Origin of the sequence: Clostridium sp. 1001271st1 H5 (assembly GCF_005845215.1) — a bacterium.
Lineage (GTDB): Bacteria > Bacillota > Clostridia > Lachnospirales > Lachnospiraceae > Enterocloster.
Map to the genome: position 1 here is coordinate 1 of NZ_SPHO01000005.1, position 57,671 is coordinate 57,671.

Consider the following 57,671-nt stretch of genomic DNA (forward strand, 5'->3'; position numbering starts at 1 on the left):
GTTTTTTGCATTTTTTCAAGTGTGCCATAAAACTCATCAGAAAGAAAGGCGGATGGTTTGACGTTTACGAAACATATGAGGTAAGCGCCAAGTGTTAGGGTATCCCAACACGACCACCCTGACATCACGTAATGATGCCAGGGTAGCGAGCGTTTTACTCTGATTTTTTGTTACATTCTATCCTCGTCTTCTCACTCCACGGCGCAAGATCTCTGAGTTCTGCATCGGTGGTGTCCGTTCCAGGGCGGCTGTCGAACAGGTATTTTAGGTAGTTGTATGGGTGAAGCCCGTGGGCTTTTGCCATCTCTACCATGGTATAAACTACCATACTCGCGTTTGCACCATCCTGGCTGTCACTAAACAGCCAGTTCTTTCGGCCCAATGTCACCGGGCGGAGGGAATTCTCACTTAGTTATCCGCATATGAGAATAACTAAGTTTATACGCAGGATATTTTTATCCTCATCTTTTGCCAAAGATAGCATAAATCAAAGTATTTTTCAATAAAAGATATGGATAATAATCAGCCTTATCCTTGATAATGGAATCATCAAATTTATGGAGGTGATTCCACATGGAACAATACGACAAAAATGTAACTGTCATCCTTGAATTTCTTGTTGCAAAGAACTTCAGTGCATCTGTGATAAGTCTGCATCGGCTCTGCTATAAGGCATTGCGAAAACATCTGACTGAAGAAAAAATATTTTATTCTTCGGACGCCGCATACCGATGGATCGATGACAACAAAGCTTGCTGGAACTATCGGCAGCATACCGGCTGGAAGCATTGCGTTGACCAGCTTGAAGATGTATATACCAAAGGGCATATATCACCAGATCACTTGGGAGTAAGGCAATCCGCCTACTGCCTGCTGTCAGAAACATTGAAAGCTGAACTGGATGATTTTCTGGACAATGGGTTAGTCAATCCTGATGATGGACGTTACCGCATCTCCTGTGCAAGGTTTTTATTATACCTGCAAAATAAGGGACTCCAAAGCATTAGCCAGCTTGATTATTCTGGATTGCTGAGTTTTCACATGGATGATTACCACGAATCTTCCATCTCCAAAGATGTATATGAAGATTTGATACGGGGGTTTTTAAGGTACAGTTCCGACCACGGGAAATGCTCGCTGGGTTTTTCGCTTGCCCTTAACTAGCTGCTAATCCATCAGATAGTGGAGATTCCTGATACCGAATTGCCGGGGTCAAACCAAACTGAATTGCCGTTTATTTCCTGGTCGATTATAGAGACATTTCTTAAGGAAATGGCTAATGCCCGGTATAAGAAAACCGTCCTCAAAAGTACAAGACATATCCTGACGCTTTGCTATATTTTTCTGGATATGCATTCTTTCAGCCGCACCGAAGAAAACCTGTGGTTATGGTTCAATCATGTGAAACCTTTTCTGGGTACCGGTTGGAAACAGCACAGGCGCAGCTTGTGCCAGTTCCTGCACTATCTGAAAACCTGCCTTATTACTACCACCTATACAGGTGACCCGTCTTATGTTCCTCCGGTTAACAGACTTCCTGTCTGGGCATGTGACAGCATCCGTTCCTATCTTACCCTGCTTGAGCGTGAGGGATGGAAAAAATCAACCATAACCATGCACCGTTCCTGCTGCATCCGGTTCTGTCAGTATCTGCAAGAAGAAGGGATAAATGATTTTTGCGAAATCACTACGGACACTTTACAAGATTTTAACCGTAAAGATATGCATACGACACCTGAGGGCAAAGCAGCCTATAACTGCAGGATAAGGTGTTTCCTTATATATCTTTATGAGCAGGGCATGGTCTGCAATCCCTATCTGTATAAAGCCCTTCCGACTATATCGGCTCCACGGACAGTAATTGTGCAGACACTGTCTCCGGAAGAGATGGCCTATATATGGTCTGTCAATAGTGATACACTTTCACCTGTAGAACTGCGGGATTATGCCATTGTCTGTGTCGGATTGACTATGGGCTTCAGAGCCAGCGACATAGTGTTACTTCGTTTTGACAACATCGATTGGACAAGGCGGAGCATATGTCTGACGCAGGAGAAAACCGGCAAAAACATCGCACTGCCTATGCCCGTGAGAACTGGCAACATTCTGTTCAGATATCTTCGTGACGGCAGACCAGAAAGTGCCGACATACATGTATTTATCAGGCACAAAGCGCCTTTCAAAGGGCTTCACCGCTGCGTATGTGCAAAAGCCTTAAAACGGTTCCTGCCTCAGGCGAATGCTTACAGTAATAGATACCATGTGCTGCGGAGAACGTTTGCAACAAATCTGTTAAGAGGAAACACGAAAGCAGAGCTAATCGCTGACTTGCTCGGACACAGTACGGACAGCACCGTGCATAAATATCTTTCGCTGGACGAGGAACGGATGCGGCAGTGCCCTATATCGCTGGGTACCGTAGGCATCTCTTTAAAAGGAGGTGTCTTCCATGCATAAGGATTTCAATTATTCCAGTATATTTGCCGATTTAATCAGTGATTATATACAGTCCCGTAGAGAAGCCGGCTTTATGTTTGACAATCCTGCGTACTGGTTATTCCGCTTTGACCAGTTTTGCGAAGCCAGACAGGCAGATAAAACCGAAATCACAAAGGAACTCTATGATTCATGGTCTGCAAAACAACTAAGTGAATCAAAAACCACGCAGTCAAACCGGCTGCAGGCACTTAGATGTTTCTGCATTCATCTGAATACCATAGGCATACCGAGCTACATACCGGCACAGCTGCCAAGACCTGAGAAAACAGTTCCATACCTAATGTCTGACGAGGATATCAGGGAATTTTTCAAACAGGTTGATCTATACAAATCAGATGCGCGGGTAAAGGCTTTTGAGCGTCTCGCAGCCGAATACAAGGTGTTGTTCCGGCTAATATACTGCTGCGGTCTCCGGAACAATGAGGCCTGTACCTTAAGGCTGGCAGATGTGGATACTGACAGCAGGACACTGACCATTATTCACTCAAAGGGAAATAAGGACCGTATCGTTTATCTCGCTGATGATGTCTGCGAGTTATGCATCGAATACAAACAATGGCTGGGAAAAGAACGGTCAGACACATACGGATGGTTTTTTCCCGGCAAATATCCGGATAAATGTATCCCGAAAACATCGGTTGACCGGAAGTTTAACGAGTTTTGGAGATTCACACAAGCTTCCCAGACGTGCGATAAAAAACCAACTGTACATTGCCTGCGCCATGCTTTTGTAATTAAAAGGATAAATCTCTGGATGGAGTCGGATGCCAGCCTCCGGGTAATGATGCCTTATCTCAGCAGCTATCTGGGGCATAAAGGACCGCTGGAATCGTATTATTATTACCATCTGGTTCAGGATGCGTTTGATACAATCCGGCGTAAAGATACCATCACATCCCGCGTGATTCCGGAGGTGCAGCATGAAGAATAAAGACTTTGAAAAGCTGTTTTTCTCCAAAACAAGGGATTTCCTTGATGAGTACCTCACAAAGCAGTGCAGTCGCAGCCCCCACACAGTAAAAGCGTACCGGGATGCACTGACTGTATTTCGTAAATACATTTCGATGCTGGGGTTGTCCCTTAGGACATTTGGTTTCCAGGACTGCTCGCGGGACTTCCTTCTTGGATTTATGGAGTATCTGCAGAAAGAGGGTTATGAAAAATCTTCCTGTAATCAGCGTTTGGCAGCCATAAAGTCGTATATGTGGTATGTTGCTGATGGTGACATTACCCAACAGCAGACAGCACTAATGGTATCCCGTGTTCCTTTTCTGAAAAATCCAGAAAAGGAAAAAGCCCTGTTATCAGAAGAATGCTTAAAAGCTCTCCTTTCAGCCCCCGGCAACCGCAAGATTGAGATACGCGATACTACCATTCTTGTATTACTGTACGATTCAGCAATAAGGCTGGGTGAACTGCTGGTCCTAAAGCTAACCGATGTAAATCTTAAAAACACTACACCATATCTCAGGATTCATGGCAAAGGGGATAAAGAGCGTATTGTATCCATCTCTGAAGGTACGGTAAAACACTTGGAGCATTACATAAAGCTTTTTCATAATCAGGATGCACCGGCTACGGATTATCTGTTTTATACATGTATTCACAATCAGGCTAATCCGATGTCATCAGGCAATGTTGAGCGGATCATTAACAAATATGCTGAAAAGATACGCCCCGAGCATCCTAATCTGCCAGCTAAAGTTCATCCCCATATGTTCCGCAGGACAAGAGCCACAAATCTTTATCAAAGTGATGTGGAGCTTGAATTGGTGTCAAGAATCCTCGGACACGCATCCACTCAGACTACAAGGATTTATGCCAAGCCATCCTTAGAGATGATTAAATCTGCCATGGACCGCAGCAATCCAGAATTAAACGCTGAACAACCACTTTGGCCAGATGATGAAGCTGAACTGGCAAGGATTTTCGGACTCAGATAAAATATGTTATCCTCATCTTTGATGACAAAGCCACTGTATTTAAGTGTATTTTCTAAAAAGATGAGGATAAAAATATCCTGCGTATAAACTTAGTTATCCGCATATGAGAATAACTAAGTGAGAATGCAATGCGCCCATTTGTCGTAGAACGTAAGAACTGGATGTTTCACGATTCCATTCAGGGAGCGCAGGCAAGCGCTGTCATCTACAGTATTTCGGAAACCGCAAAGCTCAATAACCTGAGACCTTATTATTATTTTAAGCATTTACTCACAGAGCTTCCCAAACTCTGTGACGAAAAAGGAAATATAGATACTGCGAAGCTAAACCACTTATTGCCATGGGCAAAAGAGTTACCAGCTGAATGCAGAAAACCACGCCGCTGATATCTGTTAGCGGCGTTAATTTATAGGTAAGCGCAGGATTTGACGCTTACAGAACTACCGTCCGAAATTTAGGCGCTTACTTACGAACCATGCACCCGCACCATGCAATCATGCGCCTGCCCACCCCTCACCCGCCCTCCAAGCATCCCCCTTCTTCCGATTATGATATTCTGCACTAAAACCATCCGTTTTTATTCCGTAATATATCAAAAAAACCAACAAAAACTCTTGACAATGCCGAGAATATGTAGTAAATATAAATATAAGGACATGTTATGGACATGACCGAAACTAGAAAATCCAAAAGACTGCAGCTTTTGGAAAGGGGAATAACCAAGGAGGTCAGAATGAACGAAAGTGTTAATTATTTGGATTATGCCAACAGCCCTCTGATGTGGGCGGCAGCGGCTTTGGCAGTAGCAGTGGTAGTGTTTCAGTCAATTCTGTTTATGAAGAGGTCCATGAAGGCAGCCAGTGAGTCAGCCCTTACCACGGACCAGGTACATAAGGCAATTAAGAGCAGCGTGATATCATCCATTGGCCCGTCCGTAGTCATATTGGTCACCATGATATCCCTGCTGGTTACCATGGGTGCGCCGGTGGCGTGGATGCGTCTGTCATTTATCGGCTCTGTAAACTATGAGGCCATGGCGGCTGGATTTGGAGCACAGGCCATGGGCAAGACACTTCAGACCATGGATACCATGGCATTTGCCTGCGGCGTCTGGACCATGGTGTGCGGTTCCCTGGGCTGGCTGATTTTCACCTTCCTGTTCTGTGATAAGATGGACAAGGTTAACCACCTGATGTCAAAGGGCAATGCCAAGATGGTCCCCATCATTTCCGCAGGCGCCATGCTGGGAGCATTTGCAAATCTGGCCTCCGGCAATTTCTTTACGGCCGAGGGTTCCCTGACCTTTACAAATGCACCGGCAATCGCTACCATATCAGGCTGTGTCATCATGATGGTGCTGGTGAAGCTGTCCAGGGCAAAGGATATCGGATGGCTTAAGGAATGGGCGTTCGCAATTGCAATGTTCAGCGGCATGTTCATCGGATATGCTGTCAGCGTAATCTAAGGAGGGTTAAAAGATGAAAAACGATTATTATTCTGGTACATACATCCCCGGAATCGTAAAATGGGGAAAGATTACCCTGCTGCTGGGCATTTTTGCAGGATTTCTTCCTGCGCTGGTAATGGCCTTCAGGGGCTACATGCCTCCGGTGTCCGCCATTATCGCAGGCACCCTGATGCAGATTAGCGTAAGCGGGGCATTTTACATTGTTGAGCCCATTTCCTATTTCCCGATACTGGGTATTCCGGGTACCTACCTGACCTTCCTTTCCGGCAATACATCCAACATGCGTGTGCCATGTTCTTCCGTGGCGCAGGAGGCAGCCGGAGTGGAGATGGGGACAGAGGAAGGCTCCATTATTTCCACCATCGGTATTGCCACATCCATTCTTGTCAATATCGTGATTCTTACCGTGGGAGCTGTTGCCGGAAGCGTTATCCTGAACATCCTCCCGGCACCGGTGAAGGAAGCGCTTAATTTCCTGCTTCCGGCACTTTTTGGCGCTGTGTTCGGACAGTTTGCCGCAACACGTCCAAAACTGGGCGTGGTAGCTGCCATCATCGCCATTGGAATGAACTGGCTCATGAAACTGGGCTTATTAAGCTTCATACCAGGCAATCCATCCTATGTGGTAATTCTGGTGGCTGTATTTGGCTCCATTTATGCAGGCAAGCTTCTCTATAAAAAAGAGCTGCAGGCTGACTGACAGGCGGAAACGGATAAGGAAACAGGGATAGAATATTTTTGCACAAGCGCCCAAAGCATGGGCGCTAAGTGCACATAAAGGCTTATATAATGAGGAGGATGATTATGCTGTCACGTGAACGGATGCAGGAACGTTTTTTGGAATTGGTTCAGATTTACAGTCCTTCCGGCAATGAGAAGGAACAGTGCCGGTGGCTGATGGACTATTTTAAGGAAAGGGGAATTGAGGCTTCCATAGATGAAGCGGGAAAGGCGTATGGAGGCAATGGAGGAAATATTATTGCCCATGTCAAGGGGGAGCCGTGCAATCCTCCCTTCTGTTTTGTGGCCCATCTGGACCAGATTGAACCGTGTAAGGATGTAAGACCGGTGGTGGACGGACATATCATCCGCACAGACGGCACCACTACCCTGGGGGGCGATGATAAAGGGGCAGTGGCCGCCATACTGGAAATCGTGGAGGACATTGTAGAGTCCGGCAGACCTCACAAGGAGTTCTATATCATGTTCACTGTCTCCGAGGAGACAAGCATGCTGGGAACCAAGCATATGGACCCGTCCCGTCTGCCATGCAAAGATATGGTCATAGCAGATGCAACCGGACCCGCGGGCATCATTGCCTACAAGGCCCCGGCCATGGAGGCCATAAAGTGTACGGTGAGAGGCCGTAAGGCCCATGCGGGCATTGAACCTGAAAAGGGAATCAACGCCGTTGTGGCAGCGTCCAGGGCAATCAGCCGGATGCATATCGGACGCATTGACCAGGAAACCACATCCAATATCGGACGGATTGAGGGAGGGTCGGCCACCAATATTGTAACCGATGAAGTGACTTTTACCGCTGAAATCCGCTCCCACAGTATGGATAAGCTTAAAAGCGAAGTGTCCCACATGGAAGAATGCCTGAAGGCAGCCTGCCTGGAGATGGGAGCTTCCTGTGAAATGGAACATGAACTGGCCTATCCCTCCCTGGAGGTAAGCCTTGACAGTGATTTGTACCGCATGACAGCCCGGGCCATGGAGAAGGAAGGAATCGAACCTGTGCCCATGGTGATTGGAGGAGGCAGCGACGGCAATATATTGGCCGGATACGGCTGCAGCAGCCTTATATTAAGTGTCGGCATGATGGATGTACATACCGTACAGGAAGCGCTGGACATGGACGAATTGTGGAAGGCTGCCAGGATTATGAGCCGTATGACGGAACTGTAAGTATAGACGACAAGGAATGATAATATGGACAAAGAAGAACTGAAACAAAAATGTCTCAAAGCAATTGAGGAACACCAGGAGGAAATTATTGCCCTGGGAATGGAAGCCTATAAGACGCCGGAGCTGGGATATAAGGAGTTCAGAACAGGAAAACTCATGGAGGATGCCTTCAGGAAGCTTGGCCTGGAGCCGGAAACCGGCATATCCTACACGGGCTGCCGCGTGTCCTCAGGTCCCAAGGGAAATGGTCCCAGAGTGGCTGTGATGGGTGAGCTGGACTGTATTATGTGCGATTCCCATCCGGATGCAGCGGAGGGAGGCCTGATTCATGCCTGCGGGCATAATGTGCAGCTGGCAAATCTGTACGGTGCAGCCATTGGAATCCTTACATCAGGCGTAATGGAGCATCTGGACGGCGCAGCTGACTTTATAGCCATCCCGGCGGAGGAATGCGTGGATTATGAGTATAGAAACCGTCTCATAAGCCAGGGAACCATCCGCTATCTGGGAGGAAAACAGGAGCTTATGTACCGCGGCGGCCTGGATGACACGGATATGGTGCTCCAGTGCCATATGATGGAGATGGAGCCGGGAAAGTGCTGTATCCTGGACACAAAGGGAAATGGATTTATCAGCAAGACCGTTCATTTCCTTGGAAAGGCGGCACATGCCGGATTTGCTCCGGAACAGGGAGTCAACGCCCTGAACATGGCAGAGCTGGCCATGAACAATATACACGCGCTGCGGGAAACCTTCAGGGATGAGGATAAGGTGCGGGTAAGCATTGTAATCAAGGAGGGCGGCGGCCTGGTAAATGTGGTGCCGGAACGGGTCACCATGGAAATCATGGTCCGGGCCTTTACCATTGACGCCATGGGGGACGCTTCCCATAAGGTGAACAGGAGCATGAAGGCAGCTGCCATGGCGCTGGGAGGCAGGGTGGAGATTCACGATTGTATCGGATACCTTCCCCTGAACACGGACCGGCAGATAGCCCGGCTGTACCGGGATAACATGATGGCTTACGAACATGTGGGAAAGGACGCGTTTGTGGAGGACTGGGAGACAGCCGGCTCCACGGACCTGGGAGACATATCCCAGCTCATGCCCTGTATGCATATATGGGCCGGCGGCATAAAAGGCGGCCTTCACACGGAGGCTTACAGGATGGATGACCCCTACACCGCCTATATTGTGCCTGCCAGGATGATGGCCCTTACCATGATTGACCTGCTGTGGGACGGGGGCGCAAGGGGAAAGGAAATCATGAAGGAGTTCCGCCCTGCCCTGACAAAGGAAGAATACCTAAATCTTTTAAAAGACCATCAGGTGGTTGATTTATACGACGCTTCTGATTTATAATCGGTATAAGGCGCATTGTGCGCGGAAAATCGGGAGGTTGACAGTATAAATGATAGTGGGAGTAGTGGGGCCAAGGGAATCCTGCGGTATTATCAGGAAAGCGATTCATCAGATTGACCGGAGTCATGAGGTACGTTTATATACAAGAGAGCTGGTAAGGGAAGCTGTGGATGTCATTGACACCTGTGAGCAGGAGTGCGACGGTGTAATATTTACCGGAAGCGGCATCTGCGACTATGTGCTGGGTCATCACCAGATGCAGAAACCTTACACATACATCAAGCGGTCTGCCAGCAGTATAGCAGAAGTATTTCTGAAAATGGTCAGGGAAGGGCGGGAGATTGACACCTTCAGCATTGACGTGGTGGAGAAGCAGATTATCGAGGATATCCTGGACGCCTTTCACATACAGCCCAGGAATATATATACCTGTCCGCTGCTTGCAGGCGTGGCGGAGGAAGAGTATGTTGCATGGCATATGGGGCTGCTGGAGGAGAAGATGACCGATGTGGCGGTCACGGCTTATGTGGCGGTTTACCATATGATAGAGGAAAAGGGCGGCAGGGTCTTTTACCTGGAGCCCAAGCGCTCCCAGGTCAGGGATGCCCTGGCCGACCTGGAAAAGGGCTGGGCCCTTGCCCAGGCAGAATACTCCCAGATTGCGGTGGAATTGATTCAGATGTCCAACTTCCCTGAGAAGGAGGACCAGTATTACAATGCCATGGCAAGCAAGGCGGAATTTGAAGTGGAACTGATACGTTACGTAAGGGGAATCCAGGGCTCTGTATTCCCCTTTGGGCGTGATGAATATGTAATTTATGCCAACTCAGGCGTGGTGAAGGGCAAGAAAAACCATAAGGACCTGAGAACCCTTCAGGAGGAGGGAAAGAATCTGGGCCTGGTGGTGAACGCGGGTCTGGGCATGGGGGTGACGGCTTATCAGGCGGAGATGCATGCCAGGAAGGCACTGGAGTATTCCCTTGGAAAGGGAGAGGGAGGAATTTTCCAGATTGATGAGGATGAGAAGATTCAGGGTCCCCTGGGACTGGAGCAGCAGCTTCAGTACAGCATGATATCCTTTGACCCGAAAATCCAGACGATTTCCGAAAAAACAGGACTGAGCATGGAATCTATTTTAAAGATTCAGGCCATTGCGGATGTGAGGAAGAGCTACGTGTTTGACGCCTCGGAGCTGGCCGAATGCCTGGGTATCACAGTCAGGAGCGCCAGACGGATTCTCAGCAAGATTCAGGCAGCAGGCCTGGGAACAGTCTGCGCCAGGGAGAGCGCTGCCAAGGGCGGACGCCCCAGAGCTCTGGTGGAGCTGAAATTCGGACTCAGGGAAATGGAATAACACCTGTTCCGGTTGTCACTGCGCTGTATTTCTGATAAAATGGTTCCATGGAATTGAAAATAGAACGAACTACAGAATCGTATACAGGAGAGAGAAACCAATGGACTACAAGATAATCGTACTGGACCTGGACGGAACGCTGACCAACCGTGATAAAATCATCACACCCAGAACAAAAGAGGCCCTGATGAAGGCCCAGGAAGCAGGAAACATTGTGGTGCTGGCATCAGGCCGTCCCACAGCAGGAGTGGAGCCTCTGGCAGGGGAGCTGGAGCTGTCCCGGTTCGGCAGTTATATCCTGTCTTACAACGGCGGGATGATAACCAACTGCAAGACAGGCGAAACCGTGTTTTCTTCCTTGCTGCCCGGGGAGTCCAACCGGAAAATCATCGGGCTGGCAGAGGAGCACAGGGTAGACATCCTTACATATGACGGAGGGGAAATCATCACCAACAATGCGGAATGCCCCTACGCCATTGCGGAGTCCAACATCAACCATCTTCCCCTGCGTCAGGTGGAGGACATGAAATCCTATGTGGATTTCCAGGTGCCCAAGTTTCTGATGCTGGATGACGGTGATTACCTGGTGACCGTGGAGCCTAAGGTAAAGGCCGCCATGGGGCGTGATTTCAGCGTGTACCGTTCCGAGCCTTATTTCCTGGAAATCATGCCAAAGGGAATTGATAAGGCACAGTCGCTGGCCCGTCTGCTGGAGGTAGTGGGGCTTGACCGTGAACAGATGATAGCCTGCGGCGACGGCTACAATGACCTGACCATGATTAAATACGCGGGCCTGGGTGTTGCTATGGAAAATGCAGTCCTTCCGGTGAGGCAGGCCGCTGATTATATTACTGCATCCAATAACCACGACGGTGTCGGACTGGTGGTTGAGAAATTTATGCTGTCCTGAAATGGGAGGGGAAAACAGAAGAAAAAATCCCCTTACAAAATCTCCGGCCATGTATGGACTTTCGGACTTTAATATGCTAAAATGAACAAGTATGGGGCTTATATGACCTGTAATCATTTTACAATACACATACGGTGGGGGAAGGCCGTATGAATTATAAGGAGAGAGAACCAGGACATGAACAAGAAAATCAAAACAGAAGCAGTGGACCATCTATTTGATGCCATACTGACCTTAAAGACTCCGGATGAATGTTATAAGTTTTTTGAGGATGTATGCACCATCAATGAACTGCTGTCGCTGTCCCAGCGCTATGAAGTGGCCAAAATGCTGCGGGAAGGCAAGACCTACCTGGAGATTGCGGAGAAGACAGGCGCATCCACAGCTACCATCAGCCGGGTAAACCGTTCGCTGAATTATGGCAGCGACGGATACGACATGGTATTCGCCAGGCTTACAGGGGGAACGCAGGCAGACAAAGGGGATAATGAAAGCTGAGTATGATAAAGGCTGTATTTAAAAAACGGATATTGCGGCAGGGATTTGCCGCGATATCCGTTTTTGGGTTTATGGAGTCATGAAACCTATTTTTTACGGGGAGCAGGAGCATCCTCCCGGAGCTGGTCCGCAATCATCTCAATCATCTGCGTCTTCAGATACACGTCAAAGGACAGCTCGCAGATAAAGGCAAAGAGCTTCAGGTATTCCCTGTCCTCATCGTCCACAGGCGCGTCCGAAAATGTATCCTGGGCCCGTTCAAACTTGGCTGCCACATCCGACTTCAGATTGTTCATCTCACCCTTTTCCAGAGTGAAGACCTCGTTATAGATGTCTTCCAGGGACAGCTGTGAGGTCTGTCCTGTGAAATGCTTGGACGTAATGGGGCGGAACAGTTCCTCGATATCGCTGAAGGACAGAAGGTTTTTAAAATAATATATGAACACAAGCATCAGCATGTGGTCCTTGGAGTACTTCTTCTTCACCGGAGGGGGAAGGAGGTTGTTCTTGGCGTAGTTGTTAATCATGGTTTTGGTCAGAACCTTATCACCCGGATGCCGCCTCATGTCTTTTAAATGGCTGTCCATGAAGGTGGTTACCTGGTCCATGTACAAATCAATATCAGGAATCTCGTCCGCCTTGACATGGGACAGGTTCCCCAGATAGGAAAACAGGTCCTGCAGACGTTCTTCATTTGTCTTCATCTATGTGTCACCTCTGTCATTCTTATCACATTACTATATCTATTATATAGTATTCAATACTAGATGACAAGGGGGAAATGAAATTCTGTATTGGACTCAGAAATAAAAGCCGGTATCAGCTGTAGGATGGTTAGGAACAGGGAGAGAGAAAAGAAAACGGAGAATAAAAGCGAAAAACAGGGAAGCCGTTGAGCTGGCGCCCATAATGCGCAGAAAGATACCCGGACATCCAAAAGGCAGGTCTTGCAGGATAGGATTCAGAATGGTATACTTAATAAACATAATTGGAGTTAAGAAGGCGGTACATAGTTTATGAGTATTTACGATTCATTGAATCCCATGCAGAAGGAGGCGGTCCTTCATACAGAAGGGCCTCTCCTTATTTTAGCTGGTGCAGGCTCCGGAAAGACCCGGGTGCTGACCCACAGGGTGGCGTACCTGATTGAGGAAAAGCAAGTGAACCCATGGAACATCCTGGCCATCACATTTACCAACAAGGCAGCCGGTGAGATGAGGGAAAGGGTGGACCAGCTGGTAGGCTTTGGGGCTGAGAGCATCTGGGTCAGCACCTTCCATTCCACCTGCGTGCGCATTCTGCGCAGACATATAGAGTATCTGGGATATACCACGAATTTTTCCATCTATGACAGCGATGACCAGAAGACGCTGATGAAGCAGGTGTTCAAGGCCATGGATGTGGATACCAAGCAGTTTAAGGAGCGCTCCGTACTGGGCACCATATCCTCGGCAAAGGACAAGCTCATCGGCCCGGAGGAATTTCTGCTGAATGCAGGTCAGGACTTCAGGCAGCGCAGGATTGGAGAGATATATAAGGAATACCAGAAGCGCCTGAAGAAGAACAATGCCCTGGACTTTGACGACCTCATTGTAAAGACCGTGGAGCTGTTCCAGAATAACAGCCAGGTCCTGAATTATTATCAGGAGAGGTTCAGGTATATTATGGTGGACGAGTATCAGGATACCAACCTGGCCCAGTTTAAGCTAATCAGCCTGCTGGCCTCCAGGTACAGGAACCTGTGCGTGGTGGGTGATGACGACCAGTCCATATACCGGTTCAGAGGGGCGGATATAGGGAATATACTGAGCTTTGAAGAGACATTTCCAGGGGCAAAGGTCATTAAGCTGGAGCAGAATTACCGTTCTACCCAGAACATACTGAATGCAGCCAACGGTGTCATACGCCACAACCGGGGACGTAAGGATAAGACCCTGTGGACTGCCAATGGCGAGGGGGATTTAATCCGCTTTAAACAGTTTGACACGGCCAGGGAGGAAGCTGACTTTGTGGCCAGGGAGATAAGGGACAGCAGCTATGCCTATCAGGACCAGGCCGTGCTCTACCGCACCAATGCCCAGTCGCGTCTTCTGGAGGAACGGTGTATATTTTACAATGTGCCTTACCGCCTGGTGGGAGGCGTGAATTTCTATCAGAGGAAGGAAATAAAGGATATCCTGGCCTATTTAAAGACCATAGCTAATGGCGTGGATGATTTGTCCGTGCTGCGCATTATCAATGTACCCAAGCGGGGAATCGGCGCAACCACCATGGGGAAGGTAACCATCTTTGCCTCTGAACATGGCATGAGCCTGTATGACGCTCTCAGGGAGGCACGGCAGATTCCGGGCATTGGAAAGGCTGCTGAGAAAATTACGAATTTCATAGGGCAGATGGAGAGCTTCCGGGCCAGGGCACAGTCAGAGGATTACACCATCCAGGATTTGATAGAGGGCATCATGGACGAGACAGGCTACCAGCAGGAGCTGGAGGCAGAGGGAGAGGTGGAGTCACAGACCAGGCTGGAGAACATAGAGGAACTGGTGAACAAGGCAGTGAGCTACGAGGAGGACAGCGAGCATCCTACCCTGGATGAATTCCTGGAGCAGGTGGCTCTGGTGGCTGATATAGACAACATGGATGAATCCGAGAACCGCGTAACCCTTATGACCCTGCACAGTGCCAAAGGTCTGGAGTTTCCCAAGGTGTATCTGGTGGGGCTGGAGGACGGATTGTTTCCCAGCATGATGTCCATTAACTCTGATGACAAGACAGACATGGAGGAAGAGCGCCGTCTCTGCTATGTGGGTATCACAAGGGCCAAGAATGAGCTGGTGATTACCAGCGCCAGGCAGAGGATGGTCAACGGCGAGACCAGATACTGCAAACCCAGCCGCTTCATGGAGGAAGTGCCTGGTGAACTGCTGGATGAGGAGCGTCTGGAGCCGGTGCTGGGAAGCTTTGGCAGCCGCAACAATGCAGACAGTGCAGGCGGATTCGGCAAGTCCGGTATCTCCGGCGAGGCAGGTCTGCCGTGGAACCAGCCGGCCGGTGGAAGTGCCCGCACAAGCACCTTTGGAAAGGGTTACAATGCCTATGCATCCGGCACATCCCAGCCTTCATCCGGCCCCGGCGCCGGCAGGACAGGGGGAAATCCGGGATTTGGAAAGGCATTTACGGTGCAGAAGGCAGCCTCTCTGGATTACAGCGAGGGAGACCGGGTTAGACATATTAAATTCGGCGAGGGAACGGTGAAATCTATAAAGGACGGCGGCAAGGACTATGAAGTCACGGTGGTGTTTGACACCGCGGGACAGAAGAAGATGTTTGCATCCTTTGCAAAGCTGACAAAAGCCTGATGCAGGCCTGGCAGAAGGCACCGGTGCAGGTGATATCCGGTTGAAATGTTGCTCCGGCATATCGGATTTGTGTCTGGTTTGCATGTCCATTTAACTTCATTAAAACAATTGGAATTAAGACAATTGGATAAAATTTGAATAAATTGGGATAGTAAATCAAGAGCTTCCATGATATAATAATTAAAAAGTAAGCAAGAGGGCAGAGGTGCTTATATATAAGAAAGGACGTGGATAGAATGAACAGATTCGACAGAGACAGGTTTGACCAGATGGGAAAAGAGGCGTTAAGCCGTGTAGAAGAACTGATGAATTCCAGCAGAATCAATGAACTGCTTCACAAGAGAGAAGAGGACGAAAAGAAAAAGAACTGCATACTCTGGGTGCTGGCCATTATCGGTGCCGTGGCAGCTGTGGCCGGCATTGCATATGCTGTTTATCGTTTCTTTACTCCGGATTACCTGGAAGATTTTGAGGATGATTTCGACGATGACTTTGACGACGACTTCTTTGAGGATGAGGAGCCGGAGGAGAAGAAGACAGATAAGGCTGAATAGCAGTGGATGCAGGCCGGGTTATGTTGAATCCGGATTCAGCATCAGTTACGTTGATGGATAATATAACAGGATAGTTGTTGGGACCGCCGCGGATGTGGCGGTCCTTTTTGGGTCCGGCTTGATGTGAGCCCTATTGCATGATATAATGATACGGCAAAAGAGAACCATAAGAAAATGCCAATGCGGCAGACAGAACGGAGATATTTTATGAAAAAGGGCGATATTTACGAAGGAATAGTGGAGAAAATCGAATTCCCGAATAAGGGTATCCTGCATATAGACGGCGAGAGGGTGGTGGTGAAAAATGCCATACCTGGCCAGAAGATTCAGTGTGTTATCACCAAGCGCAGAAAGGGAAAGTCCGAAGCCCGGACATTGGAGATACTGGAGCCTTCGCCGGCAGAACAGCCGGAGAAGGCCTGTCCTCATTTTGGGATATGCGGCGGCTGTATTTACCAGAGCCTGCCCTATGAAGAGCAATTGAATATTAAAAAGGAGCAGGTAAAATCCCTGTTGGACAGCGTGGTGGAGGACGGCACCTACGAATTTCAGGGAATCAAGGCCAGCCCAGCCCATCTGGGCTACCGCAATAAGATGGAATTTTCTTTTGGCGACGAGGTAAAGGATGGTCCATTGGCGTTGGGGATGCATAAGAGAGGAAGCTTTTACGATATTGTGACCACCCCGGAGTGCCGGATTGTGCACCCGGATTTTTGCAGAATACTGGTGGCAACCAAGGAGTATTTTGAGGAAATAGGAACCGCATTTTACAAGAAATTGCAGCACCAGGGGTATCTTCGCCATCTGCTGGTCCGCAGGGCGGTTAAGACAGGGGAGATTCTGGTAGACCTGGTGACCAGCACCCAGAGGGAGTATCTGGGCGGAAAGCCCGAGGAGGAGGTACTGTCAGCATGGAAGGAAAGGCTTTTAGGCCTTCCTCTGAAAGGCAGGCTGGCGGGAATCCTGCACACGGAGAATGATTCCCTGGCAGATGTGGTGCAGAGCGATGAGACCCATATCCTTTACGGACAGGACTACTTTTATGAGGAGCTGCTGGGACTGCGTTTCCGCATCTCGCCCTTTTCCTTTTTCCAGACCAATTCCCTGGGGGCAGAGGTTTTGTACGACACGGCCAGAGAATTTGTGGGGGACACAAAGGATAAGGTGGTATTCGACCTTTACAGCGGAACAGGAACCATTGCTCAGATACTGGCGCCTGTGGCCAGAAAGGTTGTGGGGGTGGAAATTGTAGAAGAAGCCGTCAGGGCGGCCCAGGTAAATGCTGAGCTCAATGGACTGGAGAACTGCCAGTTCCTGGCCGGGGATGTGCTGAAGGCGATTGATGATGTGGAAGATAAGCCGGATTTGATTGTGGTAGACCCGCCCAGGGATGGGATACATCCCAAGGCACTGGGAAAAATCATTGATTTTGGAGTGGACCGGATGGTGTATATATCCTGTAAGCCAACCAGTCTGGTGAGGGATTTGGTGGTGCTGCAGGAGAGAGGGTACCGGGTGGAGAAGGCTTGTGCGGTGGATATGTTTCCGGGGACTGGGAATGTCGAAGTGGTAATAATGATGCGGAATTGTGGTTCGGAAGGGAAATAGAGGGATTTAACCACAAGATATAGTGGCTTTTGGCGAAAAATCGGGGAAAAAATTGGGCAAAAAATGGCCGATTTTGACCCCGATTTTTTGGCCTTTTCATAGATGTGAGGTAAGCGCCTAAATTTCGGACGGTAGTTCGGCGCCTAAATTTTTCCTAGTTAAGTTTCACAGGACCTATGTATACCAAAATTTTATATATAATCTTGTAACATTACCTTTATCCTACTCCTGTCTATTTCCATTCACTTTTTTGGCAAACTCTTTGATATAGGGCTTAAAGTTCTTATGCTCTGCAGGCTGCGTTGCAAGAGGGATGGCGAAATCAGTTACCGTCATTACAAAAAACTGGCTGCTGTCTTTAAAGTAAAAAGCAACTTTGCCCATCGCTCCAAGTTTTACTTCTTTCAACATGCTGGCCGTGATATGTAAGATAAAATCCGGATCTACTTCCATCTTTGTCATGGACGGGCAGGGAACAGCCATGATATACATCTCATCCTCCCGGTATCGGACGATCAGATTGGGCATATGGGAATATCCGGACTGTATCCGGTCATAACCTTTCACCGTAGAGACCGCGTCTTTCGCCCCCTGTGCCATAACAATCTCAAAGCCCGCTGTTTCCGGAACCGCGCTCTCGGAACCTTCAATGATTGACTGAATTAGCATCGCATGTTTCCGCTGTGTTTTCTTGTCCGTGAGCTTAATGAGTACAAGCGCTAATATGAGTGGAACACATAAAAATAAAATCAGATACATCGTTTTTCTCTCCTTTTCCTTATCACTTCTTTGAAATGAATTCGTCAATTTTTTTTGCAATATCGTTCACCTGTAAACAGATCATATCTTCCACATGGTGGCTGACATCCTTGTAACCGGCTGGATTTCCTGCATAGCCGAGGGGGACGGTATTTTTTATTTCCTCGCCTCCCTGAAGCCATTTTTGCAGTTTTGCCTGATCCAGAGATGTGGACTTTAACGTTTCGGCGGTCTCTAAATCCACCAGCTGGGGATAAAAATAATTCAAAACCGCTGTTTCAAACGCTCCGGCATGAATATCTAACAGACCAGACTCCGTCGGCTCCGTTTCTGTAAACCATTCCATTGGATAGTCAGGATTTACTACCAGCAGAAAATCTTCATGCCCCTGCCAACCATACAGTTCTAAATCCATGGAATTTAAAACGAGTTTGCAGGACAGCCCCAGCTCGGAATTAGCCCTTTTTATCGCATCAATAAGTGCCTGTACGTGGGCGGCATCTCCATGATAGTTAAAACAAAAAATATCGCGGAATGTAAAACGGCTCATATTTTCAAAAATTTCAAACAGGACCTGTGAAAATGTTTCCGGCCGAAGGGAAAAGGTACCCGGAAAACTGCCAGTACAGTGATTGATTCCCCAATAGTAAGGCGGCGCAATCACGCTCTCCCTATTCATTTCAGCCAGTTTTTTCCGAACCAGCCTGCACATGGCATAGCTCCAGTAGATGTCGGAGCCAAGAGGGAGATGTGGGCCATGTTCCTCGATAACGCCGAGTGGAAACAGAAGCGCTGTGGTTTTCAGCGCTGTATTTTGAAATTTTGTCCAGTTTTCCTCTGCCATCGTTTCCTGAAAAATAGATGTAAACATATCTTTTTTCCTCTCATTTAATTGATCTACCCGGGTGGGGGCATTTGTTAGATTGACCTTTTCGCAGCACACGCCGCCGAAATGCAATGACGCTAATTTTTTTATTGATATTTGCCCGCAAAACGGCTTGAAATCGCTCATTTCTCTTTAAGGGATAGGGACGGAACCCCTGATAGAATGGGACTTGGAGGGCTGTCGTTCCATTCTGTGTTAAAACTTCTCGCAAGGTTTTTTCTAAGGTAGGGCGGGATTTTGCCCACCGAAAAACAGGGAGGATATCATGCAACAAGCCTTACGCTGATTGAGGAGCGCCGTTTTATCCGACGTTGAGCCAGACCATGTACAGCCCCCGGTGGTATGGGAGAAACGGAAAAAGGCCGCCGAGCAGAAGCGCCAACAGAGGAAACGCGTCACATTTTAGGCTCGAAAAAAGCCTTGTAAAGATGGGGCTTTACGGACGCTGAACCAAAAATGGGAGGGTTATACGATTTCACCTGAATCCCCGTAAGCAGGCCCTATCGTTCCGCCCAACCGCCTCAGCGTGAGAGTTTGTCCTCTCCCATGTCGGGGCGGTTTTCTTGCGCGGCAGGAATTCGGATTTGTCAAAACAGTAGTGGCAAGCATTTTGCAGGAGTATATCCACTCTTGTAAAATGCTTGTTGGAGTCCGTAGTTTACCCCCCGGAAAAGGACCACTGCTGGCGGTTCTTTCATCGCTTCTTACGGGGCGGTTGCGTGTCCTGCGGACACTTCTAACCCAGGAGGACAACCTTTCCCAGCCGGTAAAGCTCCCTTTATTTAGCGCACGTAAGGGCGCGTGGCCGCTCCACCTGTGGAACGTTCGCAATGCAAGCGGCCCTTGCCGGGGGATTGGGGGAGCCCCCAACAAGCGGTTTGAACCGTTTTCGCAAAGCGGAAAATGGGCAAACGCACAACGGTGTGTACCGTTGTGCCCTGCTTGCCAGTATTGAAAACAGCAAAATAAGAAATGTGCCTTTTATCAAGAGGGCATAGGTAAATCAGTCCTACAAAATGGAATTTTACTTTAATCTGAAAGGATAAACATGAATAGTATGTCTGCTTAGTTCAATAGTTTCGATATCAAACAGATTCAGTTCACCAAATTCATAGTATATATCTCCCTTCTTATCTGTTTTCGCATTTCCCTTATACCATGCGCCAGTACGAAAAGTTTGAATTAAAATTTTTTCGTCATTAACGAAGCTATAATCAACTTCCTCTCCATAGAAGTATCCAGAATCATATAGAAGATTTATCTGTTCATTCTCAATTTTAAGCAAGGCAAATGCTTCTTCACTTTCACCTGAGAAATAAGAAAAAATCAGGTATTTCTTAGATGGGGAAAGTTGCAGTGAACCTCCACCATAACCCCCAGAAGCATAAGAAATCTCGAATCTGTTCTCTACTGTATCGTTGGAAATTAAAGATAGAATAATTTCATCATCATCCTCTAAAATAACTTTTTTCCCGTCTGATAAGAATACAACTTTTGTTTCTTCCATAAAAATCCCTTTCTACAACTCCAAATTTGTCGAATACGCCTTCTCCGCCAAAGGAAACACTCTTCTTCCTTTTACTCGTTGGATCTGTCAAGTTATTCTGCGTATCATTATATCGTGTTTCAAGTCTTTATAAAATCCGGGCGGGATTCTGGGTAGTTTATACTTTGAAAACACATCAAAAATACAAGCTGGATAAACTTTAAAATCCCTATTCACCGGTGTTCCCGGCATTGCCGCACCTTTAATAAAGTCGAAAAACAATTTGAACCCAATACTATTTTTTATTATGAAGCATGATGTAAGCTTCCGGTCAAATCACAGCTTAATGTTTTGTATGAGTGTGTTCCGTCAGGTCAGGCCGGACATAATAAATATATCACAGTTATTGGTAGGTCTTGCTTCTATTTCATTACATTACCATAGGCGTTTCATGACATTCTCTTTGAATTGGTTTAGAATTATGGTAAAATTATACCCATTCGGGCCCCGCATAACTGAATGCTACGCATGGGCGCGCTCTGCGCGATAAGGTATAACAATTTAACAAACGGATTAGGAGAACGATGATGTTGCGGATTGGTATTTGTGACGATGATCCTCATATGCTTAACTATCTCTCGGCTTTGTGTACGAAAATTCTGCCTGAAGCAGTCGTTACAGAGTATCGAGGCGGTATGGAGTTTTTAAGCAGCACCGGAAGTTTTGAAATTATTTTAATGGATGTGCGTATGGAGGGGCTGGACGGCTTAAACGTAATCAAACAGCTCCAAAACAGAATTTCAAAAAAAACGCCGAACTCGCCGGCCGTGATTTTTATTACGGCTTATGATGAATATGTATTTGAAGCGCTGGATTTATTTCCGTTCCATTATTTATTAAAGCCTCTCGATGAAGAAAAATTTGAGATGATACTGAAACGTGCGGCAGAAAGGTATGAAAAAAAGGAAAAAGAAGAGGCTGTTTTTTTTCACACAAAAACCCGCCATTTACATATTTATCCCAGGGATATTTACTTTGTGGAGAGTAACCTGCGAAAGGCCGTTATTAATCTACAGCACGAGCAATTTGAAGTGTATTCTACGATGGCGGAGTTGGAAAACTTGTTTGGGGACTCTTTCTTTCGCTGTCACAGGGGGTACCTGGTGAATCTTGGAAAGGTCCAAAGCTATGACAGGGCTACGATCACACTGATTAATGGGAAGCGTGTAATTTTATCCAAGACGAAATATGCGGAATTCGTAGATGCGTATATGCGTTATTTAAAAATCAATGAGGGGTAGAATGGGCTGCTGTTACAATTCGGCAGCCCTGTGTTTTTTGTGAGCGCTCTTTTGGTTACATAATCAATATAGTTTCATGGCAGTTCTGATAAACATCTCTATGTATGTGATAAAATAAGATAAGACTGCATGGAAAAAAATTGTAACGTATGCCGGGGGCCAGGATAAGAATTTTACTATTATGAGATAAGGGGAAAATGCTTTTTGTAGAAAATTTCGAGGATAATACGATATAGAGCTATAGATAGTCAGGAGAAAATATGGAATGGTATGGGAAACTGAGAAAAAGTTTTTTTGTCTATAATTTCAGCCAGTACCTGCTGAAGTTTCTGGAGGACAAGGCAGGCCTTGCCGGACGAAGTAATTCCGATAAGTGGAGTCTGTTTTTTGAAAAAGTGGAGTGTTGGAAAAATCGATACTGTATTTCTTCAGAACTGGTGACACTCTATGGAGTAAATGGCTGGTATGTGGATTTTAGGTTCAGCCGCTTTAAGCTGCCTGACAGCAGGGAATATCAAATAGAGGAATATGCAGCGATTCTGTTGTTCATCGATTTAGTAAACTCCTGTGATGGCGATGCAATGGAATTTGAATGTTTGAAGAATACAGAATTTGAAGAATATTTTCAATATTATGATTATCCTGTGGAGGAGAATGCTGTGTTATCCAAAACGCAGTTTTGTGATGAATTACAGCACTTGTACAACAGCTCTTTTGAACGGTTTCAGTATTATGTGAATCAGCCGGCAAAACAGAATCCGAACGTGATTGAAAAATTAGAGTTACAGTATCCAATCTATATAAACTATATGGATTTTTTTAGGAGTAATATACGAGAAAACAGCAAAATAGTACGGTTAAATTCATTTGGACGCGATGAAGATATATGGTATATGGTACCCGTTAATTTTGCTGTATTCTTGATTGCTGTGAGAGAAATTATCTAATGGGGAGATAATGAAGCCAGTAACAGATATGAAACAGGTGAAATTCGATTTCGTTATTCGAGAAAAATGTCAGATGACGGCACTGAATGGATACGGCACGGGCTATTTACAGAATATCATCAGAACGGCAACATATTGTCAACAGGGATGTATAATGAAGGCTTAGAAAATGGGCGCTGGAAAGATTATCATGAAAATGGAAACTTAGAAAGTGAAGAGATTTTTGAGTAATTATACAAATTCCAGATCAAGCAATTGATTGACATTTTTGAAAAACCAACATTATAGTATGAGAAAATCTTGAGATTTATGCGCTATACTATTCTGTGTGATAAGGGGGTGATCTTCAAGTGACAAATAAGATACTATTGGTCGATGACGAAAAAGGCGTTGTCGATGTAATGAAAGATTATTTTCAACTATCGGGCTATCAAGTAATGACGGCATATAGTGGGACTGAAGCTCTTACAAAAATTCAAAGACAGCCGGACATTATTTTGCTGGACATCAATATGCCCGATATTGACGGGCTGACAGTCTGCCAGACTATTCGGGAACATATCACTTGTCCAATCCTGTTTCTAACTGCACGGATTGAAACAGCGGACAAAATTAAAGGCTTCTCTGTGGGGGCGGATGACTATATTGTAAAGCCGTTTGACCTCGATGAATTGGGGGCAAGAGTTGCGGCACACTTGCGACGAGAAAACAGAAAGCAAGAACACTCTATGCTCCGTTTTTTTGGAGATATGGCGATAGACTACACGAAGCGAGAGGTCACGATCAATGGGGCTCCCGTTGTCTTATCTAAAAAAGAGTTTGATATTGTAGAGCTGCTGTCTGTCAATGCTGGGCAAGTTTTTGACCGTGAACGGATTTACGAAATCGTCTGGGGGATTGATGGTGATGGAAACAGCGATACGATTATGGAGCATATTCGTAAAGTGCGGAGCAAATTTGCTATGCTGACAATGCACAGCTATATTGACACTGTTTGGGGGATGGGCTATAAATGGAACGGATAAAACAAATGAGTTTGAAAAAAGCCTTATTCACCTTAACCGTTATTAACCTTTTAGCAGCAATCGTCCTTTCGGCATTGGCTTTTGGGGTATGTCTGGAAATCAGATCGCAGATTGCACCGCAAGGTATTGTCATCTATACCGGCGCACCTTCCATGACAACTGCTCTGGAGCCATCCGGGCAAGCGATATTTTGGGCAAGGGCTTTGGAAGTCATGCAATTTGCTTTACCTGTTTTGATTTTTATATGCTCCTCATTTTCAACAGCGGTATTGTTCTATAATCTAAAGTTGAAAAAGCCTGTTGAAGTTCTAACAAACGGAGCAAACCGCATAATAGCCAATGATTTAGATTTCACCGTGGAAACGGATACTTCCGATGAACTGGGACAGCTCTGCGTTGCGTTTGAAACTATGCGGCAGGCTTTGGTTGCAAATCATAAAGAACTGTGGAGGCAGGCAGAGGAACGCAGACGGCTGAACGCTGCTCTTTCCCATGAGTTGAGAAATCCTGTTACTGTCTTAAAAGGTGCCGTAAAACTGGCAAACCAGAGCATTAAAAGTGGAATGGCAAGCCAGGAGCAGGTTTCGGAAAATCTGCAGCGCATGGAAGGATATACACAGCGAATTGAAAAATATGTAGAGATTATGAGTGGCGTTCAGCGGTTAGACCAAATCCCTCTCGGAGCTAAAACGATTGGCTGGGACACTCTCCTTACCGAACTCAAACAGACGGTTCAATTGGTTGGCTTGGATAGCGGAAAAGAAATTGAGTTTGAAGCTGCTGGCTCCACAGACGAGCTCGTGATAGATCAGTCTGTACTACTCCAAATAGCAGAAAACCTTGTTTCCAATGCGTTGCGATTTGCACGGCAGGTTATTCACTTTACCTGTGCCGTAAGCGATGAAACCTTGGAATTGTCTGTTCTGGATGATGGAAATGGGTTCCCTCCGGCTCTCATACAGAAGGGCATCCAGCCTTTTCAAAAGGGACATGATGGAACAGACCATTTTGGTATGGGGTTATATATCTGCAATCTGCTCTGTCAAAAGCATGGTGGAGCCTTAAAAATCGAAAATACTTCCAACGGTGCTTTTGTGCGGGCAACAATAAAAATCAATAAACCTTGAGGAATTCTTGAGAATTACCTTTTATACTCTCCTTATCAAAGCGATAAGGAGAGTATTTTATGGATATTCAAATGAATGATATATCAAAAATCTACGGAGCGAATGAAGATAAAGTCATCGCACTCGATCACGCAAGTATGACGATCCATGAGGGAGATTTTATTTCTATCATGGGGCCGTCCGGGAGCGGGAAAAGCACCTTGCTCCATATTATTAGCGGATTGGACAGACCGACAAAAGGGTGCGTCCTCTACGGTGATACCGATATTCACAACGGAAGTGACAAAACGCTGTCTGCTTTCCGCCGTCAAAAGATCGGCTTCATTTTCCAGCAGTTTAATCTGCTCCCGGTACTAACCGCCCGTGAAAACATAATTATGCCGTTGCTTTTGGATAAGCGGCAGGCAGACGAAGGTTATTTGCGGGAGCTTGCAGCTCTCCTGGGATTAGAAAACCGCCTGTCTCATTTGCCGCATGGGCTTTCTGGGGGACAACAGCAGCGTGTGGCGATTGCCCGTGCGCTGATTTCAAATCCCGACATCATTTTTGCCGACGAGCCGACTGGCAACCTGGACAGCAAAAGCGGTGGCGAAGTGATGAAAATGCTGTGTGGCATTCAGAAAAAATTGAAAAAGACCTTGGTTGTTATTACCCATGACCCACGGATTGCTGAAATGGCCAACCGCCGTTTTACCATTGTTGACGGGGTACTTTCGGAGGTGCAGGCAAAATGAAATCCTATCTGTCCCTGGCGCTCAAAGAGATAAAAGCACAAAAGATAACGGCCATTCTTGTTTTGATTGCTGTAATTCTGTCCAGCGTGATGACCACCGCCATCGGGCAGTCCCTTGGTATTTTACAGGGAATGAGAGTAGAGCAGGCGTCATCCCTTAACGGAGACCGATATGCAACATTTCATCAATTATCAAAAAAACAGGCTTCAGAACTATCGGGTGATCCCCGGCTGGTAGATGTGGGCAGTCTAATCAATCTCGGTTCTGCAAAACTTGGAAATAGCGGACTGTCCCTGTTTTTGCGGGAATACCTGGATGGAGCTCTGGCCGCCTATCCCTCTATCAACAAAGTCAAAGCAGGCCGATTGCCAACAGCTCCCAACGAAATTGCACTACCTGAAAGTGTGCTGCAGTATTTGCCCGAAGATATTCAAGTAGGAGGTCAGGTCACATTGGACGTGAGCATTTCTCTCCTGTATGATACGGAGGAGTCCTGCAAATACACTGCAACATTTGATGTCTGCGGTATTTTGGAAAGTAATTATATTGGCTATGCAACGGGAAGTGTGGAGGCCATAGCAGGCGCAGGTACGGCTTCCATGTATTTGCCGGATCGCTATATGCTCTATTCCACCGATTTCAAAACCCGCAGCACAAAGCAATTCAAGGCTATTGTGGATGATTTGGCACGGGCCCTCAATATGGAGGACAGGAGTATTCAATACAACTGGGTCTTGCTGGATGCCCTTGGGGTCTCCTATGCTGAGAGTGGTGCGTCTGATACAGATACAGGCTTTTCCTTTATGACGATTGCCTGCGTGATGGTCGGTGCGCTCGTTCTGCTTGCGGCTGGCCTGGTGATCTATAATGTCCTGAAAATCGCTGTTACAAAGCGTATCAGAGAATATGGAACGCTTCGGGCTATTGGCAGTGAAAGAAAGCAAATTTATCGTCTTGTTTCTCTTGAACTGCTCATTCTCTGCGGCGTGGGCATTCCCATCGGCCTGCTGTCAGGTGTGCTATCTGCAAAGGGAATTTTGATTGCTGCTACAAGCGTTCTCAATCCCGATTTGTTCATGGCGGATACCACCGCAGAATTGCATAACTCAATTAGTGGTGCAAGTGTATCAAATGGAGGATTTCTCCTTGTAAGCGTTGTTATTACTTTGCTGTTCGCCATGCTGGCGGCTTATCCTGCGGCCCGGTATGCAGCCCATGTGTCCCCAACGGTTGCTATGTCCGGGCAGTCTGCAAAAATTAAACGCCGTGTACGGAGAGAGAAGAAAATCCGAAACTTTGAAAGCTATTATGCACGACTGAACTTAATGCGTGGGCGTGGCAGAACAGCAATCACTATTCTTTCTTTGGTTATGAGTATCACAGTCTTTGTAGCCCTGCAAAGTTTTACGGCGATCCTTGATACCAGCAGCAGCGTAAAGGAAATACACCTGGGTGATTATGCGATTACAAATGAAACGGTTGGGATTCCGCCTCAAAGTGTCAACCAGCTTCGGGAGCAGGATCAATTGGCGTCACTCGCTACAACAAAACTATCCGTGTATGTGCAAGACGAGGACGGCGGGCTTCCTCTGGAATTGAATGTCCCTTTGCAATCCTGGGAGTCTATGCAAATTGCAGGGCTTAATGATGAGCGTTTGACCTCTTATGTGAAAGACTTAAGTGAGCAGGATATTCAGGATTTGCTGTCCGGTTCTGCTTGCATTGTCAAAAATCCGATAGCTTTTTCTTATGAAGGCCAGACTGTTGAAAGTACGAACTTTGAAATTGGCGATACCCTATCAGTAAACGGTGTAGATTTTCAAGTGGTTGGCGTTGCCGATCAACCTGTCACAATCAATAACGGCGGCTTCATAAACGGTGTGCAGATTATCGTTTGCGATACTGCTTATGATAATCTGACCGGGCATTCGCAGTATTCTGAAGTATATCCTACTCTGAAAGAGAACTCCGATACCGGGAAATTTGAGACATGGCTGAATCGCTGGTGCGACAAAAATCCGGGAAGTCATTGGCTCTCCTATCTTCAGAGCGACGCTCAACTGGAGGAAAGTTTTGGACAGATCAAAATGCTGTGCTGGGGACTGATTCTCTTTATCGGGTTGATTGGAGTACTGAATATTATCAATACTGTTTACAGCAATATTCATACCCGTGTATCTGAGATCGGTATGCAACGGGCTATTGGCATGAGTACGAGAAGCCTGTATAAAACATTCCTTTGGGAAGGGGCGTATTATGGAATTTTCGCTGCTGTGATTGGTGGCCTATTAGGCTATATCTGCACAGTCTTTGTAAGCGCCGCCACAACCGACACCTTACAGTTTGTAGCTATCCCGTATTTTTCCATCATAGAGGCCGCTGCATTTTCTATTGTTGCCTGCCTGCTTGCGACGGCTGTTCCTTTGCGCTCTATTGCCAGACTGAATATTGTTGAGTCGATTGAAGCAGTAGAGTAATGAGAGGAGAATCGTTTGAAAAAGCTGAACATACCAAACAATCTGAAATACGAAAGAGGTGTAATGAATCATATATGGAAATGTAATGAAAAGAACTGCGGACTTTTCTGGCAGACGGTATAATTACCATATGAAATTCTGTCGGAAAGAAGAAAACTTGTGATGAAATACAATCGGCCATCCGGGAAAGTTTTTCCGGGTGGTTTATTTGTACTTTTAGTATGCATGTAAGCATGAGGCACTGTATGCTTGCTTTTTTGCTATGCTTCATGAAAGAACCTGCATTACGGTAAAAATTGCCTGAGGAAGGCGGTGCTTTTTGTATATGGTGTGGGAGAAAAGATATATGTGTATAGGCAAAATCATAAAAAATGTATTTGTATTCTTGAAGTTCGGCGGCTTGGGGATTCTGATTTTCGTCTATTTTATTGTATCTAAAACATGGCAGGACCTAAAAAAGCCGGTTCCGGTTGAATCAGCAGAGGAGTTAAGCGAAGGAGAAATTGTTACATTTTATACAATTCTTTGTGGTGACAAAGAGATATCGGGGGATTGGGATGGGCAGGCAGAATTGTACTTTTACGAAGGAACAATTGGAAGCGATCCGGTAACCCTGGCAATCCCTCAAGATGTTATCTGGCAAATCAAACTGATGTCTGTTAACTACTTTAAAGTAATCGGTAAAGTGAGAAAGACGGATGACAGAAATAAGTCCATGTACGTTGAAGTTCTCCGGGAAGATTATAAAAACACTGCCACACGTTTGTTTGGCATGGGAGCTTTTTTTCTGGTATCAGGAACTTTAACGATGCTCTATACATACAGGATGAAAACAGAAAAATGAAACGGGGAAGTTGGGAGTAGACATGGATTTAATAGACAAGAAGATAAAAAAGCTGGAACAGATAACAGACGGCGTTGCTGTGTACAATGCAATTTCTTATATTGCGAAGAGAATCAATGAAGAGAACCGAGAAAAAATTATGGGAGCTCTTATGCGGTATGGTGATAAAGGACTGGTTGAATTTCACCGTGGTTTTGCGGTGGAGAGAGTTGCAGCGCTGATGGAGCAGGGGGACATTCAATACCGTGATTTTTTTATGTCCTGTATCCAGTCTGGGGACAGCAGCAAGGTGTACTGGGCAATCAGGGGATACGTCAAAGCAGTTGGTAAAGCGGCCTGTGATGCGTTGACTCCATTTATATTTCATGATGACTTTCCTCTGGAGTGTAAAGCAAATATTATTTTGCAGCTGTCAAAGGCAACCAATAATTCGTTTGAACAGGGCAAATCTTTGTATCCCGGATTTTGGAAAGAGAGTGATATCGATTATGAGGCGATACGAAACTGGGCAGAACAGGGATTTCCCTGCGGGAACGGATATGCGGAGCCAGTCCGCCATGTTTGCCTGGATTTCCCGGAAACAGCTGCAGAAGAGGTATATGCAAAAATTGAAAAAAAGCTGAAACTGAAACGGGAGAAGGAACAAAATCTGGCTTGTCCCACAAACTGGTTGGAAAGGCTTCGCCTCTTAGAGCGGATTTTAAGCTGAGAGGATATCATGGGCCTGTTACCGTATATGGAGCCCAAAATCTCATTTATTATCAGAGGGTCTACAGCTATAATCCGGTTGAAAAAAAGAGTATTGCCAGTTGGAATAAAGACTATCTTGTGATTGCGGACAGGGAATCCGATCCTTTTTGTATTGATCTTACGCTGGAAAAATCGCCCGTCTACTTTGCGCTGCATGGTATGGGCAAGTGGGAGTTTTCAGAAGCATTCGGGGATTTTATGGATTTCATGAAGCACATCACGGTCTGACTATCAGGAATCAACAGCGCAAAGCTGTGTGGGGGTGGCATGAGGGGGACTTTTATGTTGATTAACACTGTTAAGAATGTAATCTATATTGTTTTTTGCTTTATCAGTATAATCTATCTGCCTGTTAAACCTGGCATGTTTGAACTGCGGTTACTGGCGGTGTTCTTGTTCTTCTTTGCCCTCCCCGTATTGCTTGAGGGGGGGGGGGTGAACAGATATGAAAGAAAAGGCAGAAGAAAGAGCCGAAAACGGAACTATGATGAAGCAATCCTGTATTTCAGGAAGAGCTATGCATTTTATGAGCGTCATGCCTGGGCAGAAGTATGCCGGCGCTGGTGCTGGCCTTTTCGGAAAAAGAATACGGGGCAGGAGGCGGCCGTTGCCCAGATGCTTCTGTGCTATTTAAACTTAGGGCAGCGCAGCAAGGCTTTTGAATGTAGAAAAGAACTGCAGGAAAAATGGCCCGAAGGTCTGACCGGGAGTGAGGATTTTTCATTTTTAGAGGTTTTGGAGGATGGAAATTACCAGGAGTTCCAAAGAGAAAATGAAGAACAGATGATGGCTGCTCTGTCGGGCTTATTGAAGCCGGGAGAAGAATTGGAGCTTTGTTTTTATGGCGTCACAGACAGACGTGGGAAAACAGGCAGAAGGTGGAAAAAAAGACTCAGTTTTGTGAGGCTTAGCGGAAGTGATCTATTCATTGCCGTCTTAAAAAGGCCGTCAATGGAAGAAACAGCGTGGACAGAACGGTATTCGCTAGATGTCAGGCATGTAAAAAAGGAAGTTCGTTTTTCAGATTGGTGTATCTTTGAGATCCTGTGTGTGAATGGGGAACGATTAAGGATTCAATACCTAAAGATGCTGGCAGCGAATCAGTATGCGGGGCAGGAGGAGAACGTCAGACGGTTTGAAGATGCTCTGCGCCGCCTGGAGATACGTCCGAAGGACTGTTCAACATGAGATGGAAAAGCAGGAGTTTGCAGAGCGCATGAATGGAAGAAAGGAGCAGGAATCATCATATGGAGTTATTTAAAACAACAGGAGTTCTTGATGAACCGATACTGAGAGAGGTCGCTAAATGGGGAATTCCTAAATTAGAAAAAAGAGCAGCAATTATTTGTTTCATAGTTAGTCTCGCCCTCAGTGCGGCAAGATACCCTGCACTTGCGGCGGTTTTCTTTTCTGTCGGTTTGTTTTTTGTATTATGGCAGTACGTCCTGTTCCGCTGGATAACAGTAAAAAGGAATCTGCGCGATATGCAGGACTTCAATGGGGTAATGGGCTATCAATATACCAGCTGGTTTGATGAAGAAGGACTGGCAGTGATAAATCAAACCAACCATGGGGAAGGAAAATTCAAATATGCCTTTTTGAAACGGGCTTTTGAAACAGAACATATTTTGGCTTTACAGACGAAACGCAATCAGTTTGTTCCGATTTTCAAAAACGAGCTGAGTCTGGAAGAATTAGACGAGCTGATGGTATTTTTAAAATCACGGAACGAAAAAATTAAAATTTGCCGTTTGAAGAAACAAAATGATAAAGGAGCATCGGGAAATTAAAGCCAGGGAGAATGGGCTGATGGAACTTCTAAGAAAGGAATGATTCGGGAGGAATGTTGTATGAGTGCAAGAAAAATGATAAAGGGTATCATTCTATTAGTGAAGTACGGCGGCCTGGGTATTTTTATTTTTATCTATTTATTCGCATCCAAAATGTGGCTGGATTTTAAAGAGCCGGTTCCGGTCTCATCGGCCTGGCAATTGACTGAGGGAGAAATCGTAACATTTGATACGCCCCTCAATGACACAGGAAAGGTATCCAGGTATTCAGATGGAACGGAAAATATGCACTTCTACGAAGGAACCCTTGGAGGGGAATCAGTTACCCTCGGAATCCATCATAATTTTGTCCAACAGATTGAAAAGATAACGTCCAGCCATGAACCGATAATCGGTAAAGTGAGAAAAATGGATGGAGAGAGCAATTCACTGTATGTTGAGATACTCAGAGAAGATTATAAAAGTTCTGCTATCGGGCTGCTTGGGATGGGGATTTTTTTCCTGGCATCAGGCGTACTGATTATGGTTTATACATATAAAAGGAAAAGACATAAGTGATTCAGGAAATAGGAGAAAATCATATATGGACAATAATTATGAGGCAGCGGTATCTGATACCATGTCTGAGAAATTTATAAAATATAAATATATCACGGCGGGAGGAAAAGAAAATGGCAGGAACAGGGATGTCAGAGAGCAAATGGTTAATGAGGAGGAACACCCATGAAGGATTTTGATTTACTCCCTGGTGAGGAGTGTGTAAAGGAAACAGGAGGAGATTGCTGGGAGACTCCCGGAACGTTTAGAAGTCAGGTTCCGGGAAAGTATTTATTTACCAATCAACGTATCATTTTTGTTGGAAATGGAGTGATTGAAAAGCTGCGTGTCAAGTTTGAAATCTCGTATTCGGAAATTCAATCGGTGACTCCCTATCGGGTTGTGTTTTTCAGCACGGGCATACTCATTCGAATGAAAAATGGGGACAGTTACCGCCTATCGTTGAGAAAGAGAGATCAGTATATTGCCATGATTCAGAACTATATGGAAGGGACGGCCTAAGATGGAATTGTTTAAAACAACAGAAGTTCTTGACGAAACGGTACTAAAAAAAGTTGGGAAAAAGGGCGGTATGATCATTTGAATAGCCAGACTGCTTTACATAATGATTACAATGGGTTTTGGGATATGGTCAGAGCATATTTTGATAAGAACTTAAATTAAAGGGCCTCCAGTTTGGTGGACGGAAAATTTAAAAGTGCATGATTGCTGTCTTGCAGGGAAAAGGACTTTTAAATACCATTACACCTGTTTTATTTGTGTTGGGAAGGTTAGAGGCATATTATGAAAAGAAGAAAATCATATATTATACCGGTAGGGTGTATCCTTGCATTTATGCTTCTGGCCGTAGTTGGGATTATGTGTGATGGCAGCCTGGGTCTTAAACGTATGCTGTCGGATTCCATTCACCAGACATTAAATGAGACGGCGGGACAGCAGACCTTTAATCTTCATCAGAAGATAGAAGCAGATATCAGCGCGCTGAATAATATTGCCTTGCAGCTGGAAAAACTCCCACAAAAGGAATTAGATTCCTATTTGGATCAGGTTATACAAAATACAGGGTTCAGTGTTCTTGCGCAAGTAGGTACAGATGGTGTTGGAATTGATAATAAAGGAAACAAGCTGGAGGTTTTTGACGATGCCCTCTTTCGACAGGTCATGAAGGGAGAAACTGTAGTTGGCGATGTGGAGGACACTCTTTTTGCAGATAAAACAGTTATCCCTGTTATGGTTCCTGTTATATCAGATGACGTGGGGACGCCAATCGCTGTCCTGATTGGAGGTTATACTCCTCAAAAATTGAATAACCTTTTCCTCCCTTCCTTCGATGGAAAAGGGGTAACCTACATGGTCAGTATGTCTGGCAGTGTAGTTCTCCCAACGGATGATACCAGCAGCCAGGACGTCCCGTTTAAAAATGCAAGGGATTATATGAAGGTGATAAAAGGGAGCAATCAGGAATGCGTGTTGTCGGATATCCAGCAGGGAAAATCCGGGCATATGGTATTTGATATAAACGGAATAAGATGGCACTGCCACTACAATCCGGTAGGATATGGCGGCTGGTACATATTCACCCTGTTACGCCATGACATTGGAACGGCCTATGCCACGGAAATCACCTCCAGGCTTGCAGCCGCATCGGGGCTGGTTCTTATTTGCTTGCTGGTTTGCGGTCTGCTGATTATGCGGCAGCAGAGAAGATATATGGCTATTCTGGAGAAAGTGGCGTATTATGATGAGTTGTGTAAATGCCCCAATCTTTCCAGGTTTAAGCTGGATGTCCAGAAATTCATAGATGACCATCCGGAAGATATGGTTTTAATGACCAAATTTGATATCAGGGGATTTAAACTTCTCAATAAAATATTAGGGGAAGAGGTTGGAAATACGGTTCTTATAACGATTGCCGCCACTTTAGAGCAGGAAAGAAAAATTAAATGTTATTGCAGGGCTCACGATGATGAATTTTATGTATTTTTATGCTGCCCTACTCCAGAAGAACTGGATATAGTCAGGTCAAATGTCTGGAATCAATTTTATGAGCGTATGGGAACGGGGTTTTCATATCCGATAGAAGTAATAGAAGGCCGCTATTTTATATCGTTTGATAACTGCAGGAGTGCAGTTGAGGCCGTGGAAAAAACAAATATAGCCCATGGCAAAGCAAAAGAACTCGGGGAAAAAGTCTGTACATATGATGAGGAGCTTGTCAAGCAGGCATTATGGAAACAGCAGGTTGAACATCAACTGGATGCCGCGCTTGAAAATGGTGAATTCAAGATCTATTTACAGGCTCAGTATAGTCTGAGTGATGAAAAGCTGGCCTCGGCAGAGGCACTGGTACGCTGGGAAAAGGAGGGAATTTTAATTCCTCCGAACGATTTTATTCCTATCCTGGAGCAGAAGGGCTTGATTACAAAACTGGATTTCTATGTATTTGAACAGGTGTGCAGAGTGATGCAAAAATGGGAGAATGAAGGGAGAACCCCAATAGAAATTGCAGTGAATTTTTCCCGCAGGCACCTGGAAAATTTGGATTTTATTCAGGACTTATGCGGTTTGGCGGATCAATATGGAATCCAGCATCATTTATTGGTTGTTGAGCTGACGGAAACTGCCATGTGGGATAATGAGAAAATCATAATCCAAATGGTTGAGCAGCTTCATAAAAATGGATTTCTGATGGCAATGGACGACTTTGGCACAGGTTATTCTTCCTTAAGCCTGCTGAAAAACCTGCCGGTAGATATCATGAAAATAGACAGAAGCTTCTTTTCTGATAATCAATATAGGGACCGGGCCAGGATATTGATTTCTAATGTCATGAACATGGCAAAGCAACTGGGGATGGTTACGGTGGCAGAGGGGATAGAGGAGAAAAGGCATATTGAGTTTCTGCGGCAGGTGAGCTGTGACAAAGTGCAGGGTTACTATTTTGCGAGGCCGGTTCCTGCTGAAAGCTTCTGGACAGGAAGGGAGGAAGATACGGAAAAGGGAAAATAACATGCTGTCTCTGCCGGCGACGGAGTTTATTATGCTTGAGCAGTTAAATAACTTCCAGTTGTTGGGACTGAAAAAATGGAAGTTGTCAAGTTGAATCATGAAAGGCAGATGTCAAAAGTAACTAAAATATGCATGGGAGGTTTTATAGATGGATATTGTATCAAGTAGTCAATCGCGATACTATAATGCAGACATATTATATTCCCCGCAAGGTGGTTTTATCTGATAAAATACAATTTGAGTTGGGAAAAGGAGAATCATAAATTATGAGAATAGCACAGATGGAAGCGGCAAAAAATTCAATGGTGGAGTGGTTATCCCACCCACAGGTACTCGGTAAAATTCCCACGAAGATTGAATGTACAGGAACATTTGACTTGCATGGAATGCGATATTACATATTTAAATATAAAAGAAGCCTCCTGGGAAAATGGCTGCTGGGGGTATGCGGCGGCTATGAGGGAGAGACGCTGGAACACTGCGGCCATGTCTACAGTAATATGGAGGAATACCATGAGGCGGCTTCCGTTAAAGCGGCCACAGAGATTGTGGAACAGCTCCGAGTCTATTGGATGGAGCAAGCAAAACAGGAGGAAAGGCGCAAGGAGAGCAGTGGAAAATTTGCTGGTTTTGTCTTATTATCAGAGCCCTGCTGGGATAAGCGGCAGCTGATTTTGGACCTGAAAGAAAAATGGGATTTAGAAGTGGCGGAGGATGAAGATGAAAAGGGAAACGATGTCCCCTTGGTGTTTTATATTGGTAATATGACCGCTGCGGTCAGCCTGATGCCTGCTCCAGTTCCCGATGGTGAAGCAGAGAAAAATGCGGAAAACAATTATATGTGGCCGGAAGCTGTGAACACAGCCAGAGCGCATAAGGCACATCTCTTAGTCGCTGTGCTGGGCAAGGAAGAAAATCTTTTGGAACGCGGCAAGCTCTTTACCAAGATTGTCTCCTGCTGCTGCAGGCAGAAAAATGCTACCGGTGTCTATACCAGCGGAGTTGTGTTTGAGCCGCGCGTTTATGAGGGGTTTGCGGATATGATGAAGGAGGATGAACTCCCTGTCTTTAACTGGATCTGGTTTGGACTTTACCGAAGTGAGAAGGGCGTATGCTGCTACACCTATGGCATGGATATCTTTGGAAAGGACGAGATGGAAGTGTTGGACGCCAAAGCCGAGCCATCAGAGGTGAGGGACTTCCTGGTCAGTCTGGTATCCTATGTTCTGGAATATGATGTAATCCTGCGTGACGGGGAGACCATCGGCTTTACAGCGGACGATAAGCATACCATTACCTTAAACGAGGGGGTTTCCCTGCCGGGAATGACCTTGAAAATCGGTTTTCAGGAGTCATGACAGCAGTACAGGCGTCGAAACCACGGATATACAATGTGATGCAGGCGATATTGAAATAACAGGAGATATTCAGGGCAAAATAAATCTGAACAATGATATGGGGCATGTTATAATCAAAACAACAACGGCTGCTGAGTCCATCAACTACAATCTGACTATAGATATGGGAACATTGCTGGTAGATGGCAGGGAATATAAAGAGTACTTCACCCAAAATGGAGCGCCGTATTCGCTCTGGGCAAGGACTAAAGCGGGTAATATGGAAGTCTATCATTTGACGGCTATTGATAAAGAAGCTACAGTCAGAAACCCATAAGGTGATTGCTAGCAGTTGGAGTGATTGTAGCTTTTGCAAATAAACAAAAAGTCAAAGCCTTTGCAGGCATACTAAGGAGGGGAAGGTAGATGATAGAGATAGCGGAGGTACAAAAAAATGACAGAAGTTTACTATATTGAGGATGATGAAAATATTGCACAGGCAGTAAAAGACTATCTTGAGCAGCGGGGATGCAGGGTGAAAATTCTGGAAAGGATTGCAGACGCACAGCAGGCGCTGCGAGACGATATTCCTGCCATTGTTTTAGTAGACTGGAATATGCCGGATGGCCGAGGAGATAACCTGTGTCAATGGATACGAAGAAACTGGAGAGAGCTTCCGATTATTTTTATTACAGCAAGAGGGGATTCCTGTGATATTGTTACAGGGTTTCAAAGCGGTGCGGACGACTATGTGGTAAAACCCTTTGATTTAGAAGTATTATACTCACGGATATTGGCGTTGCTTCGCAGAAGCGGTAATGTTGCAGAGCAGTATCTTTCTTGTGACGAAATCAGAATAGACCAGAACCGGCGAGTCGTTTCTTACTGTTCAGAAGAAATAAATGTAAGTGCTGCGGAGTATCAACTGCTCTTGTACATGATGCAGAATAAGGGAAAAACGGTTACCCGGGAAAAAATATTGCAGCAGGTATGGGATGTGAATGGAAATTATGTGAATAACAACACACTTACAGTGACCATGAAGCGCTTACGGGATAAACTGCATCAGCCTTCTTGTCTGAAAACGGTCAGGAGCATTGGATACCGCATGGAGGACACGAAATGAGTGGGCGGAAGAATGTTTTGACAACGATAGGGTTTGTTCTGTCTGTCAGTCTGATTGCTTCTGCGATTGCTGTGATGCTGACTTCTCGTTATTACAGCCGGCTTCAATTTGATTCATTAAATGAAATATGCGGTGTAATGCTTCAGCAGGAACCGGAAGCAGAGAAAATAATTTTTAGAGCATTGAAAGAATATACAAGTGGAACTGTTAATGGTGCATGGGGACGTAATGTTTTGTCTGAATGGGGATATGGTATCGCTGACTTTTCCGGTTTTTCTTTTATGCAAAATCTGTGTTTTGCGGCCATAGGATTTCTGGCAGGTAGTATTCTGTTTGTGATTACTTTTTTATACCGGAACAGAAAGGAAAATTTGCGTATTCGTGCATTAGCCGATTATTTGGAACAGGTTAATATGGGAAAAGCAGAGATTTTATCGGCCTCTGGGGAGGATGATTTTTCTAAACTGGAAGATGAAATTTACAAGACGGTGACATTCTTATATCAAACAAAAGATAAAGCGGTTCAGGTGAGAAATGATTATGCTGAAAATTTATACAATATAGCACACCAGATAAAGACGCCAATCACTGCCATTTCTTTGTCTGTGCAGACCATGCGAAAAGGAAATAAACGAGAACAGACGGAAAAAATACAAAAGCAGCTTTTAAGACTAACCCGATTAGAGGAAGGTTTGCTTGTTTTATCCCGGTTTGATGCAGGTACACTGGTTCTTCAAAAAGCGGAAATAGATGTTCTGACGGTACTTGTTCTTGCCGCCGATAATTTACAGGAATTGTTTACGGAATCCGGGACATCGATTGACATTCCAGAGCTAGGAGAAATGGCGATCACAGCCGATTTGGAGTGGACGATGGAGGCAGTCATAAATTTGATGAAAAACTGTATGGAACATAACCGGGGAGGTCTCATACACTGTACATATGGACAGAATCCATTATATACGGAAATCTTGATTTGGGATGAAGGAAATGGATTTGCCAAAGAGGATATTCCACACCTTTTTGAACGGTTTTACCGGGGGAAAAATGCCTGTGCCGGAGGAATCGGCATAGGGCTGGCATTGGCAAAAGAGATTATTGAGAGACAAAACGGAACGATACATGCTAAAAATATGCCAGACGGTGGTGCTTGCTTTGAAATTCGCTTTTATTGTCACTGAGTTGTAATTTTCGTTTGCTATAATAATAGGGAACTTCAAAAGCCCCATAGGAGGAAACAACGAAATGGACATTTTAGTGTGCGAAAAAGTTCGCAAGGTATACGGCTTTGGCAATAATCAAGTGACCGCATTGGATGGAATTGACCTGACAGTCAGGAAGGGGGAATTTGTGGCGATTGTTGGAGCATCCGGTTCAGGAAAATCCACACTGCTGCACATTTTAGGAAGCGTTGAAAAACCTACAAGTGGAAAAGTTACAATAGACGGCACGGATCTTTCCAGGCTGAATCAGACACAGGCTGCAATTTTCAGAAGAAGAAAGGTAGGCCTGGTGTACCAGTTTTATAACCTGATTCCCACGCTTACTGTACGGAAAAATATTCTTATGCCGCTTGCACTTGATAAGAAGAAACCCAACAAAGACTATTTTGAAAAAGTAGTCCATTCTCTTGGGATTTCTGATAAGCTTGAATTTTTACCGAATCAGTTGTCTGGCGGGCAGCAGCAACGAGTGGCGATTGCCCGTTCTCTGATTTATCGCCCTGCACTGCTTTTGGCGGACGAGCCGACAGGAAATCTGGATCAAAAAAACACGAAAGAACTGATTGATATGGTAAAGCTCTCTAATCGGAATCTGGGGCAGACGATTCTGCTGATTACTCATGATGAAAAGGTAGCTTTAGAGGCAGACCGTATTATAACCATAGAAGACGGCGCCATCAAAAGTGATGAATGTCGGAGGTAATGGATATGTGGAGAGATTATTCATCCGGCTATATTAAAAATAATCGTTCGTCTGGCATTACCATTATGATTGCTGCATTTATTTCAGCACTGCTTTTGTCATTATTATGCGGGTTATTTTATAATACATGGAAATACGAGGTTGAAAGAATTGAACTGGAAGAAGGCAGTTGGCAAAGCCGGATTACAGGAGCATTTGATGCAGAAGATGTGGAAACCATAAAAACCTTTGGAAACGTAAAGGATGCAGTGGTAAATGAGAAAGAAACCAGAAACCAGGAAATGACCATAGACATTTATTTTAATGATATGAGGAAGGCGTTTGAAGATACGTCCCGAATTGTCACATTGATTGGAGAAAAATCGGAAACGGTCACTTATAATCATGAGCTTCTGGCCATGTATTTCATACGTGATCCGCAGGATACGGCGCCAAGGCTACTGTTTCCTCTGTTCCTATTCATAACGATAATGGCATCCGTTTCACTGATTGTTATTATACATAATTCCTTTGCGGTCTCTATGAATGCAAGAATTTACCAGTTTGGTATTTTTTCCAGCATTGGAGCTACACCAAAGCAAATACGGTCATGCCTTTTACAGGAAGCATTTGTTCTGTGTGCCATACCCGTTATGACAGGAAATATATTGGGGATCGTTATTAGCAGGGGGCTGCTGAACTTTATAAATATGCTGTTGGGAAGCAGGATAGAAGGCAGACATGAGGCGGTTTTCGGCTATCATCCCTATGTACTTTTTATTACCTTGCTCGTAACGATTCTGACCATATGGATTTCTGCATGGCTTCCTGCCCGAAAGCTAAGCAGGCTGACACCGCTGGAGGCGATTAAAAACACAGGTGAATTGCAGCTGAAGTGTAAGAAAAAATCGCCGTTTCTCACTCTTTTATTTGGAATGGAAGGAGAACTGGCAGGACAGGCTTTGAAATCGCAGCGGAAACCTCTGCGAACAGCATCACTTAGTTTGATACTTTCTTTCATGGCATTTACAATCATGCAGTGCTTTTTCTCGATGTCGGAAATTAGTACAAGGGAAACATATTTTGAGCGTTATCAGAATGTATGGGACGTGATGGTGTCAGTCAAAGATACAGATGTGGTTTCTTTTGAAAAAATAAAGGACATACAAGACCTTTCCGGTGTAAAAAGTTCCATTGCATATCAAAAAGCGGCAGCGAAAAGAATGATTACAGAAGCTGAATTAAGTGAAGAGATGAAAAGCTTTGGTGGTTTTTCCAATGCTTCTAATCATTCCGTTGCACAAACAGAGGATGGCTGGCTGGTAAACGCCCCGCTTATTATATTGGATGATGCAAGCTTTCAGCGATACTGTGAACAGATTGGCATTACTCCACGGCTTGATGGGGCAGTTGTCAGAAATCAGATCCGGGATATGACAAATCCGGATTTCAGGCATCCGGAGTATATGCAATATATAAAGGGAGAAAAAGACACCAGCATAATAAAACCGTCCGAAAAGGGAGAAACGATGGTGGAACTCCCTGTTTTAGCATATACGGAGGAAGTGCCTGCTTTAAGGGAGGAGTATGGGAAGTCTGATGATTATGAGTTGGTTCATTTTATGCCGGCGTCTCTGTGGAGGGAAATAAAGGAAAAAATTGCAGGGGGTGAAGACGATACGTACATTTGCATTCTTGGCAACAAAAATGAAACGTTAGAGGAATTAAATGAACTGCAGACAGCAATGATTCAGACCATAGGGGAAACATATACAGTGGAAAGTGAGAATCGCATTCAGGAACTGGAGACAAATGACAGAATGATTCAGGGAATGATGGCTATTTTCAGCGGCTTCTGTGTTTTGCTTGCAATCATTGGGATCGGTAACGTGTTTTCCAATACACTTGGTTTTGTGCGCCAGAGAAAGAGGGAATTTGCCAGATATATGTCTGTCGGAATGACACCGCAGGAAATCAGGAAAATGTTCTGTATTGAGGCACTGGTCATTGCCGGCCGTCCGGTATTGTTTACAATTCCGCTGGCCATTCTTGCGGTGGGCGCTATGCTGCGGAGGAGTTATCTGGAAGTGAGTATTTTTATTGCTGAAGCTCCATTTATTTCCATTGGCGCTTTCCTGTTTGCTATTTGGGGAACCGTAACATTTGCATATTATCTTGGCTGGAAAAAGATACGGAAAATAAATTTGGCTGAGGTTTTGCGAGACGATACAATGATTTAGAGGGGAGGCGGTGTTCTAATGAAAATAGAAATAGGGAAAGCATTTCCACAGTATTTCAAACCCTTATACCCAGAGGAATTTGAATTATTTTCACATTTTGAAACGACAGCAGGCATACCAACCGTTTTATTTGCAATCACGACATGGAAAGAGAACGGAAAGCCGAATGTCTGTTTTCATGCATGGAGTTGTTTTCATGGCGATAAGACAGCTTTTTTTGCTGTCATGGGAAACCTTTATCAGCATACCCATACCTATGCAAATATCCAAAGAGAAAAGTGCTTTTGTATCAATTTTTTGCCGATAAGCTATTATGATAAGCTGGTAGATACTATTAACCATAACGATTACGACGCAGATGAATTTTCAGTGGGAAATTTTTCTGTTGTAAATGCCAAAACCATTTATGCCCCCATGATACAGGAAGCATTTTTAAACATAGAGTGTACCTTGAAAGAAATACAGGATTTAAGCGGCGCAGGTATTACGTCGATGATCATCGGACAGGTACAGCATATTTCTGTTGAAGAAGAATATGCACAGGGTTATGAAAAACGATATAGAAAAGATGGTTTTATGATGTTAATTCCTGCCCCACAGGACCTGAAAACCGGAGAACCTAATCGATCAGCGATTGCAACGGTAAACATTGAAAAGTATGATTGATAAATTACAGGTTGTCGGGCAGAACAAATTAGAATTTGAAAGGACAAGAGTAAAAATGATTTCTGCAATTTATGATAGACGAAGTATAAGAAAATTTATAGATAAACCTATATCTGAAAAAGATATGACAGACATTATCCAAAGTGGAATAAAAGCACCTTCTTCTAAAAACAGACAACCGTGGAAATTTATTGTGATACAAGGAAATGCTAAAGAGGAAATGCTAAAAAATTTTCGTCAAGGAATCGAAAGAGAAGAAAGCGTTAGTACCTTGTTGTCACAGAGCAAACAACACATAGCTGCTGCAAAACACACGATTGATATAATGGCAGAAGCACCAGTGATAGTTTTTGTTGTTAATTCATTGGGGAAAAGTATTATGGAAAAATTATCAACGGAAGAACGTGTTTATGAAATCTGTAATATTCAGTCTATAAGTGCTGCTATACAAAATATGCTTCTTGCTGCTACTGAAAAAGGAATAGGTAGTCTTTGGATATGTGACATTTATTTTGCATATTCAGAATTGTGTAAGTGGTTGGATAGTGACGGACAACTTATTGCAGCGATTGCATTTGGTTATCCAAATGAATTTCCTAAAGAAAGACCACGCAAGAATATTGATGATGTAGTGGAGTGGAGAAACTAATTTGTCAAAGTGACAACTTTGAATTTGACGAGGTAATTGATATATGAACACAAATGAACAATGGTTAAAATGGGCGGTAGAATTACAGAGTTTGGCACAAGCAGGGCTATTCTATGCAAAAGATAATTTTGATACGGAAAGATATGAGAGAATTAGAGAAATTTCCGCTGAAATGATTAGTCATAAAACAGGAATTCCTTTAGAAAAAGTAAAAGATTTATTCTGTAATGAAATAGGTTACCAAACACCTAAAATTGATACGCGAGCTGCTATTTTTCAACAAGATAAAATTTTGTTAGTACATGAAAAAAATGATACATGGTCACTACCAGGTGGATGGTGTGATGTTGATGTGTCAGTAAAGGAAAATACAATTAAGGAAGTCAAAGAAGAAGCAGGTTTAGATGTGTCTGCTGATTTGGTCATAGCCGTACAAGATAGAGAAAAACATAATTTGCCTATTTATGCTTACAAGGTATGTAAAATTTTTGTACTTTGCTCTGTTGTTGGTGGAAGTTTTTTAGAAAACATTGAAACAATAGAAAGTAAATATTTTGGTATTGATGAATTACCTCAATTAGCATTAGAAAAAAATAATGTAGAACAAATACAAATGTGTTTTGAAGCATATCATTCAGAAAACTGGAAAACAATAATTGATTAAATTCCAGTTTGTGGGATTAGAAAACTTTAATTTATTAATGCACCGTATTCATGTAGAAAACTACTATGCGATATAGTTATTTTTAAAAAGTTGAATAAAAAGCATTATTAAAAATGTTTTTGGAGAGGAATATGGTAGTAATCAATGAGAAATTTAAAAGAAATATTATTTCCTAAAGAAGTAAAACCAATAAGACTGTTCGGATTTCGTGTTTTTAATATAGGCGGCCGAATAAGATGGCTGCTAAATTTGTTTAAGAAATAGCCAAGTGATGGTAAAAATAAAACTCAAGTTGTACCGTTGCGAAGATAAATAGGAGGAAAGTTCAGATGGAAGATTTCAATGATGCTGCTAAAAGTATTGCGGAGAACGCGGTGCAGTATGCCATGCACAGTGGAATAACCCTTGATTACACAAGAGAAAGCGCTAAAGATGTCGATGATTTTCTCGGAGACTGCCATGACTGTCTTGACAAGTACGACAGTGACGACGGCGCAAAAACTTTGTGGAATGTTGCGGTTCTGTTCGGATCATATATTGGGGAGATGCTTTTGCGCTCCGGGCTGGCTGAAAAGGGATTTGTCTGGATTGAGGACGATGGACTTCCGATCCTCGGTATTCCCGGCAGCGGAACTACCGTTTCACCGCTTACCAAAGCTCACAAACGGATTCTTAACGGTGCGGACGACGGTATTGAAAGCTTTGTTGACGTGGTGTTCTCTGTCGCAGAAGGTGAGATGCCGAAAACAGGAGTGCTGCGAGTGCCTGATGTCGAAACGGCAAGCGGTAAAAAAACTGAAAGAATTACCTTTGAAGAAGCGGATTATTACATATCTCTTGTGGCGGAGGGCAAAGAAAATCATGTGATTTTTGAATCCCATGACGGATTTTTTCAGTTCTACGGTGTCGGAGATCAGTTCATCTGCGAGGCCTGGTTCAATCTGGGAGGACGCAGGGCGTATGCACTGATAAATCCCGACTGCACGAATACCGAACGCGTCGATCTTGTCACACCGTTCGGTAAATATACCCCAAGAGAACGGGATATTATTTCTCTTGAACAGCTTCAAATAGCTGTGCGGGAGTATTTTTCCAATCTTGAGGAAGCGGACTTTCTCGCCAAAATTCCGCATGAGGTAATAGAAATGTAGATTTTCGTTTCCTGATAGAAGGGATAACGCTCTGCAGTAAAATTACTCCTCTGCAAATAAAATTCCCTGCTTGACAGGTAGATGAAAAGATGCTATCCTTTAATAGATAGACAGTCGGTCTGTAGAGAGGAGACGAAAAATATGAGAATTGTCAAGGAAGCAACGGAACGGAAAAATGAAATATTGGATGCGGCGGCGGTTTTGTTTATGAAAAAGGGTTTTGACAATACCAGCACCAATGATATTTTAGACGCAGTGGGAATTGCAAGGGGCACCCTTTATCATCACTTCAAGTCCAAGGAGGATGTGATGGATGCGCTCATTGACCGGCAGATGGAGAAAATTTTGTCAGCGGCCCGTGAGGCAGCGGCAGATCAAAGCGTCCCGGTGGAGGAACGGATTGTCCGCACGATTACTGCGCTCCACATCGGTGAGGAAGGCGGCCCCATGACGGAACATCTCCATAAGCCACAAAACGCGCTCATGCAGCAAAAAATTAATCAGATCACGATGCAGCAGGTTCCTCCTATACTGGCGGGCATCATAGAAGACGGTATTAAAGAGGGGCTGTTTGAAACGCCCTACCCCCTTGCGTGTATGGAACTGGCGGTCATCTATCTGAAAACGGTTCTTGACGATGGTGTTTTTGAGCTGACGGAGCCGGAAACTACTGCCCGTATTGAGGCGTTTACGTTCCATTTGGAACGGATGTTGGGTGTGGAGCAGGGGCGGCTGAGCTTTTTCACGAAACTGTTTGAAAGAAAGGAGGAACTTTGAACCAATTCAGAAAATTTTTGCTGCTCTGGTCCGGCGACTTTATCTCCGCTATCGGGAGTGGGCTGACCTCCTTCGGTTTGGGAGTCTATATATTCCAGCAGACCGGGCAGGTGTCTTATATGGCCCTTGTCACATTACTTGCCTTTTTGCCCTCCCTGCTTTTAAGTGTCCCCGCCGGAGTGCTTGCCGACCGCTATGACCGCAGGCTCCTGATGGTGATTGGAGACAGCTTCTCGGCCATCGGTCTTTTGTATATCCTTGTCTGTCTGACGCGCGGCCAGGCACAGGTTTGGCAAATCTGCGCGGGAGTCGCTGTCAGTTCGGTGTTCACTTCTCTTTTGGAGCCTTCTTATAAAGCGACCATCACCGATCTGCTCACGCCGGAGCAGTACAGCAAGGCCAGCGGTCTGGTTCAGGTGGCGGGGAGCGCCAAGTATTTAATCTCTCCCATTTTAGCGGGTTTCCTTCTGACCATTTCCGATATCCGGCTGCTGCTTGTTTTGGATATCGGCACCTTTTTCGTTACCGTCACCACCACTCTGGCGGTACGCAAAGGGCTTCCAAGCAAAAAAACAAATCAGGCATCGTCCTTTGTTTCGGAGTTTAAAGACGGCTTCCGGGCCGTCACAGGAAAAAAAGGCGTTATGACGCTGGTGGTCATGGGTTCTGTCGTTACACTCTGCCTGGGTATCATCCAGACACTCGCCTCACCGATGATCTTAAGCTTCACGGGCAGTGATACACTTGGAACGCTCATGACCGTCATCGCTCTGGGGATGCTGGCGTCCAGCATCGTACTGGGCGGGCTTTCCATCAAAAAAGGCTATGCCCGGATGCTCAGCCTCTCCCTGTTCGGGTCGGGTGTCTTTATGGCGGTATTCGGCCTGCGGGAAAACATCTGGATGATTGGGATTTCCGGCTTCCTGCTATTCGCCATGTTTCCTTTCGCCAACGCAAGCCTTGACTTTTTGCTTCGGACGAATATTGACAATAACCTGCAGGGCAGGGCGTGGGGGCTGATCGGGTTCATCTCCCAGCTTGGCTATGTGGCGGCCTATGCCCTATCCGGGGTATTGGCGGATTACTTATTTACGCCTCTGCTGCTCCCCGGCGGCGCGCTGGCGGGAACGGTGGGAACGGTTTTCGGAGTCGGCGCCGGACGAGGAATCGGCTTTCTTATCACAATGGCGGGACTGTTTCTTTGTGTAACCGCAGTATTCCTTTTTGGAATCAAATCGATTCGGGGACTGGAGAAAGGGAGCGTTTATGAAAAGCAGAATGATTTGGAATGACATCGCCAGAAACAAAGCGGTAGCGCTCATGCTCCTGCTGTTTGTCAGTGCGGCGGCCATGCTGCTGTCGTCAGCGGCCGTTCTTGGGGCGAACCTGTCCGGTTCCATCGACCGGCTGATGCAGGACGCCAGGACGCCGCACTTTATGCAGATGCACACCGGCGAACTGGAGCTTGACAGGCTCGAAGCCTTCGCCGCCGAGCAGGCGCAGGTTTCGCAGTTTCAGGTGGTCCGATTCCTCAATATGGACAATGACAGCATTGAAATAAACGGAGGAACACTTTCCGGCTCGCTGCAGGACAACGGATTCTGCACACAGAGCGGGCAGTTCGATTTTCTCCTGGACGCTGACGGCGTCCCGGTCCGCCCTGCGGACGGTGAAGTGTACGCCCCTGTTTTCTACCGCAAGGACGGAGTGATGAAGCTGGGCGATACCATCTCCATCCACGGGCTGCGGTTTACCATTGCCGGTTTTGTCCGGGATTCCCAGATGAACTCCGCCCTCGCGTCCTCCAAACGGTTTGTGGTAAGCGAGGCGGATTACGCCCGTCTGGAGCCGTTCGGCGCGGTGGAATACCTGATTGAATTCTGTCTCGACGATCGGTCCCATTTAGGAGCGTTCACTGCCGCCTACAGCGCGGCCGGACTTCCGGCCAATGGCCCCGCGCTTACTTGGCCGCTGTTTCGCATGATGAGCGCCATTTCGGACGGTATCATGATTGCGGTGGTTCTGCTGGTGGGCATCCTCGTAATCCTGATTGCGCTCCTGTGTATCCGGTTTACGCTCCTCGCTAAAATTGAGGATGACTACCGGGAAATTGGCACTATGAAAGCGATCGGTATGCGCGTGTCGGACATACGCAGTCTGTACCTCTCAACCTATGGGGCGATTTTGGCGGCGGGATGCGTCCTGGGATTTGGGCTCTCCCTGCTGTTTGTTCGCCTGATGACCGGGGGCATCCGCCAAAACCTTGGCAGCAGCGGCAACGATACGGCCGCGTTTCTGCTCGGTTTGGCCGGTGTCCTCCTCCTGTTCCTTTTTGTGCTGCTCTACGTGAGCGCCAATCTGCGGCGCTTTGGCAGGATTTCCGCCGCAGAAGCCATTCGATTCGGAATGGCGGGGCAGAACCAGGCGGGCGCGAAAACCGTCCGGCTGGGCGGAGGTATTCCCCTCAACCTGTCTCTCGGCATGCAGGATGTATGGATCAGGAAGCGGCTCTATGGGACGATGTTCATTGTCGTGATTCTGGCGGTATTTATCATGATTGTGCCGCAAAACCTGTATTACACCATCTCCGCGAAGGATTTCATTACCTACATGGGGGTAGGGTGCTGCGATCTGCGCATGGATCTGCAGCAAATTGACCGGATGGGGGAAAAGGTGGCGGATATTGCAGCCTGTCTGGAAGCGGATTCGGCGGTTTCCGAGTTTGCCGTGCTGACGACGAAAACCTTTGGTGTCAGGCTGGAGGATGGAACCACGGAAAACAGTAAAGTGGAGCTGGGCGACCATGCGGTGTTCCCGGTAGCGTGCGTAAGCGGGCGGATGCCACTCGCGGAACAGGAGATTTCTCTGTCGGTCTTGTGTGCGGAGGAATGGGAAAAAGGGGCCGGCGACGAGTTGACCCTGCTGACCGCCGATGGGGAGAAAACCCTGACGGTCTGCGGGATCTACTCGGACATCACAAACGGCGGAAAGACGGCGAAAGCGGTTTTCTCCGACGATTCTACCAAGGCGGTATGGAGCACCGTCTGCATAAGCCTTAAGGATTCGAACCAGCTTGACAGCAAAAAAGTGGAATATGGGAGCCGCTTCCCGTTCGCCAAGATATCAGGCATCGAGGACTATATCGCGCAGACTTTTGGGCAGACGCTGCGCAGTGTGCGAACCGCGTCGCTGGTGTCCGTTGTTGTTGCCGCAGCAATCACACTGCTTGTCACGCTGTTGTTCCTGAAGCTGCTGGTGGCAAAGGACCGCTATTCCATCGCGGTGATGAAAGCCATGGGCTTTACCGATACAGACGTTAAAAAACAGTACCTGTGGCGGGCCGTCACCGTGCTGGCCGTTGGGATTGTCTGCGGCACGGTTCTTGCCGGAACGCTGGGCGAAAAGCTGGCGGCGGCAGCGATATCCATGATCGGGGCGGCGGCATTCCGCTTTGTCGTGAACCTGCCTGCGACGTATCTGTTTTGCCCGCTGATTATGCTGTTCACAGCGCTCATCGCCATTGCGGTGGGAACCGCGGCAATCCACGATATCCGGATTTCACAGGCCATAAAGGAGTAGACCATGGGTAAATTATTAGTGAGTGAAAAAATTGAAAAATCATATGGAAGCGGGGACGAGCGCCGCAAGGTGCTGGACGGCGTTTCGGTGGAGATAGGGGGCGGGGAATTTGTGGCGGTGATGGGGGCCTCCGGCTCCGGGAAATCGACGCTGCTCTACGCGCTCAGCGGGATGGACGGGATTGACATGGGAGAGGTCACATTCGAGGGGAAACCGCTGTCCGGGCTTTCAGACGACGCGCTGACGGACCTGCGCAGAACGAAGATGGGCTTCGTTTTCCAGCAGCCCACCCTGCTGAAAAATCTGAACATACTCGACAACATTCTTCTGCCCCAGATGCGGGATCACCGCAGGAATGTGAAAAAGCTGACTGTCTGGGCCAGGACTCTGATGGAGCAGGTCGGCATCGCGGAGCTGGAGCAGCGGGACGTCACACAGGTTTCCGGCGGCCAGCTCCAGCGGGCGGGCATCTGCCGTGCGCTGATGAGCAGCCCGAAAATCGTGTTTGCGGACGAACCGACAGGCGCGCTGAACTCGAAGTCCTCCGATGAAATCATGACGCTTTTTTCGGGAATCCATCGGGCTGGCACAGCCATTCTATTGGTAACGCACGATGCGAAGGTCGCGGCGAGGGCGCAGAGGGTGTTGTTCATGCAGGACGGCAAAATCGTGCGTAGCCTTGCACTGTCAGGGGCTGGTTCAGGGAACCTCGCATGGAACACGGAAAAAGTCCTGTCGGAAATGAAGTGTTTGAACATTTAATGTAAAATACCTGATCCAACCACAATGAGATGAAGAAATTTATATGCAAGGAGCCCGCCTATGGTTGATATAGAGAACGATTACAATACTAGATTAGATGAATTGCGGAGGCGAATCAAGTCTCCCAGGAATTTTCAATCTGCGATGGAGCTGGCGCTTGAAATCCATGCAATGACTCACACCGGCGAGGTTTCTTCCAGTTCTGTACCTACGTTTTGTGACGAATTATTGGATGGACTGGAGGACGAGGATTACAGCATCATGCCTACCGAAAAGGATGAAACCATTGCGTGGCATTTATGGCATATCGCAAGAATCGAAGACCTGGTGGGTAACCTTCTAATTGCAGAAAAGCCGCAGATATTCAGTGATGAATGGATGGAAAGGCTGAACGTTTCCGTAAAGGACACCGGGAATGCCATGACGGATGATGAGATTATCGGCTTTAGTAAACAGGTAAAAAAGCAGGAGTTAATCAATTACCGGAACGCAGTAGGGCGTCAGACCCGCGAACTGTTAAAAGCATTGATGCCCGGTGATTTGAAACGGAAGCCTTCTGACGAGTCTTTGGCACGTCTGGTCAGTGAGGGTGGTCTGCTGGAGGTGAAAAAATCCATATGGCTTAAGAAGTTTTGGGGGAGTTATACCGTTACGGGACTCATTCTTCTGCCATTGACATATCATCATATGATTCATTTACCGGACAGTGTGAGGATTAAGGAATTTGTTGAAAAATCACGCAGTGGAACTCTATGATACAATGAGCGTTAATGAGCAAAGGCGAGTGGCGCTCATGGGCAAAGCCTATGGTACAATGGCTTCAATCAAGGTAAAACTTGGAGAGAGGAATCCAGTTCTTATGATAATGAAAAAAACAACATGGCTATGTATAGGTGCTGCATTAATTTTGGTGATTGGTGTAGGGGCAATTTTTGCTACATCACAGGCTGTGAAATATTCTGAATTGCCATCAGGAGCTTTTGAAGAACAATACTCCCCGTACAGCGTCTATGGCTTCGAATATATTGGATCTGAGTACGACCCGAATATTCCAGGAAGCGGCGTAGGTAACCTATACTATAACGGACAGTTGGTTGAAACGTTTGTTGACCGGAAGGACAACCATGACATATTAAGATATGAAGCGAAAGAAACGCGGGGAATTACGGTATATACAATTTATGATAGTGATGGAACCTTAACAGGGCTGGAACAGGTGAATTGAATATACTCGCAGGATATATTTAAAACAATATGGAATGTACAAACATAATAGGTTGGTGACGCTACATAGCGCAAATTACTGGAAGTGAAGGTTCCATTCGGGAGGTGCTTATTATGAAAAAATTATTTACTATGATACGGCGGGGCCAGGTAGAGGAAGTCCGAAAGATTCTGGAGAAGAAACCGGAGCTGATCGCCTGCACCGCCAAGGCCCCACCCAGGAAGGACGACGGGCAGTCGCCCCTGATGGTGGCCATCAAGAGCGACAATCTGGAGGTGGCCCACTTGCTGCTGGACTTCGGCGCGGATGTGAATTTCGTCAATGGGGACGAGCCTACCGAGCCCTATTCCATCTATGCGCCGATTTGGGACAACGCCCTGGGGCAGTGCTTCCTGCGGGCGAATCATACCGTTTCAGAAGCGTCCAAGGCGCGGACGGAGGGCTATTTTCAGCTCCTGTGCCGCCTTCTGGACTTGGGGATGGACATCAACCGGGAGCTCACCTGTTCCCTGCCGCAGTTCCACCCGAAAAAAGCATGGCGGGCCGCCCTGGACTATTATCAGCAGTTTTCTTTCGACGATTTTGCACGCAATTCGATTGGAGAAATGAAACGGGAACAGCAGCGGCAGCTCCAAGATTGGACGGCCCGTATCCTAGAGGTATTGGCCGCCCACGGCGCCGATATCTACGATTATCATATCAGGGAAAAGTCTTCGACCGCCGACGATATTGACCGCATCATCCGCAATCTGATCTTGAACCGGGAGCTGCGAGAGGGTATCCGGGAGTTGACGGAGGGGGAGCAGAAATATATGCCCCAGTGGTTTGAGGTAAAATGGCGGCCCATGGACGCCATCCTGCGGCCTTACTACGCTAAGGACAACCCCTATTATGGCGTGGAGGTCACGCCGGAGCGGCGGGCGTTTTTTGAGCGCTTTGTTTAGGCATTAAAAGCGAAGAACTGCGGTTGGTTCTAAAAATATCAGTCAGCTCGATATGGAAGAAAGTAGAGGAATGTGTATGAGAAACGCTAAAATTGACGAATCAAAACTTCAAGAAGTTATGGACATTATTAAGACGTCCGCCAGTCTCATAGAGATATTCTGATTACTATGGAGGGAATAGATTGAAAAATATAACACGGAATACAAAAAAAGGCGTACCTTAACAAGTTATACCTGATGGGTATAAAAATTAAAAAATATTTCAAAGAATGCTATTTGTGCCGCGAGCGTCAGTGGCGCGGAATGGAGATTACAATGACTGAAAAAGAAATGTGGGCAGCCTATATTGAGGAAAACCCATCTTATAAGGAACAATGTTATGAGGCGTGGTGTTATGGCAGCAAAACACCGGATTTACTGGCAGAATTGACGGCAGCGGGAACGAAAACAGCTACTGCATCTGCCTATCCATTTTATGAATATGAAAAATGCGAATTGCCCAAAGTCGGAGAGCACAATATCATACTGCGTACCGATGGGGAAGCGGTGTGTGTCACAAAGACGACCCGCGTTTCTGTAGTACTTTTTATGCAGGTGAGTGCGGAACATTCCTATAAGGAGGGAGAAGGAGATCGAAGCTTAACGTACTGGAGAACGGTCCACGCGCAAGCTTTCGCGGATGAACTGGCAGAGATCCATATGAATTTTTCAGAAGATATGCTTGTTGTCTGCCAAGAATTTCAAGTGGTTTTTCTACGCATTGGCAGGTAAGAAAGAAGCTGTGGTTGAGGTATATTGATAATGACAGGCTGATGCATGTCAGAGAGTGCTCACAAATTCATGAGAAATGCGACACGCTGATGTCGCATTTCTCATGATAAACTCATCTGAGACAAAGGAGGAATGGAATATGCCGTTTACTGAACTATGTATTTATCAAGTCAAACCGCAAAAGGTTGATGAATTCGAGGCGTTGATGCTGGAAGCAAAAGAGTTTCTGGAAAAGCAAAAGGGGCTGCTCTTACTGCGGTTCGTAAAGAGAGAATACCATATCGACATGGAGCAGATTAAAGAAGGTCTGCCGCCGCCCAAGATCACGCGCATCGTGAAAAGCGTCAAGTATATGCTCTATTGGGAGTTTGATACGAAAGAAAGCTATGGGGCAGCACAAAAAAATCTCTACGACAGCTATTGGAAGTCGATTGAAAGATGTCTGGTAGCGCCGCATGACAAATATTTAGGAGAGGGGATGTTTTCATGGAATTAGCATATTGCGGTTTAAAATGCGACGAATGTCCTATTTATACTGCCTCTGTCAGCAAAAATACAGCAGAACAAATCAGACTGGCAAAAGCGTATTCGACGGATGATTATCAATTTTCAAAAGAAGATATGGTTTGTTTCGGCTGTCATACTGAGTTTACATCTAAAAAAATGTGCGGGGACTGCGAAATAAGAAAATGCGGTGTTGAGAAAGCCTGTAAAAATTGTGCGGAGTGTACGGAGTTTCCCTGTTCGTTACTTGAAGAACAGCTGGGGGACAGTTCCGATGGTCTGAACCGATTAAAGCAGCTTGCCGCAGCAGTCAGACAGGCAGAGGGATGATATGCAGATAGACAGACTGATACAAATTGTATTTTTGCTGTTAAGCCGTGACAACCTGACAGCGAAACAGCTGGCAGAGGAACTCGGTGCCTCCACACGCACGATCTATAGGGACATCAATATACTTTCGGCTGCGGGCATCCCAATCACATCACAAAAAGGATATGGAGGAGGGCTGTCCCTGCTGCAAGGTTTTTCATTGGACAAATCCTACTTCACCCAGGCGGAGCAAAGTAATATGATTCAGGCGTTACAGATCCTGAAATCATCCAATTACCCGGATGCGGATAAAACCCTGAACAAGGTAGCCGGGTTGTTCAGCCACAACATGCAGTCGGAATGGTTAGAGATTGATTTCTCCTATTGGGGCAGCCCTGAAAAGGAACGGGTCAATATCACAGCGTTAGAGCGTGCAATCATCAATAAGTATGTGATTACATTCACTTATTTTAATACAGAGTTGACGGTAACCGCTCAGACGGTTGAGCCGCTGAAACTGGTTTTTAAATCACATGCCTGGTATCTTGTTGCCTGGTCTCTTCATAAAGATGACATTCGTACTTATAAAATGTCCCGTATCAGAGAACTTCAGGTTACAAACCAGTTGTTTGAACGCGAACTGCCGCAGGATTTTTCCCTTACGCCTGCGTACAAAGAAGAATACAATATACCGTTATTCAAATTACACTTTTTTGAAAAAATTGCGTATAAAGTCTACGATGAATTTCAGGAGAAGTACATTAAAAAACTGGATGACGGCACCCTGGAAGTATCGTTCCGCTACCAGCTCAATGAGTGGACATTCCTTTATCTGCTTTCCTTTGGTGAATATGTGGAAATAATAGAGCCTGCCCAGGCAAGGGAGATTTTAAAAGGAAAGGCCCAAAAGATACTTTCTATGTACCAATAAATGAAAACAAAAACCAGGGGGCAGAGGCAGATGAATAAACGATATTTTGGAAGATATTGGCGGACAATTGGAATCTTTATCGTATGGCTTTTCTTGGTAGCCTATGTCTTTGGGGTGGCGAAGGAGGCTATCAATTCACTTAACATATTAATCTGCCTGATTGTTCTCATTGGCATGGAGTATGTATTGGGCTATGGACAGGATAAAAGAGTGATAAGAAGCAGCCAGAGAAAAATGGAGATTGAACGGCAGTGGCGGGAATCCATAGGGGAGGCGGCATGGAACGAATACCAGATTAAAAATGAGAGAATTGCCGTATACAGGAAAAAATTGATATGGAAAGCAGTTTTCCTGGATTTGGTCATGGGAGCCGCCTATATAGCAGGGATGGGGCTTGCCTATGGAAAAGACCCCAAATGGCTCAAAGACGCGATTCCGGCGCTTCTTTGGTTTCTCATGTTTTTCCTTGTCTTATCTGCCTGGATCATCAGTTTTCCCAAAAGAATGCGGGAGGGAAAGATATTCATATGGGAAGTGTTTTTTGTAGCTCCTTTCATGGTTTTTCCGTTTTTTCCGCTGATTTCAGATCGGACGGCGTGCGGTTTTACTGCTTTTACTGGTGGAACGATATTTTCTCTCTTAGGCATCGGGTATATGTGGCAGACACGTAAAAAAGAGAAGGTATGTACGGTAATGACTACCGCGAAGGTGATTGATAATAGAAAGAGTCCCGTGCATCTTAAACGGCCTGGTGACATTCCTACATACACTTATCAGCCGGTTTTGGAGTATTGGACAGGAGGGGACCAGAAACAGGTGGTCTGCGGCAATGGTGAACCGCGTCCCTATCCCTTGGATGAAGTGTATACGATTTATTATAATCCTGAGAAACCGGAGGAATTTCGGTTTGCGGACCATAGGAGCGCTGCAGAACGGTTGATAGGCCCTGTTTTCCTGGGGATAGGAATTGTTTTGCTGGCAGGCGCCGTGGGAATCTGGATGTTGACTTAAAAAAGAATATTCGGATTATCATTTTTGAAAGAAGGAGACAGAATTGAAGAAAATCAAAACTAGATTAATAATGATTGTCGTTGCAGGCAGCCTGGTGTGCCTAAATGGTTGCAGGAACAAAGAAGTACCAGCAGAGGTTGCTGTAGAAAGTATTACTTCTACAGAAAATATTGCTCCCGTAGAAAGTATTACTTCTACAGAAGGTATTACTCCTACAGGTAAAACGGCGGAGGAGGAGACACTTACAGCCCCCATCCCGTCCGAGGAAGCGGCAGACACCGTCAGTTCCGAGACGGAGAGCGCCGCGCAGGAAAAATCGGAGCTTCCGGCCGCATTTCCCTTGGACTTTAGGTTTAGCAGCGGGGCAGGCGCATGGTATACCGTCATCACACTGAATCAGGATGGCTCATTTAACGGTGAATATTGTGATTCTGATATGGGGGACAGTGGGGAGGCGTATCCTCATGGAAAGGAATATATCTGCAATTTTAGCGGACGGTTCGATCCCGTCGTGCAGATAGACGAAAATACATACTCTATGACGCTCTCTGAAATCACAACCGAAAAAGAATCCGGAGAGGAATGGATTGAAGACGGCATTCTTCACATAGCGTCCAATCCGTATGGTCTTGAGGAGGGAACGGAATACCGTTTGTATCTGCCGGAGACGGGGAAGGAGGGGCTTCCGGAGGACTTCCTCAGCTGGTATCCGGGCTGGAATTTTGCGGATGCAGACGGAAATCTTCCTGACACATTATCTTGTTTTGGGATTTACAATGTAAAAATGGGATATGGCTTTTTTGCATATTAAGTTTTCGTAACATTGGTATGATAAAACAAACTTATTAAAAAAGGTATAACAGAAGGAGAAACTGGTAAATGGAAGCTCAGAACAGAGAACTGTATTTAAAACATATGAATGAAGAATATAGGGAAAAGCATTATCCGGAACGATCCGTGTTCGCGGCCCATAAGAAGACACAGAAAGGAGCGAATGCGTTCCTGAGCCTGTTTCTTATAGGACTTTTTTTGGCAGGCAGTCTGGTCGGTTTTGTCTGGTCCATCAACATGACACAGGAAATCATCAGGGATGCAGAGGAAGATATGCTGGGGTTTGGTATTGGGATTTCTGTCTTTTTCCTTTTGCTGGCCATTGGATTTGGAGCGCTTATCCATGTCATAGTAAAAGGCATGAGAAAAAGCGCAGACGACTGGATCCGCATCGTTGCCAAAGCCGGGGGCTTAAGCGAGCAGGAGGTAAGGGAATTCGACAGACAGGCGATGGAGCCGGACAGCCTGATTTTAATTCACCTTGGAAAGCTGAAATCCTTTGCGGCCGGACAGAAGGATGGAATCCTGACCAGGGATTATATCTGCCTTTACAACAATAATATGCCCCGTGTGCTGAAACTTGACCGGCTTACAGAGGCGCACTTAAAGGATAACACATATTATATTAAAGTTGGAAAAACACACAAAAAGGCCCATTATCTGACAATCAATCTGATGAGCAAAGACAATAAGACTGCATGGGCAGAGACGTCGCAGGAATCGGCCAGGGCGCTTCAGGAAGAGTTGGCGAACCGATGCCCTGGAATCGATACCGCCGATGGTGCCGTACTGGCGGAATGAGAGCGCGGGGATAATCATATGAGAGAGGAAAATCTGGACAGGAGAACGGGGGAAAATGAATTGAGTATGGAAAAATTGATGTACATGGTGATAATCGAGAAGGGAAAGTCTTACGATGAGATGACAATGGAGATAATTTCCAAACATGTTGAGAACATAAAAAGGCTGGACGATCAGGGGAAACTGGAAATCTGTGGCGTGTTTAAAGATTATCCGGGAATGGCAGGTATGTATATCTTAAAGACAGAAAGCCGTGAGGAAGCAGAAGAACTTTGTAAAATGGAGCCCCTGGTTACAAGCGGATACGCAACCTATCGATTAGTTACCCT

Annotated in this window: 57 protein-coding genes and 4 pseudogenes (1 of these 61 running past the window's edge); 56 read left to right on the forward strand and 5 right to left on the reverse strand. The window is 45.8% G+C overall.

What is annotated here, in order from left to right; translation table 11 throughout:
• Window positions 1-154 precede the first annotated feature (154 nt).
• Window positions 155-412, reverse strand: a pseudogene (locus tag FGS84_RS08675) (transposase domain-containing protein); the annotation flags it as partial.
• Between the two features lie 161 nt (window positions 413-573).
• Here FGS84_RS08675 and FGS84_RS08680 point away from each other — a divergent pair.
• From FGS84_RS08680 to FGS84_RS08735, 13 genes and pseudogenes are all read left to right on the forward strand, one after another.
• Window positions 574-1,164, forward strand: a complete 591-nt coding sequence (locus FGS84_RS08680) for a hypothetical protein (RefSeq protein WP_138307544.1) — start codon at window positions 574-576, stop codon at window positions 1,162-1,164.
• 18 nt (window positions 1,165-1,182) lie between these two features.
• Window positions 1,183-2,457: a tyrosine-type recombinase/integrase gene (locus tag FGS84_RS08685; RefSeq protein WP_138307546.1), complete on the forward strand. Its 1,275-nt coding sequence runs from the start codon at window positions 1,183-1,185 to the stop codon at window positions 2,455-2,457.
• Window positions 2,450-3,430 (forward strand): tyrosine-type recombinase/integrase, encoded by a 981-nt coding sequence (locus FGS84_RS08690; RefSeq protein WP_138307548.1) that lies wholly within the window; start codon window positions 2,450-2,452, stop codon window positions 3,428-3,430. The genes FGS84_RS08685 and FGS84_RS08690 overlap by 8 nt, the downstream gene beginning before the upstream one ends.
• Window positions 3,420-4,442: a tyrosine-type recombinase/integrase gene (locus FGS84_RS08695; protein ID WP_138307550.1), complete on the forward strand. Its 1,023-nt coding sequence runs from the start codon at window positions 3,420-3,422 to the stop codon at window positions 4,440-4,442. The genes FGS84_RS08690 and FGS84_RS08695 overlap by 11 nt, the downstream gene beginning before the upstream one ends.
• Before the next feature lie 105 nt (window positions 4,443-4,547).
• Window positions 4,548-4,726 (forward strand): annotated as a pseudogene (locus FGS84_RS31965) (transposase); the annotation flags it as partial.
• Window positions 4,708-4,828 (forward strand): annotated as a pseudogene (locus FGS84_RS31970) (hypothetical protein); the annotation flags it as partial. The pseudogenes FGS84_RS31965 and FGS84_RS31970, both read left to right, overlap by 19 nt.
• Before the next feature lie 347 nt (window positions 4,829-5,175).
• On the forward strand, window positions 5,176-5,907 hold the full coding sequence (locus FGS84_RS08705) for a DUF5058 family protein (protein WP_227146748.1): 732 nt from the start codon (window positions 5,176-5,178) through the stop codon (window positions 5,905-5,907).
• 13 nt (window positions 5,908-5,920) lie between these two features.
• The gene (locus tag FGS84_RS08710) at window positions 5,921-6,610 is read left to right on the forward strand and encodes a hypothetical protein (RefSeq protein ID WP_138307554.1); all 690 of its coding nucleotides are present in this window, start codon (window positions 5,921-5,923) and stop codon (window positions 6,608-6,610) included.
• 104 nt (window positions 6,611-6,714) lie between these two features.
• A complete protein-coding gene (locus tag FGS84_RS08715; protein ID WP_138307556.1) occupies window positions 6,715-7,821 on the forward strand; it encodes a M20/M25/M40 family metallo-hydrolase in 1,107 nt (368 codons plus the stop codon).
• A gap of 24 nt (window positions 7,822-7,845) precedes the next feature.
• Entirely contained in the window at window positions 7,846-9,183 is a 1,338-nt protein-coding gene (locus FGS84_RS08720; RefSeq protein WP_138307558.1) for an amidohydrolase, read from the forward strand.
• A gap of 49 nt (window positions 9,184-9,232) precedes the next feature.
• The gene (locus FGS84_RS08725) at window positions 9,233-10,537 is read left to right on the forward strand and encodes a hypothetical protein (protein ID WP_138307560.1); all 1,305 of its coding nucleotides are present in this window, start codon (window positions 9,233-9,235) and stop codon (window positions 10,535-10,537) included.
• A gap of 100 nt (window positions 10,538-10,637) precedes the next feature.
• Complete coding sequence (locus tag FGS84_RS08730; protein ID WP_138307562.1) at window positions 10,638-11,447, forward strand: Cof-type HAD-IIB family hydrolase; 810 nt, start codon at window positions 10,638-10,640, stop codon at window positions 11,445-11,447.
• Window positions 11,448-11,624: 177 nt separating this feature from the next.
• Window positions 11,625-11,945: a YerC/YecD family TrpR-related protein gene (locus FGS84_RS08735; protein WP_002565896.1), complete on the forward strand. Its 321-nt coding sequence runs from the start codon at window positions 11,625-11,627 to the stop codon at window positions 11,943-11,945.
• An 86-nt stretch (window positions 11,946-12,031) separates the two neighbouring features.
• Here FGS84_RS08735 and FGS84_RS08740 read toward each other — a convergent pair whose 3' ends face one another.
• A complete protein-coding gene (locus FGS84_RS08740) occupies window positions 12,032-12,649 on the reverse strand; it encodes a DUF1836 domain-containing protein (RefSeq protein ID WP_138307564.1) in 618 nt (205 codons plus the stop codon).
• 312 nt (window positions 12,650-12,961) lie between these two features.
• Here FGS84_RS08740 and pcrA point away from each other — a divergent pair, with 312 nt between their 5' ends.
• From pcrA to rlmD, 3 genes are all read left to right on the forward strand, one after another.
• The gene (gene pcrA / locus FGS84_RS08745; protein WP_138307566.1) at window positions 12,962-15,304 is read left to right on the forward strand and encodes a DNA helicase PcrA; all 2,343 of its coding nucleotides are present in this window, start codon (window positions 12,962-12,964) and stop codon (window positions 15,302-15,304) included.
• A gap of 236 nt (window positions 15,305-15,540) precedes the next feature.
• The gene (locus FGS84_RS08750; RefSeq protein WP_138307568.1) at window positions 15,541-15,858 is read left to right on the forward strand and encodes a DUF4366 domain-containing protein; all 318 of its coding nucleotides are present in this window, start codon (window positions 15,541-15,543) and stop codon (window positions 15,856-15,858) included.
• A gap of 207 nt (window positions 15,859-16,065) precedes the next feature.
• Window positions 16,066-17,466: a 23S rRNA (uracil(1939)-C(5))-methyltransferase RlmD gene (gene rlmD / locus FGS84_RS08755; RefSeq protein WP_138307570.1), complete on the forward strand. Its 1,401-nt coding sequence runs from the start codon at window positions 16,066-16,068 to the stop codon at window positions 17,464-17,466.
• 222 nt (window positions 17,467-17,688) lie between these two features.
• Here rlmD and FGS84_RS08760 read toward each other — a convergent pair whose 3' ends face one another.
• The 3 genes from FGS84_RS08760 to FGS84_RS08770 form a co-directional block, all read right to left on the reverse strand.
• Window positions 17,689-18,135 (reverse strand): hypothetical protein, encoded by a 447-nt coding sequence (locus FGS84_RS08760; RefSeq protein ID WP_227146798.1) that lies wholly within the window; start codon window positions 18,133-18,135, stop codon window positions 17,689-17,691.
• Between the two features lie 112 nt (window positions 18,136-18,247).
• Window positions 18,248-19,237, reverse strand: a complete 990-nt coding sequence (locus FGS84_RS08765) for a creatininase family protein (protein ID WP_243129916.1) — start codon at window positions 19,235-19,237, stop codon at window positions 18,248-18,250.
• 898 nt (window positions 19,238-20,135) lie between these two features.
• Window positions 20,136-20,618 carry a DUF370 domain-containing protein gene (locus FGS84_RS08770; protein WP_138307574.1) on the reverse strand — a complete coding sequence of 161 codons (483 nt, stop codon included), beginning with the start codon at window positions 20,616-20,618 and terminating at the stop codon, window positions 20,136-20,138.
• A gap of 563 nt (window positions 20,619-21,181) precedes the next feature.
• Here FGS84_RS08770 and FGS84_RS08775 point away from each other — a divergent pair.
• The 40 genes and pseudogenes from FGS84_RS08775 to FGS84_RS08960 form a co-directional block, all read left to right on the forward strand.
• Window positions 21,182-21,898: a LytTR family DNA-binding domain-containing protein gene (locus FGS84_RS08775; protein WP_243129917.1), complete on the forward strand. Its 717-nt coding sequence runs from the start codon at window positions 21,182-21,184 to the stop codon at window positions 21,896-21,898.
• A 260-nt stretch (window positions 21,899-22,158) separates the two neighbouring features.
• Window positions 22,159-22,845, forward strand: a complete 687-nt coding sequence (locus FGS84_RS08780) for a hypothetical protein (RefSeq protein ID WP_138307576.1) — start codon at window positions 22,159-22,161, stop codon at window positions 22,843-22,845.
• Window positions 22,846-22,911: 66 nt separating this feature from the next.
• The gene (locus FGS84_RS08785) at window positions 22,912-23,076 is read left to right on the forward strand and encodes a hypothetical protein (RefSeq protein WP_178332233.1); all 165 of its coding nucleotides are present in this window, start codon (window positions 22,912-22,914) and stop codon (window positions 23,074-23,076) included.
• 119 nt (window positions 23,077-23,195) lie between these two features.
• Window positions 23,196-23,870: a response regulator transcription factor gene (locus FGS84_RS08790; RefSeq protein ID WP_138307578.1), complete on the forward strand. Its 675-nt coding sequence runs from the start codon at window positions 23,196-23,198 to the stop codon at window positions 23,868-23,870.
• Window positions 23,858-24,997 (forward strand): HAMP domain-containing sensor histidine kinase, encoded by a 1,140-nt coding sequence (locus tag FGS84_RS08795; protein WP_138307580.1) that lies wholly within the window; start codon window positions 23,858-23,860, stop codon window positions 24,995-24,997. The genes FGS84_RS08790 and FGS84_RS08795 overlap by 13 nt, the downstream gene beginning before the upstream one ends.
• Window positions 24,998-25,056: 59 nt before the next feature.
• Window positions 25,057-25,731 carry an ABC transporter ATP-binding protein gene (locus FGS84_RS08800; RefSeq protein WP_138307582.1) on the forward strand — a complete coding sequence of 225 codons (675 nt, stop codon included), beginning with the start codon at window positions 25,057-25,059 and terminating at the stop codon, window positions 25,729-25,731.
• Entirely contained in the window at window positions 25,728-28,208 is a 2,481-nt protein-coding gene (locus FGS84_RS08805) for an ABC transporter permease (RefSeq protein ID WP_138307585.1), read from the forward strand. Before FGS84_RS08800 ends, FGS84_RS08805 begins: the two co-directional genes overlap by 4 nt.
• Before the next feature lie 346 nt (window positions 28,209-28,554).
• Window positions 28,555-29,052, forward strand: coding sequence for a hypothetical protein (locus tag FGS84_RS08810; protein ID WP_138307587.1), 498 nt, complete (start codon window positions 28,555-28,557; stop codon window positions 29,050-29,052).
• Between the two features lie 22 nt (window positions 29,053-29,074).
• Window positions 29,075-29,761, forward strand: coding sequence for a hypothetical protein (locus tag FGS84_RS08815; protein WP_243129919.1), 687 nt, complete (start codon window positions 29,075-29,077; stop codon window positions 29,759-29,761).
• A 476-nt stretch (window positions 29,762-30,237) separates the two neighbouring features.
• Window positions 30,238-30,990 carry a hypothetical protein gene (locus FGS84_RS08820; protein ID WP_138307589.1) on the forward strand — a complete coding sequence of 251 codons (753 nt, stop codon included), beginning with the start codon at window positions 30,238-30,240 and terminating at the stop codon, window positions 30,988-30,990.
• Window positions 30,991-31,049: 59 nt separating this feature from the next.
• A complete protein-coding gene (locus tag FGS84_RS08825) occupies window positions 31,050-31,592 on the forward strand; it encodes a YcxB family protein (protein ID WP_138307591.1) in 543 nt (180 codons plus the stop codon).
• 60 nt (window positions 31,593-31,652) lie between these two features.
• Window positions 31,653-32,150, forward strand: coding sequence for a hypothetical protein (locus FGS84_RS08830; protein WP_138307593.1), 498 nt, complete (start codon window positions 31,653-31,655; stop codon window positions 32,148-32,150).
• 25 nt (window positions 32,151-32,175) lie between these two features.
• Window positions 32,176-32,319: a hypothetical protein gene (locus FGS84_RS30755; RefSeq protein ID WP_171042572.1), complete on the forward strand. Its 144-nt coding sequence runs from the start codon at window positions 32,176-32,178 to the stop codon at window positions 32,317-32,319.
• Window positions 32,316-32,651, forward strand: a complete 336-nt coding sequence (locus FGS84_RS08835; protein WP_138307595.1) for a PH domain-containing protein — start codon at window positions 32,316-32,318, stop codon at window positions 32,649-32,651. Before FGS84_RS30755 ends, FGS84_RS08835 begins: the two co-directional genes overlap by 4 nt.
• Before the next feature lie 495 nt (window positions 32,652-33,146).
• Entirely contained in the window at window positions 33,147-35,159 is a 2,013-nt protein-coding gene (locus FGS84_RS08840; protein ID WP_240305391.1) for an EAL domain-containing protein, read from the forward strand.
• Window positions 35,160-35,770: 611 nt separating this feature from the next.
• Window positions 35,771-36,505 (forward strand): annotated as a pseudogene (locus FGS84_RS08845) (DUF4261 domain-containing protein); the annotation flags it as partial.
• Between the two features lie 109 nt (window positions 36,506-36,614).
• On the forward strand, window positions 36,615-36,833 hold the full coding sequence (locus FGS84_RS30760; RefSeq protein ID WP_171042573.1) for a hypothetical protein: 219 nt from the start codon (window positions 36,615-36,617) through the stop codon (window positions 36,831-36,833).
• Between the two features lie 117 nt (window positions 36,834-36,950).
• Complete coding sequence (locus FGS84_RS08850) at window positions 36,951-37,622, forward strand: response regulator transcription factor (RefSeq protein ID WP_138307603.1); 672 nt, start codon at window positions 36,951-36,953, stop codon at window positions 37,620-37,622.
• Window positions 37,619-38,803, forward strand: coding sequence for a HAMP domain-containing sensor histidine kinase (locus FGS84_RS08855; RefSeq protein ID WP_138307605.1), 1,185 nt, complete (start codon window positions 37,619-37,621; stop codon window positions 38,801-38,803). The genes FGS84_RS08850 and FGS84_RS08855 overlap by 4 nt, the downstream gene beginning before the upstream one ends.
• 64 nt (window positions 38,804-38,867) lie before the next feature.
• Window positions 38,868-39,548 (forward strand): ABC transporter ATP-binding protein, encoded by a 681-nt coding sequence (locus FGS84_RS08860; RefSeq protein WP_138307607.1) that lies wholly within the window; start codon window positions 38,868-38,870, stop codon window positions 39,546-39,548.
• A 5-nt stretch (window positions 39,549-39,553) separates the two neighbouring features.
• Window positions 39,554-41,767, forward strand: a complete 2,214-nt coding sequence (locus FGS84_RS08865; protein ID WP_138307609.1) for an ABC transporter permease — start codon at window positions 39,554-39,556, stop codon at window positions 41,765-41,767.
• Window positions 41,768-41,785: 18 nt separating this feature from the next.
• Entirely contained in the window at window positions 41,786-42,433 is a 648-nt protein-coding gene (locus tag FGS84_RS08870; protein WP_138307611.1) for a flavin reductase, read from the forward strand.
• On the forward strand, window positions 42,426-43,082 hold the full coding sequence (locus FGS84_RS08875) for a nitroreductase family protein (protein ID WP_330640814.1): 657 nt from the start codon (window positions 42,426-42,428) through the stop codon (window positions 43,080-43,082). The genes FGS84_RS08870 and FGS84_RS08875 overlap by 8 nt, the downstream gene beginning before the upstream one ends.
• A 43-nt stretch (window positions 43,083-43,125) precedes the next feature.
• Window positions 43,126-43,746 carry an NUDIX hydrolase gene (locus FGS84_RS08880; RefSeq protein ID WP_138307614.1) on the forward strand — a complete coding sequence of 207 codons (621 nt, stop codon included), beginning with the start codon at window positions 43,126-43,128 and terminating at the stop codon, window positions 43,744-43,746.
• A 329-nt stretch (window positions 43,747-44,075) separates the two neighbouring features.
• Window positions 44,076-44,897 carry a hypothetical protein gene (locus FGS84_RS08885; RefSeq protein WP_138307616.1) on the forward strand — a complete coding sequence of 274 codons (822 nt, stop codon included), beginning with the start codon at window positions 44,076-44,078 and terminating at the stop codon, window positions 44,895-44,897.
• A 141-nt stretch (window positions 44,898-45,038) separates the two neighbouring features.
• Window positions 45,039-45,674: a TetR/AcrR family transcriptional regulator gene (locus FGS84_RS08890; protein ID WP_138307618.1), complete on the forward strand. Its 636-nt coding sequence runs from the start codon at window positions 45,039-45,041 to the stop codon at window positions 45,672-45,674.
• Entirely contained in the window at window positions 45,671-46,966 is a 1,296-nt protein-coding gene (locus FGS84_RS08895; protein WP_138307620.1) for an MFS transporter, read from the forward strand. The genes FGS84_RS08890 and FGS84_RS08895 overlap by 4 nt, the downstream gene beginning before the upstream one ends.
• Entirely contained in the window at window positions 46,941-49,253 is a 2,313-nt protein-coding gene (locus FGS84_RS08900; RefSeq protein ID WP_138307622.1) for an FtsX-like permease family protein, read from the forward strand. The genes FGS84_RS08895 and FGS84_RS08900 overlap by 26 nt, the downstream gene beginning before the upstream one ends.
• A gap of 3 nt (window positions 49,254-49,256) precedes the next feature.
• Window positions 49,257-50,015, forward strand: a complete 759-nt coding sequence (locus FGS84_RS08905; RefSeq protein ID WP_138307624.1) for an ABC transporter ATP-binding protein — start codon at window positions 49,257-49,259, stop codon at window positions 50,013-50,015.
• A gap of 60 nt (window positions 50,016-50,075) precedes the next feature.
• A complete protein-coding gene (locus FGS84_RS08910) occupies window positions 50,076-50,771 on the forward strand; it encodes a DinB family protein (protein WP_138307626.1) in 696 nt (231 codons plus the stop codon).
• Between the two features lie 37 nt (window positions 50,772-50,808).
• The gene (locus tag FGS84_RS08915; RefSeq protein WP_138307628.1) at window positions 50,809-51,240 is read left to right on the forward strand and encodes a hypothetical protein; all 432 of its coding nucleotides are present in this window, start codon (window positions 50,809-50,811) and stop codon (window positions 51,238-51,240) included.
• Window positions 51,241-51,353: 113 nt separating this feature from the next.
• Window positions 51,354-52,184, forward strand: a complete 831-nt coding sequence (locus tag FGS84_RS08920; protein ID WP_138307629.1) for an ankyrin repeat domain-containing protein — start codon at window positions 51,354-51,356, stop codon at window positions 52,182-52,184.
• 237 nt (window positions 52,185-52,421) lie between these two features.
• Complete coding sequence (locus FGS84_RS08925) at window positions 52,422-52,955, forward strand: ASCH domain-containing protein (RefSeq protein WP_243129921.1); 534 nt, start codon at window positions 52,422-52,424, stop codon at window positions 52,953-52,955.
• Between the two features lie 139 nt (window positions 52,956-53,094).
• Window positions 53,095-53,451 (forward strand): hypothetical protein, encoded by a 357-nt coding sequence (locus tag FGS84_RS08930; RefSeq protein WP_138307632.1) that lies wholly within the window; start codon window positions 53,095-53,097, stop codon window positions 53,449-53,451.
• Window positions 53,442-53,789, forward strand: coding sequence for a DUF3795 domain-containing protein (locus FGS84_RS08935; RefSeq protein ID WP_138307634.1), 348 nt, complete (start codon window positions 53,442-53,444; stop codon window positions 53,787-53,789). The genes FGS84_RS08930 and FGS84_RS08935 overlap by 10 nt, the downstream gene beginning before the upstream one ends.
• 1 nt (window position 53,790) lies before the next feature.
• The gene (locus FGS84_RS08940; protein ID WP_138307635.1) at window positions 53,791-54,699 is read left to right on the forward strand and encodes a YafY family protein; all 909 of its coding nucleotides are present in this window, start codon (window positions 53,791-53,793) and stop codon (window positions 54,697-54,699) included.
• A 30-nt stretch (window positions 54,700-54,729) separates the two neighbouring features.
• Entirely contained in the window at window positions 54,730-55,710 is a 981-nt protein-coding gene (locus FGS84_RS08945) for a DUF3592 domain-containing protein (protein ID WP_138307637.1), read from the forward strand.
• Window positions 55,711-55,753: 43 nt separating this feature from the next.
• On the forward strand, window positions 55,754-56,521 hold the full coding sequence (locus FGS84_RS08950) for a hypothetical protein (protein ID WP_227146811.1): 768 nt from the start codon (window positions 55,754-55,756) through the stop codon (window positions 56,519-56,521).
• Between the two features lie 68 nt (window positions 56,522-56,589).
• Window positions 56,590-57,342: a hypothetical protein gene (locus FGS84_RS08955; RefSeq protein WP_138307639.1), complete on the forward strand. Its 753-nt coding sequence runs from the start codon at window positions 56,590-56,592 to the stop codon at window positions 57,340-57,342.
• Window positions 57,343-57,360: 18 nt separating this feature from the next.
• A protein-coding gene (locus FGS84_RS08960; RefSeq protein ID WP_330640818.1) for a YciI family protein crosses the window boundary here: on the forward strand, window positions 57,361-57,671 show its 5' portion. 37 nt of this gene lie beyond the right edge of the window; 311 of the gene's 348 nt are visible here — the first part of the coding sequence; its start codon is at window positions 57,361-57,363; its stop codon lies off the right edge, out of view.

Excerpts from the sequence above, each read along its gene's own strand:
- FGS84_RS08920 (WP_138307629.1), top strand. The coding sequence starts at position 51,354 with ATGAAAAAATTATTTACTATGATACGGCGGGGCCAGGTAGAGGAAGTC.
- FGS84_RS08835 (WP_138307595.1), top strand. The coding sequence starts at position 32,316 with ATGAAGGATTTTGATTTACTCCCTGGTGAGGAGTGTGTAAAGGAAACA.
- FGS84_RS08955 (WP_138307639.1), top strand. The coding sequence starts at position 56,590 with ATGGAAGCTCAGAACAGAGAACTGTATTTAAAACATATGAATGAAGAA.
- FGS84_RS08930 (WP_138307632.1), top strand. The coding sequence starts at position 53,095 with ATGCCGTTTACTGAACTATGTATTTATCAAGTCAAACCGCAAAAGGTT.
- FGS84_RS08940 (WP_138307635.1), top strand. The coding sequence starts at position 53,791 with ATGCAGATAGACAGACTGATACAAATTGTATTTTTGCTGTTAAGCCGT.
- FGS84_RS08885 (WP_138307616.1), top strand. The coding sequence starts at position 44,076 with ATGGAAGATTTCAATGATGCTGCTAAAAGTATTGCGGAGAACGCGGTG.
- FGS84_RS08680 (WP_138307544.1), top strand. The coding sequence starts at position 574 with ATGGAACAATACGACAAAAATGTAACTGTCATCCTTGAATTTCTTGTT.
- pcrA (WP_138307566.1), top strand. The coding sequence starts at position 12,962 with ATGAGTATTTACGATTCATTGAATCCCATGCAGAAGGAGGCGGTCCTT.
- FGS84_RS30755 (WP_171042572.1), top strand. The coding sequence starts at position 32,176 with ATGGACAATAATTATGAGGCAGCGGTATCTGATACCATGTCTGAGAAA.
- FGS84_RS08715 (WP_138307556.1), top strand. The coding sequence starts at position 6,715 with ATGCTGTCACGTGAACGGATGCAGGAACGTTTTTTGGAATTGGTTCAG.
- FGS84_RS08785 (WP_178332233.1), top strand. The coding sequence starts at position 22,912 with ATGTCAGATGACGGCACTGAATGGATACGGCACGGGCTATTTACAGAA.
- FGS84_RS08900 (WP_138307622.1), top strand. The coding sequence starts at position 46,941 with ATGAAAAGCAGAATGATTTGGAATGACATCGCCAGAAACAAAGCGGTA.
- FGS84_RS08850 (WP_138307603.1), top strand. The coding sequence starts at position 36,951 with ATGACAGAAGTTTACTATATTGAGGATGATGAAAATATTGCACAGGCA.
- FGS84_RS08915 (WP_138307628.1), top strand. The coding sequence starts at position 50,809 with ATGGGCAAAGCCTATGGTACAATGGCTTCAATCAAGGTAAAACTTGGA.
- FGS84_RS08905 (WP_138307624.1), top strand. The coding sequence starts at position 49,257 with ATGGGTAAATTATTAGTGAGTGAAAAAATTGAAAAATCATATGGAAGC.
- FGS84_RS08865 (WP_138307609.1), top strand. The coding sequence starts at position 39,554 with ATGTGGAGAGATTATTCATCCGGCTATATTAAAAATAATCGTTCGTCT.
- rlmD (WP_138307570.1), top strand. The coding sequence starts at position 16,066 with ATGAAAAAGGGCGATATTTACGAAGGAATAGTGGAGAAAATCGAATTC.
- FGS84_RS08760 (WP_227146798.1), bottom strand. The coding sequence starts at position 18,135 with ATGCTAATTCAGTCAATCATTGAAGGTTCCGAGAGCGCGGTTCCGGAA.
- FGS84_RS08855 (WP_138307605.1), top strand. The coding sequence starts at position 37,619 with ATGAGTGGGCGGAAGAATGTTTTGACAACGATAGGGTTTGTTCTGTCT.
- FGS84_RS08875 (WP_330640814.1), top strand. The coding sequence starts at position 42,426 with ATGATTGATAAATTACAGGTTGTCGGGCAGAACAAATTAGAATTTGAA.
- FGS84_RS08880 (WP_138307614.1), top strand. The coding sequence starts at position 43,126 with ATGAACACAAATGAACAATGGTTAAAATGGGCGGTAGAATTACAGAGT.
- FGS84_RS08750 (WP_138307568.1), top strand. The coding sequence starts at position 15,541 with ATGAACAGATTCGACAGAGACAGGTTTGACCAGATGGGAAAAGAGGCG.
- FGS84_RS08925 (WP_243129921.1), top strand. The coding sequence starts at position 52,422 with ATGGGTATAAAAATTAAAAAATATTTCAAAGAATGCTATTTGTGCCGC.
- FGS84_RS08690 (WP_138307548.1), top strand. The coding sequence starts at position 2,450 with ATGCATAAGGATTTCAATTATTCCAGTATATTTGCCGATTTAATCAGT.
- FGS84_RS08945 (WP_138307637.1), top strand. The coding sequence starts at position 54,730 with ATGAATAAACGATATTTTGGAAGATATTGGCGGACAATTGGAATCTTT.
- FGS84_RS08825 (WP_138307591.1), top strand. The coding sequence starts at position 31,050 with ATGGAGTTATTTAAAACAACAGGAGTTCTTGATGAACCGATACTGAGA.
- FGS84_RS08765 (WP_243129916.1), bottom strand. The coding sequence starts at position 19,237 with ATGAGCGATTTCAAGCCGTTTTGCGGGCAAATATCAATAAAAAAATTA.
- FGS84_RS08710 (WP_138307554.1), top strand. The coding sequence starts at position 5,921 with ATGAAAAACGATTATTATTCTGGTACATACATCCCCGGAATCGTAAAA.
- FGS84_RS08730 (WP_138307562.1), top strand. The coding sequence starts at position 10,638 with ATGGACTACAAGATAATCGTACTGGACCTGGACGGAACGCTGACCAAC.
- FGS84_RS08910 (WP_138307626.1), top strand. The coding sequence starts at position 50,076 with ATGGTTGATATAGAGAACGATTACAATACTAGATTAGATGAATTGCGG.
- FGS84_RS08735 (WP_002565896.1), top strand. The coding sequence starts at position 11,625 with ATGAACAAGAAAATCAAAACAGAAGCAGTGGACCATCTATTTGATGCC.
- FGS84_RS08860 (WP_138307607.1), top strand. The coding sequence starts at position 38,868 with ATGGACATTTTAGTGTGCGAAAAAGTTCGCAAGGTATACGGCTTTGGC.
- FGS84_RS08935 (WP_138307634.1), top strand. The coding sequence starts at position 53,442 with ATGGAATTAGCATATTGCGGTTTAAAATGCGACGAATGTCCTATTTAT.
- FGS84_RS08720 (WP_138307558.1), top strand. The coding sequence starts at position 7,846 with ATGGACAAAGAAGAACTGAAACAAAAATGTCTCAAAGCAATTGAGGAA.
- FGS84_RS08810 (WP_138307587.1), top strand. The coding sequence starts at position 28,555 with ATGTGTATAGGCAAAATCATAAAAAATGTATTTGTATTCTTGAAGTTC.
- FGS84_RS08695 (WP_138307550.1), top strand. The coding sequence starts at position 3,420 with ATGAAGAATAAAGACTTTGAAAAGCTGTTTTTCTCCAAAACAAGGGAT.
- FGS84_RS08740 (WP_138307564.1), bottom strand. The coding sequence starts at position 12,649 with ATGAAGACAAATGAAGAACGTCTGCAGGACCTGTTTTCCTATCTGGGG.
- FGS84_RS08870 (WP_138307611.1), top strand. The coding sequence starts at position 41,786 with ATGAAAATAGAAATAGGGAAAGCATTTCCACAGTATTTCAAACCCTTA.
- FGS84_RS08805 (WP_138307585.1), top strand. The coding sequence starts at position 25,728 with ATGAAATCCTATCTGTCCCTGGCGCTCAAAGAGATAAAAGCACAAAAG.
- FGS84_RS30760 (WP_171042573.1), top strand. The coding sequence starts at position 36,615 with ATGGGGCATGTTATAATCAAAACAACAACGGCTGCTGAGTCCATCAAC.
- FGS84_RS08725 (WP_138307560.1), top strand. The coding sequence starts at position 9,233 with ATGATAGTGGGAGTAGTGGGGCCAAGGGAATCCTGCGGTATTATCAGG.
- FGS84_RS08830 (WP_138307593.1), top strand. The coding sequence starts at position 31,653 with ATGAGTGCAAGAAAAATGATAAAGGGTATCATTCTATTAGTGAAGTAC.
- FGS84_RS08770 (WP_138307574.1), bottom strand. The coding sequence starts at position 20,618 with ATGGAAGAAACAAAAGTTGTATTCTTATCAGACGGGAAAAAAGTTATT.
- FGS84_RS08775 (WP_243129917.1), top strand. The coding sequence starts at position 21,182 with ATGATGTTGCGGATTGGTATTTGTGACGATGATCCTCATATGCTTAAC.
- FGS84_RS08815 (WP_243129919.1), top strand. The coding sequence starts at position 29,075 with ATGGATTTAATAGACAAGAAGATAAAAAAGCTGGAACAGATAACAGAC.
- FGS84_RS08800 (WP_138307582.1), top strand. The coding sequence starts at position 25,057 with ATGGATATTCAAATGAATGATATATCAAAAATCTACGGAGCGAATGAA.
- FGS84_RS08795 (WP_138307580.1), top strand. The coding sequence starts at position 23,858 with ATGGAACGGATAAAACAAATGAGTTTGAAAAAAGCCTTATTCACCTTA.
- FGS84_RS08780 (WP_138307576.1), top strand. The coding sequence starts at position 22,159 with ATGGAATGGTATGGGAAACTGAGAAAAAGTTTTTTTGTCTATAATTTC.
- FGS84_RS08890 (WP_138307618.1), top strand. The coding sequence starts at position 45,039 with ATGAGAATTGTCAAGGAAGCAACGGAACGGAAAAATGAAATATTGGAT.
- FGS84_RS08705 (WP_227146748.1), top strand. The coding sequence starts at position 5,176 with ATGAACGAAAGTGTTAATTATTTGGATTATGCCAACAGCCCTCTGATG.